Below are 57,363 nucleotides of genomic sequence, written 5' to 3'. Positions count from 1 at the left end.
GTCAACTACTTTAGCTCAATATTTTTAATTTTTTGCTGGATTGCAGTAAGTTACTAAGTTGAGTAGGTCTATAATTAACGCACTAAAAGTAGTTCCGTCTACTATAAAAGATGAATGATATAAGAAAGCTCTCATCTAGTATTGAAGTAACTCAGGAATAAAAGGGTATGTTAATTCAATTAGAACTAATATCGGAACTCGATATTACGCAGTTGCGACAATACGATGATGAATATGACAATGAAATTAGTGTGTTAGCTGACATTTGTGCTGAATTTTCTAAGAATAAACTTAATAAATTTAAGATTAAAGCTTTCTCACATGAACTTTGGCCTGTAGATATTGAAACTGATCTGGTTGTTTTTTTAGAGCAATTGCCTGCTTGTATAAGAGCAATAAACTTAGGATATGATTGCTCAATTGATTTATATGAACAGGGAATAAATAGAGAAATTTTATTTAAATTTAATCAGGGAAACTATAAATGCTATGGGAAAAGTCATGATGGAACTTGGATACCTAGCTATGCGGAAAATGTTAGCCAATCAGATTTGTTAAAAATGTTGCGAACTTTCTTGGAGCATTTCTTGTCAGCTTTAAAATATAAGCATTCCAATAAATATCTTGTACAGTGGTTAAGCGATAATACCTAACAAATCAATAACAACCGATATTCACCATCATTTTCAACGGGTGCTCTATGCACACATGGTAAAACCTTTTGAGTGGGATGATCTACCGCCAAACGCCACAAGTGTCCTGTACCCAAATTTATAGGTTGTGCATGGGCTTTAGGCTGGTAATGTAAATCAAAAAAATACTCTGCTAAAAAGCTTTCAAATTCCGCTTCTGGCCCATCGTGTAATGCTTTGAGTTTTTCTCTAATTTCTGGAATTAAAACTTTTTGCTCAACCTGATCATTAGACACAATATCGCTGGCCGCGCCGTGATAAGTACATAAAAAAGTATCGGTTTCTATAGGAGAGCGATCAACATGAAATGAATAGACATCTGTTGAAATAAAATCTAGCTCTTCATCACGTTCATAGTGTTTAAGTAAATTAAGTACAGGCGATGCACCCATATCAGTTAAAAGCTGTATGTCTTTTAAAATAATGTCTCGAGCCAAATCACCTTGTTCTGAAAGCTCAAGTGCTAGCAAGTCTTCAGTAGAAATTTCGGTAATATTTTCTTTTAATTCAAGTTTAGCCACAATTTCTTTAAAGTCGCCCATCAAATTTCTGTGCCAACAAATAGCATTCTGATCTCCCTGAAAATGTATATTTACAAGTTCAGCAAAAGTAGACACCACTTCAACTTGCCTGTGGTCAGAAAATGTATTTGTCATATGAAAGTTAAATCGCTCAAAACCCTGCCAATCATACACGTTTAGCGCTTCTAGGGCTGCAATCTTTAGCCGCAATTTTAGCTGTTAAAAATGAATATAATGCAAGAAAAGTACAATAATGATATGAACTTTGTGTTCAGCTTGCCTATTATAAAATGGCTTTAAGTAACCAAGATAAGATGAGAAGTCGACTATTTTTATAGTCGTGTAAGGCAATAAGGACAGTTTTTAAAAGTAATAGGGTCGGTCGCGAGGAAGTATGGAAGAAATTAAAACAATCGGTGTGGTTGGTGTTGGTGTCATTGGCGCAAGTTGGACAGCATTATTTTTATATAAAGGCTTTAAAGTAAAGGTGTATGACCCATACCCCATAGATGAAGAATTATTTAAAAAGAGAATACAAGCAAATTTAAATGATTTACGAGATTTAGATTTGCAAAAGCAGTCTAGCCATTCTTTACAAGATGTTCTTTCAAATCTAGAGCTTCACAACAGCTTAAAAGATGCTGTAGCCGATGTCGATTTTATTCAAGAAAATGCACCCGAGCGTTTAGATTTAAAGCAAAAGTTATATCAAGACATCACATCATATTGTCCTGAAAAGACGCTGATTGCCTCAAGTTCTTCCGGTCTAAAAGTTTCAGACTTTCAAAAAGAGGCAGCTCACCCCGAGCGTATACTTTTAGGTCATCCATTTAACCCACCTCATCTATTACCTTTGGTTGAAATTGTAGGCGGAAATTTAACAGATCCACAGCTTTTAAAGCGCGCTTCCGAGTTTTATCAAAGACTAGGCAAACACCCGATTATTTTAAATAAAGAAGTAAAAGGGCATGTCGCGAACCGCTTGCAAGCAGCCTTATGGCGAGAAGCTTTTTCCTTGGTGAAAGAAGGAGTATGTTCAGCCGAAGATGTTGATATCGCAATTACCAGTGGGCCAGGGTTGAGATGGGCATTATTTGGCCCTTATATAAATATGGAGCTTGCGAACCAGAAGGGTTTTAAAGAGGCAATTCATCACCTTGGGCCACCTATGACCGAATGGTGGAATGATATGCAGGCTTTCCAACACTCAGAAGAAACGACAGAATTGTTAGAAGCACAAACGAAACAGCTTTTAGCAGATTATAAAGATGTCGATTTATATCAAAAAAGAGATAAAGGGCTAGTCGATATTCTTAAACTAAGACAACAGCTAGAGTTGGATTAAACTCATTTTTTAGAAGTGCCAAACAGGGCTTTACTGCAATGTTTGGCTTTTTTATTGTGGCGTATTTCGGTAGTATTCCTATTCTTCTTTCTGCTCAAAACTTATAAAAAGCTTGCTGTATTCTTAAGCTTTTTATGGTCATAAATTTACTCAGGTATATGAAACGTTACTACAAGCAAACTGGATCGGTGGCTTCACATTGGACGACCGAACAAGACTGTTTTTTAATAGAAAATAATTCTCTTTCTATAGATGAGTTAAAAGAACACTTACCATTTTCTGAAGAAGAAATTAGAGTTCGTAGATCAGTTTTGGGGCTGGTAAGACGAGATCAGCAAATGCGACCGTATTAATTTTACCAAATGGTAAATTTTAATTGAAAATAAATATTTCAAAACATCTTAATAATTTAGAAAAATTGCGGATGAGTTATCAAAACCATACTTTTTTTATGTGATTGTTTAGTGCGGTTTACATAAGGCTTTAACTTCTTACGTTTGACTATAATAATGTTTCACTCCTTTACACTTGTTTCGCCATAATCAGAACCATAAAACATTTTAAGATCAAAACTTTATAACAATTGAGATTGAGGAGGGTAAAAAATGCCAAAGTATTTAGCCGTGGCTGAAAAGGTTTATAAGAATATTAAAAAAGACGACTTATTCACCAATGACCTTACACAAAATCTGAATTGTTTAATCAGTCAGATACGTAAGGCCATTAAAGGGACTGAGTTTAAACTTAAGTTTAATTACATTGATTTTGATGAACAGCTCACCAAGCCTCTTAGTGAATGTAAAGTCAAAGTCGATTTAAGTGTTATGCCTAAGTTTGAAAATGAAGGAGAGTATTTACTCTGGTTAGCAAGTTTTATCGAGCGGATTACAGAAGGTGGGAAACCCAAATTTCCGCCAATTTCACAGCTCATTCCGCACGGATTTAAAATGTCTAAAGAATCATTTCCTGTGACAGCCGCTCCTCAAAAAGAAGAGCATGCAGATATGATTATTAATTATTTTAAGTCGAAAGATTTTCTGAAAACCGAGAAAACTCCTTCATAAAAGAATATAGAAGTATTCGTCCACCATACTTCTATATACCTGCTGGTTTATACTCAGCGACCGCCATCTGGGGCGGTTTTTTTTATGGGTATTACACCATTACTGGTCAATGGGGATGCGTATTTCTAGAGTCTATGTTTGTGGTTACAAACGTTAATGTCTGATGATCTAACACTTGGTGTGTTGCATCAGCTAAATCAATAGAGACGGTATGCTCACCGGGAGCTAGTCCCTGAAGGACGATTGGCTCTTCAGACGCTTGTACCCAATGCCAAGAATTGTGATCAAGCGAAACATGCAGGTGACCGAGTTTTGGTTTAACCGCGAGCGCCGCCTCTCCATAAACAGACAATATTCGAATATTTTGCGCATGCCAGCGGATAATGACGACCCCTTTAATGACCTGATGATTTGTTGGAGAGTCAATGATCAAATGGGGCGCATTATCCTTTTGCTGCACTGGTGATAGGCCAACACTGGTCTCGTTCGCATAGGCTTGCGATCCCAAAAGCAATACCCCCAGTATTCCTGTGACCAGTAACTTTGTGTTCATAACGAAGCACTCTGAGATTAATGTAAGCACAGATTACATTGATCTCAAAGTACTGTCAAAGTTAAACTATCGTAAATTTAAAAGTGATGAAATTCATGGCAGACACACAACGGGGTTATCACCACGGCGCACTGAAAGCCGCACTTATTGATGCGACGTTGATTCTTTTAAAAGAGGGTGGGATTGAAGCCGTTTCTGTACGAGAGGCAGCTAAACGGGCGGGTGTTTCACCAGGTGCACCGTTTCGCCATTTTCCATCGAGAACTGCACTACTGAATGCGGTTGCAGAAGAGGCCATGGTTCGTCTCACCATGCAAATCGATCAGGCACTCACTCAAGCAGCGAGTCTCTCACCCTTAGAGCAATACCGTGCATTGGGACAGGCGTTCCTGATTTGGGCCTTTGAAAATCCGCATCACTTTCAAGTGATTTCCACGCGCGCCGTCATCGATTTTGAGGGAAGTGGACTTCGTGTAGCTAACGACAAGATTCGTCGCCAGATGCGACAACTGTTGAATGATGCTGTATCGAGTGGAGAGCTCGTCGGTATCTCGGCTGAAGATGCCTTGTTATCTACTCGTGCATTGGCTTATGGCCTTGCCCGTATGAACATTGATGGGCAGTTACAGAGTTGGGACGTTGAGTCAGGGAACTACCTTGGGCTTGCACAACGTCTGATCAATGAACAAATTGACCGCCTCAAACGTTGAGATTTCATTCTGATTTCGACGTGCTCAATGTCTTAAATAGGGTGGGCAATGCCTACTGGTTTATACTCAATGACCGCCTTCTGGGGCGGTTTTCTTATGAGTTTTACATCATTTACTTCTTTCTAAAAGTAAAACAGGTTTGTCGTAATTACTATTACACCACTCATATTTTTTGATTACAGCTTGAGGAACCTGAGCTATGTCTTTCACGGGAGTAAAACCCATCGAACCGTAAAAACTTTCTAGTTCGGCAAAAGGTAGACAGTAAAGCACAGAATATTTTGAGTTTTTAATTAAGAAATCGACCACTTTACGGGCGATGCCTAACCCTTCATTGTCAGGAAAAACATAAATTCCACCGAGTTCGCCGCTGTTCGAATCAATAGAAACAACTCTACCTTGCCCAACAGTTTTATCACCAATAGAGGCGAGTACAATAAGTTCATTTTCATGTGATGGAACAAAATCAACCTCAGCATAACGTTTGTTTATAGCTTTGAGATCGGCAGAAGTAGCAAATCTTAATGAAATTTCCATAATATTTTCTGTAGTACTATTAAGTTAGATCAGGGGGGAATTAAGCTTTCATTTATGAAAATATTTCTTTCCTTTGTAGGATAAGCGTGAGTTGTAGTCAGTGTCGATCATGAGCGTTACAGTTTCAGCTTTTGCACTTATTGCATAGTAGAGATCATATTGCTCTTCTGTTTTAACACTCACTATTTTGCCATTTGATAGAATAGCCTCAGCGGCTTCTAAGTCAGTTTTATATTTATATATATCAATGCTTTCTTGTGCTTCCCACCAGAGCATAATATCTTCAATATTTTCAAAAGGGCTATACCAAAGAACCTCTAGCGCACCCTCATCAATCGCTACGGGTATAATTAATGGCATCTTCATCACCAACTATTTATTTAATAATAAATTCTTCAAAAACGACTGTACGTGAGTATCTGTATAACTCCAAATCAACCCATCATAAGGCGTTGCTAAATGCCTTCTAGTCATGATGGGTCTTTATAGTTAAGGATTCATAGAATCAACGGCTTGAAGTATGCCTGTAAATAATATTGCCAGTTTTGACTCAGGCTGCGGCTCATTTCCATTTGCGGTAAATACTGCACAAACTTTATGACCTTTTTGAGTTTTACCAATCACAGAAAAGTTAATCACCCCGTATTCGGAACCGCCTTTAAAACCAATTTTTTGCCAATTTAAATTTTTAAAAAGTGGGTTTAAAGAGCTGTTCAGAGCTGGGGCATCTTGAACACTTTCAAGCAGAGGGCAAATCTCATTGGCTGATATATACCATTCAGCATCTTGCCAAGTAGCCGATTTTCCAATGCTACTCACACTCGGTAGTGGGAGTTTTTCTAGCTCAGAGAGCGCTTCTAGACGAGCCGACTTTGTACCTGTTTTAAACTTATTTTTTAGCTTTTCATTACTTGGGTCAATCAGTTGAAATAGCTCTCGTGTTGTCAGCATCGGGATATTTCTAGGTGACAACGCTTCTATACGAGGTTTCTTTTTTTGAAACTAAAAATAATTATTCAAATGCCTATCAAGTCGCCATTAAATATAGAACATGGCTGACCAATGAAATCTACAGTCAGCTTAGAGCGCTTAATAGGGAAGCCTCATTTCATGATGCCAAATTATTTTTATATATGATTGAAGGCACCATTATTCAGCTTTTAAGTTCCGATATTTCAAATGTAAGGGAATGGTTGTTTGATCGGTTTTTAAGAGGGTTTTTAACATCTTCGGTTAGATGAAATGCTTCGAAACTGATTTATCTTAGCCGCATAAACTCATGCGGCTTTTGTTAAGCATGAAAAATACTTTTAAGTAGAGCGATGATTTTTGCGATATCTGGGTTTTCTATACGGTAGTACAGCGTTTGGGATTCACGGCGATATGTCACTAACCCTTCTTCACGCATTTTTGCAAGATGCTGCGAAAGAGCAGATTGGCTCAGAGAGATTCTTTGCTGGATTTCACCGACTGTCATTTCTTCCTTTTCAATTAATAAACATAAAACTAAAAGACGATTTTTATTACTAATCGCCTTTAAAAGATCAGAGGCTTTCTGAGCGCCTTCCATTAAAAAAAGATCATCTGCATTTTGAGGACTAGCGGTCATATCACTCTCATAAGAGAAATTGCGAATCAAGATTTCATGATTATAGCGGATAAGAATAATTGAAAACATTATATTAGATGAAGCTAAATTAACTATTGCTAAATTAGATTTATCTAATATACTGAGTTTACCTCAAGCTTAATCACTACGTTCACATGTTTAATGCATGCATGAACGCAGTTTCTCTTTTTCTAAATTTGGGAACCTAGACAATGAACATACCTACTTGGATATTGCTTGCATTCGCTGGCTGGACACTTCTTATTTTGTTTAGCACGGTAGGGGTTTATCGTTGGTCACGAATTTTGACTGGTCGTGCGACCATAAGTGAATGGCAAGCAGGCCAGCCACAGGGAAGTGACTGGTATCAACGAGCAATGGCAGCACACCGTAACTGCATTGAAAATCTTCCTGTTTTTGCAGCCATTGTTATTGCCATCAACCACTTTGAGCTTCATAGCCCAGTGCTCGACAGTTTAGCGATAGGTGTGTTAGTCGCACGCATTCCCCAAAGTTTGATTCATATTTGTCTGGTGCAAAGTGATCGAGTTGCCACATGGCGCTTTATATTTTTCTTTGCCCAAATTATTGCCATGATTTGGATGGGAATTTATATCGTTCTTAAAATTGCCTAGCTTTATTGAAAGCATAATCGATAGGATCGGCGGGCGGTTTTCTAAGTCCAAACGCTGTCCTATTTCAACTAAAGGATATGACTAAATGACAGAGTTTACTTTATACACCTTAGATAATTTTCCTTCGGCTATTTGCAGTCATGAACCATTAAATGAGCAAATCGCAATCATCTTTTTTTCAGCCTCTTGGTGTCAGCCTTGTAAAAATATGAAATCGGTTTTTCAAAAAGTTGTAGATGATATGCATGGCAAACCAATTAATTTTGGACAAGTTGATATTGCACAATCGCCGAATTTAGCTCAGCAGTATGGTATTAAGTCAGTTCCCTCAATCGCTATATTTAAAGCATCTTATTTAGTAAAGGTCATTGCTGGAGAAGTTACATTTAGCCAGCTTGTTACTCAAATAGAGCAGGTGCTTAAAGATATAGCTTGAGGGGAGATGTTTTATTACATATACAAATGTTTTATAAGGGCATTTTTGTTCGTGTTTTAAATAAATTGAAATATAAGGTTAAACTGGAAATTATTATATATAACAGTAATTTGTAGATTTACTTTTTGAACTTATGTTGAACGATTTTTTATGTTAGGTGTTTGTTATTTGTTCTGTTTTAAGTATTTGATAAATTAAGTTATTTATAGTGTTTGGTGTGCTGAAAATGAGGCTTAATATAGGAAAATTAAAAATTATATTGATCATGTTGGTGCTTAAATCTATTTTGAAATAGCATAAAATAGACAGTTCTGTATATTTTGTTATAAAATATAGTTGATTATGATCCCAATTTATAAAAATGTAATGTTTAACAATATTTCCCAAGTTTTAGAGAGTATTGGTTTTCTCTCACAACATCGTTCGGTGTATCTCCAGTTTTCAGATGCATCACTGAATAGTCAAGTTTTTTTACAACGTATAGATGGGCAACATTCTCTTAATCAGGGTATGACAGCCGAGCTGATTTGTTTATCAACCAGTGCCCATATTGCACTCAAGACATTTATTGGAGTGCGGGTTGCTGTTGACCAAGTAACAGATCGAGGAAGTTTTTTCCGTACTACAGGTATTATTATTGGAGCATCGCAGGGGCAAAGTGATGGTGCTCTAACCTTATATAAACTCACCATAAGTGATCCAACTTATCTCTGGCATAAACGCAGAAACAGTCGTGTGTTTATGAACAAGAGTGTTAAAGAAATTAGTGAGATTCTATTTCAGGAATGGCAGGGGAAAAGTCCATTATTTGCATCTAGTCTGACTTTAGATTTGAGCGGGTTGAAACAGACCTATGATGTCCGTCCTTTTGTTATGCAGCTCAATGAAAGTGACTATGATTTCTTAACTCGTTTATGGCGTAGTGAAGGCATTAACTGGCTCATTGATGAAGCTGAGCTGACTGTACCAAGCAATACAGATCATATTCAGCCACAAAAACTACGTCTTATTGATGACAATAACCAATATCAAGCGTTAACAAGAAGAACAATTCGCTATCATCGAAGTCATGCAACTGAACAATTTGATAGCATGACCAGCCTTATGGCTAACCGTAGTTTACAGCCCACTTCTGTTTTTGTGCAGCGTTGGCAGTCAGATGTATTAGAGCAAACAGATGGGGTAGGCAGTGTACAAAGCAAACATGAGCATAGCTCTAACTATGACAACCAAAGTTTAAGTCTTGAAGATGCATGGCACTTTAGTCCGGCATGGATGCAAGATTTAAAAGGTGAAGATGGTGCAACTTCAGCAAGTAATCAACAATTAGAAAAGTTCAATCAGAACTTAAGCGCTTTTCATGATGCTCAGTCCAAGCAGTTTATTGCTCAAACTACAGTACGAGATACTCAAGTCGGCTATTGGTTTGAGCTGAATGAACACCCTGAAATTGATCTTCATACCGGTGCGGATAAAGAGTTTCTAATCATTGGTAAGCATTACTATAACCAAAACAACTTACCGAAAGACTTAAACCAACAAATTCAAGCTTTAGTTCAACAAAGCCATTGGCAAGCGAGTCAGACAGACGAGCGCCAAGGTAATGAACTGATTTTACAACGCCGTAATATTAAAGTCGTTCCAGAGTATCAACCTTTGGAAAATCTACCTAAAGCCTCTGTACAACGTGCGCGTGTAGTTGGACCAGAAGGCGAGCAAATTTATGTTGACCAGTGGGGACGCATTAAAGTTCGTTTCTTGTTTACCCGAGCTGATGACCACCGCCATGATGGTGGAGCAGGGAGTAACGACAATGACACAGACTCGGCTTGGGTTGATGTTTTAACCCCGTGGGCTGGAAAAGGTTATGGGGCACGCTTCTTGCCACGTGTCGGTGAAATCGTTGTGATTGATTTCTTTGACGGTAATGTTGACCGACCATTTGTGGCGGGACGTATTCACGAAGCTGAACGCTACCCGACCCAGTTTGATCAGAAAGGACACCTACCCGACACTAAAAAGTTGAGTGGTATTCGCTCAGAAGAAGTAGGTGGCAAAGGTTTTAATCAGTTACGTCTTGATGATACGACTGGGCAAATTAGTGCTCAGCTGCAAAGTAGCCATGCGGCTAGTCAGTTAAACTTAGGTAACTTAAGCCACCCAAAAGACAAATCGGAAAGTGATGGTCGTGGCGAAGGTTTTGAACTGAGAACTGACCAGTGGGGTGCTGTTAGAGCAGGTAAGGGTTTACTCATTACCACTCATAAACAAGATCAAGCTCAAGGCACACATTTAGACGCAGCCGATGCCAAACAACAAATAGAAGGTGGTCTTAATAATGCTAAGGCACTTAGCGAAGTGGCTAAAAACCAGCAAACTGACCCATTGGAAGTATTAGATAATCTAAAAACTTTCTTAGAACAGATTGAACAGCAAGATAAAGACAAAGCGGCTGCTTTCAAGCAAGCCTTGATGGTATTAACCGCACCTAACAGTATTGCGGTAGCGAGTAATGAAGATATACACCTAAGTGCAGATGGTCAGTTAAGCCAAAGTGCCGGCGATAGCATTAATATAAGCACTCAAAAGAACCTGATTGCACATGCTCAAAATAAGTTAAGTCTATTTGCTGCCCAACAGGGAACACGGCTGTATGCGGGCAAAGGAAAGGTTGAAATACAAGCCCAAGGTGATGGAGCAGATTTAATTGCCCGTAAAGGCATTCAGATTATTTCAACAGAAGACAAGATTGCTATTAGTGCTTCTAAAGAAATTGTTATTACAGCCGGTAGTTCTCAAATCAAGATTAATGGTTCGGGTATTTTCCCTGTCACGGGCGGTAAGTTTGAGGTGAAAGCTGGGCAGCATGTGTTTATGGGGGGAGCAAAGGCAAATTATGTTTTACCTCCATTACCCGCACTACAAACAAAAACTGATGACTTATTATTGGAATATTTACATAGTGATGGAACACCTGTTAAAGGTGCTGATTATGAGGTTTTATTATCTGATGGTTCCGTCCGTAAAGGAAAACTAGATGCTTCTGGTAAAGCTATTGTGAGTGGTGTACCTGCTGGACGAGCCAAAATTCAATATGGGGAAGACCAAAGTAAAGATGAGTTTCCAGCTTTAGAAGTAGATGATTGGTTTACTAAACTTGGAAGCACTATAAAGACTGGAAAAGAGGAATAAAGAATTATGCCAAATCCTCAAAATCAACAATTCTGGTCAAAGATCGCAGAACGACCTACAGAAATACAACGGCAGTTTTGGTATGGTGCTGAAAAATTAGCAAAGTATCTAAACGATAATCCAGCTATGTATAAAGGTTATATGGACTATGATACAAGTAAGCCTGACCCTAATTTATCATGGTGGGAAAAGATATTATTTTACAGTGGACAAGCTCACTACAATGAGGCGGTAAGCAGCTATAACACAAGTAAAGTAATTGCTGATCAAGGTAGCTGGTTATGGGGAATGCTCAAAGGTGACTTTAATAAAGACCCTTCAATGTCTCAGATTATTGTTGGTGGATTGATTAGTCTTATACCTATTGCAGATCAGGTTTGTGATGTTCGTGATGTCATTGCCAACCTTATTACCTTGTCGGATGAAAAAGATCGAACTCAAGATAATTATATGGCACTTGCTTTGACAAGTGTGGGTATCATTCCTGAAATTGGTTCAGCAATCAAAACTATTGCGAAATCGAGCCGAGCAAAAGATGTCAGCAAGGTAAAGTTATTTAAGGCCATGGAGTATTTTGAAGAAGCTTTAACAAAGCTCAAAGTCAAATGTCCATGGGGCAAAGCACCAGAAGCATGGTTAAGATCTCGACCATGGAAAGGGATAGCGACACAAGGTTTTAATGCTTTAAAAAATAACATTAATCGAATCCTATTAGTGATTAATCAGTGCTTGAAGAAGTTTAATGGTGCATTGAAAGCTGCCTTAGCAAAATTTCAGGCAACCTTAAACCATGTTTTAAACACCATCAAAAAGTATATTGATCAGTTGTGTGATGAAGTAGATAAGGCAATTGGTCATTTATTACCTCAACAGCCATTAGCCATGGCACATGCAGGTGGGGGAGGTAAGAATGTACCTACAGGACGTTATGAGGTAAATGTCAATTCTGGTAAGAAAACAGAAAAGAAGCATCAGCAAAAGAAAGAGGTGCCTGAAAAAGAGAAACCAAAAGATAAAGATATAAATAATCCTTGTACTTTAAGACCTTATAAACCTGATACATGTAAACCACAAGGTAAAACAGGTCATCATGTGGTACCAGATAGAGCATTCAGATTAGGACTAAGAACAGATACTAGTAATCGAATTCCTGGTTCAATTACAGAAGGACAAGGTTTAGTTGTATGTGTAACAGGAAAAGGGAGACAGCTTCAGCACGGACAAATTCATTCCTATTATGATAAAAAAGAAAGAGTTTTAGGAAAAGTATCAAACCCTAAAGGTGTGACAACATTGGAAAAGCTTGAATTAATAGGGGCATTTTCAGTTTCAAAAGTATTGAAATGTAATAAAGCTATACTTTTAGCAGAGTTAAGAGCTTATCATGCAGGGTATGGTATGGGACCTGATTTTAAGGTTACAGCTGATCCAACTGGAAAAATGTCTATAGACGCAAATATTTTTAAACCTGCTACCAATACAAAACAAGGTGGAAAAAAACTATGACACAAATATCATCTGTAACTTTTAATGCAGCATGCGCTATCTCAGATGATATGGTGTATGTAGCAAGCTCACTGGATAACTTTGATGACAATCAACAATTTAGTCGATTGTTTATGTACGATTATACTGAAGAGAATGGAGGTGGATGGTATTATCATGATGTTAATTTTATTGTAGTTGATGTATGTTTTTATAATGTTGAGAATAATAACAAGTTAATAGCATTAAGTGATGAAGGTGAAATTGAAGAGTTTGATGGTGAAGTTAGTAATTTTAAAAATATAGATGGAGCTGGTTTAAATCAAGAGTGGAGTAAAGATCGTGGTTATCTCTCCACAATAAAATTTCAAAATAATAAGTTATTTGCTTGTGGCTATGATGGCCAAGTTTACATTAATGAATTTAAATGGTTTGACTTATCAAATGGTTTAAAATCGAGTAATAATCAAATACTGGATTTTGAATCTCTTGAAAATGAGGATGATATTTCTGTTATAGATATATGTGAAATAAGTGGTAATTATTTCTGTGTAGGTCGTATCGGAGATAATGGATTAATTGCAAATTATGATGGTAAACGATGGAATATATTGAAAAAAGTTACACCTGCTACATTATATTCAATTATTCCGAAAAAAGATGGAAAATTAATCGCATGTGGAACATATGGAAATTTAATAGAAATTAATCAGGATACTACTCTTAATCGTAAAACAAACTTAAGTATAAAAGATGATTTTTATTCTTTAACTGAATTTAATGATATTCTTTATATAGGTTCGGCATGCGGTTTATATAAATTTTATGAAAATGAAATTACTAAAGTGAATATTCATGAGGAAATAGATAATAATCTTGTTTTTAAAGTAGATTCTACTGAAAATACATTATGGATTTTTACTAATAAACTTATAGGTAGATATGATGGAAATTTTTGGAAAATTTTTGATCATCCAGATAATAAAGAATATAAAAAAATATCTTTAACTGTGAGTGCAAATGAAAAATGTCCTAAAACTGGATATTGGTATACAGTTGCGAAACCTAATTCGAGAGCTTATTTTAAACAAGGCGATGCTTTTCCTCAGTTAGTAACTGATTGGGGGGAAGTTTATTGGTCTTGGGATGGTGAAAATTAATTGAATGCCCACAAGGGTATTTTATAAAGCACAAGATTTTTCTTTATCCTATTTTGTATTTTCCAAAGATATAAATGAAAACTTGGAAATAAGTGAAGTTATTGGAATATGAAAAAAATACCTATTACTTTTAGTTCAGGATGCGCTATTAGTAATAACAACTATTACCTTTCTGCTAGTATTGATGAATTAGATACATGGGATACTTTTAGTAGGGTATTTATTTATCGACATGAATCAGATATAAATTGGTCTAGCCATGATTTAGATGGCTGGAAAGTTATTTCAGTGGCTTACGCGAATTTATTAAATAATAGATCTCTAATCTCGCTTGATAAAGAGGGAAATGTAGAGATTTTTCAGCAGGCTGGTGAAGAGTACCAACAAATATGTCCTGTTACTAATGAGCAGTTTATATATGGACAATTTAACCGTTTACGTGTAATTCAAGATAATATTTATGCTTGTGGAGATGGTGCAAAAATTTATATTTATGATGAGGAAAATTGGAAGAGTATCGCCAATAACTTAGAAGAAAAACCTTTAGAATTTCCTAAAAATGATGATTTTTTTCTAAATGATAATCAAGATTTAACTTTTAAGAAGAATCTTTATGATATAAATAGTTTTGATAATAATAATATTTATGTGTGTGGAACACAAAATGATGAAGGTTTTATTGCATTTTTTAATGGTTTAAAATGGCTTGAAGTTGATCGTATAACGCCTTCTGCACTATATGCGATAATTCCTTGTCCTGATGGAAAAAACATTCTTGTTCTGGGACAATATGGCACACTTTTAAGAGGTAATATTGATAGTGGATTTAAGAATTTAAAAGATATAAGTATTAATTCTACATTTTATAATGCTGCTTTTTATAATAATAAAATTTATATAGCTTCTGAACAAGGCCTTTATCAGTATGAAGAGGGAAGGTATTCCCTAGTCTCAGAGTTAGAAGCAATTCAAGGAATAATATCAGTTGAAGTTAAAGAAAATATTCTTTGGGTTCTAACCTATAAAAGACTTATACGTTATGACGGAAATATTTGGGAGATAATTAGCCATCCTGATAATGATGAGTTAGACAGGCAGATATTAAAGTGTGACGCTGGAGATTTTTGTCCATACTCAGGGGAGTGGTATAGCCCTGCTAATAATATGCAGAAGAGATACTTTACCAAGGGTGAAATTATGCCTGAAATTAAAGATAATTCTTGGGGAGAGACTATTTGGTATTTAGATATGGAAAATGAATAATATTTTTATCTATTTAATTTATTAATATGGAGCCTATCTAGCTGATAGGCTTTTTTATACCATGTATACGATGAAATAAATAAATTCGAAAATACAGGCACAAAGTGATAGAGCTGATTAAATCGCTTGTAAAAGCTAAGTTCACTAGCAAAACTACAGCCAATAAAGGATTAAAACTATCATTGTTTCGCTATCCTGAAGATGCATCAACTACAGAAGCTAAAGAGTCGAAGCCTACAACAGCGAATAAAAAGCGTAAAACCAATTAAGGAATATTACATGAGTACTTCTGAAACTTATTTAAATGATGAAGAGATTTTTGAATTAGTACGGGATATTCCACTTGATACTTCAATTATTTATGGTGAGGAAGATCAGGAGTTTGGTATTTGTCCATACATTACCTTTTATATTTATCATCAAGATGATGAAGTAGAAGATGTAGCCAATAAAATCATAGATATTTACGAAGAGCTTGAAAATGAAATAATTGATAAGTCCTTTAAGTTGCGTTATCGAAAATCAAAAAGTGGTGCTAGTACATGGAAAAATGCAACGAAATGGAAACCATCACGTCAAACAATGATAGAAGAAATGCATGAGAGTTATAAAAAATATTTTGTATATTTTATAGCAGCTACGACAGGAGATTCAGATATCCAAAGTGCACGTTGGGCTTTACAAAGCAATATTCGTGATGATGGTTCAAGGTATTCTAGTCTAAAAATTTCATTTGGAGATAAGTGGTTTAGAGAAAATAAGAATAAATGGTATGCATTTGTTAAAAATTGTCTAATGAAGCTTAATCCGATACAAGCTTATAGTGGATATGAAATTGGATGTAGTGCTCAATTTCCTGTGGTTTCTCCAGAATTTGAAATTGCAGAGCGTATTTTTAGTGACTATTTCTATGGTTTAGATATCGATCATCCAGGGAATATGAGTCATACCCATGATGATAGTGATGAATATATTAATTCTTCAGCACTTGGAACTGGATTACGAACTCCAACATGGTGTTTTTTACTTTCCCCTTATTGGATAGAAAAGTTAGGGTTAAGCGAGGAGCAAATCCGCTTAAAGCTCAATGATCCACGAATTGAGATTACTAAATTACCAGATCCAGCAGACCCTGAAAAATTCAGTCTATGGATTCGACTTGGAGAATTATCACTTTATCCAGTCGAAGAGGGTATTCCAGATTTATTGGTGATGGCAAATGAGCTTATTAAGCCAATTCGTTGTAACGATTTAAAATTAACGACTTTAGATGCATGGGATGATGATCCTAACCCAAGATTTGATATAGAGAACTCTCCACAATGGATTGCTCGTTTTGATAAAGATAGCCATTGGCCTGAAGGAAAACGAGTCAATAAAATTCATGCAGTACAGTTAGAGCAAAATACCATTAAGGTATTAGGTGGTGAAATTTGCCCGAAAACAGGTGAGTGGTATAGTCCTGCAAATAATATGGAAAAGCGTTATTTTACAGAAGGTGAAATCATGCCAGAGATTAAAGATAATCCTTGGGGTGAAACCATTTGGTATTTGGTTGAATAAAAGGGCGTTAATAAGGATATTTTTATAAAGATCAATGAATAAGCTACTTCAATTTTGGAATAGCTTATTAGAGTTTTTAGATTCTTTTGATACTCCACGAATGATGCTCGATATTGGGAAATCTATTTTTGATCATCATAGTCAATGTAAAGGTCTGGATAAACCGAAGTGTACCCGTACTGTGACCTCACATGCGATTACTTTAGAGTTTGTTTTACCAAATGAAATGCTGGAGCGTTAAGAATGTCAATAACAGTCAATGATCAAGAAATAGATTGGCAAAGATGGCTAGAGTTAGAAATACATGGAAATGACGTATATAGAGATTCTTTACTTGATGAAGAAATGTATCATGACCGATTTGATACATTTGTGAATGGATTGTATTCAGTTACTGATGGTTTTAGTAATTATAAGAATGAAAAAAAGTTTGGTGGTTATATTGCAGCAGGTAGAAGAAGAATCATTGATGCTCTAGATTTAATGTCTTTACACTATTCAGCAGGTGGAGATATCAGCTTCATCAAGGAACTTTATCCTTACGTACTTCATTGGATGGAAGAATATGCTGAAACCAGTCATTTATATAATTTAAGCCCTGATGCCGATGGTCGCTATGTGTGGCATATTAGCTTAGGTACAGAAGACTATTGGTTTAGTCTGTTTTAGTTTATTGACAGGTTATGCAGACCAAATGGCACGTATTATGCCGATTATTGACTATGTTGAAGCCACACCAGAAGGGCAAGAGAAAGATGGTTTAATCGAGCGTCTGGTTGCTCCCTTTGTAGCAGACCGCGGCACACCACCAGATGAAGCCAGAAGACATTTACCTTATCGAAAGTTAATTAAGGTGTTTAATGCTGCACCTGAGCAACGCCCCGCTTTAATGCTGCAATATTTAGAAGGTTGGTATGAGGCGAGCCGTAGAGAGCCTTATCATGATCAACATCCACAAACGGATATAAATGACGGTTTCACATATTACGGCTATTGGTCATGGGAAGCTGCAGCGGTGACATGGCTGTTGGGGATAGATGATACCTTATATCGTGAGCATGAGTTCTATCCAAAAGACTTAGTAGATTTTGCGCGTACACTATCAAATGTGGTTCCAAATAAGGAAGAGCCAGAACGTATAAAAGTAAAAGGTGGCGAAGCTTGTGTTAAAACAGGTCATTGGATTACTCCAGCTAAACCAGATACACGACTGTATTTTACGCAAGGTGCCATATTGCCAATACTTTCAGAAATGGACTGGGGTGAAGTGTATTGGTACTGGGATGGTGAGAACTGATTAAATGCCCGAAAGGGCATTTATATAAAACATAATGAAAATATTTAATTTTGAACTAACTTGTTAGGTTTTTTAGTTTCTCTTGAGACACCATGGATGATGCTCGATATCGGAAAATTTGTGGATGAGCAGGGCTTAGGTATAGATACCTCAACTATCAATAAATCTGACAGAATCTAACTTTTTGTATCAAATAAAAGCAGTTATCTTACATCTACTTGAGCACAAACTCTTAAAGTGCTCGTCTTTAGTTAAAATTTTTTAGGTATTTAAAATGAATAAAATGCATGTAACTTTGGCTGTAGTAGTCGGTTTAATTGTTGGTGGTGTAGTGGGTGCTCTAGGTTATTCTAAAACTGCCGCACGTTATGATGCTATGACAACAGCATGTGTAATGGTCAATCAGGCAGTTGAACACGAAATTTTAAAGCCTGAACAAGTAAAAGAGTTAGGTGAGCTTACAGGTCAAACCCTTAAGAAAGATTATGCTTCTGTGGCATCAAAATTTAACTTTTCTGAAAAGCAGTTAGGTAATGCTTCTGAAGGTTCTAATTGTAGCCAGTTTATTGTTGGTGTGAATGCAGCGAAGTAATCACGTGTAAAGCTATAAAAGAATAAATTCGCTTCATTTATTCTTAATTTAAAATGCATCAATCACATTTAAGGGTGGTTGATGCAATCTATTTACCCTATTTTATATTGGTATGGTTTAGAAGAATCAAAAATATTAACAGCACTTAATCTTAAAACAGCTATCATTTAGGTTGATATTTCATAATCAAAAAATGATATAGAGACTTTAAAATGAAAAAGCTTGCAATGACTTTAGCTGTTTTGGTTCCACTCTCAAGCTATAGCTTAGCCAATGACTCGACGGGTTATGTTGGCACAGGTGGCATTCAGTATTTAAAAAACTCACAAGTTGCGATGCAAAGTGAAGATCTATTTATTAGTAAAAAAATCATTAAGGTCGATTATCTATATAAAAATTTAAGTAATAAGGATGTCACTGAAACCGTTTTATTTCCGCTACCACGTGTAGATAACTTTTTTGAAGCTGATTTTGCAGACACAGACGCACTTTTAAAAAGCTTTAAAATTGTAGTAGATGGTAAAAATATAAAACCTGAAATGCATGTCAGAACGTTTATTCAAAAAGATGAAAAATCACCTTTAATTGATGTAACCGATGAGTTTAAGCAATGTGGCTTTACTGAAAAAGACATGCTGAATCCATGGATTCGTAGTAACTATGATTATTTGAATTATCAAGATAAGCTAAACAAATGTAATAAACCACAAATGCAGAAAATTTTAGCTCAATTTGAAAAAGATGATGTGATCCCGTGGTCATCTCAAGTTATTTATAGCTGGAAGCAAACTTTCAAAGCCAATAGTTTGACTAAAATTCATCATGAATATAAACCTTTAGTCGGTGGTTCTGTAGGGCTCACACCAGACGAAGATAGTAAGCAATTTTGCATGGACAAACAATTTAAACAGGGTCTTAAAAAAGCTCAGGCAGAACATTCGCCGTTTAGTGCGTTAGGTTATATTTTGACGACAGGTGCTAACTGGGCAAAACCTATTGAAAACTTTAAGTTAACAATTGAACGTGATAAAGGCGAACTGGTTTCATTTTGTTGGGATGGCAAAGTCAACAAAATTAGTCCGACTCAATTTCAAATGACCAAAACTAAGTTTGTACCAAAACAAGACTTAGACGTTATTTTTGTTCATTTGCCATAAGTTCATACAAACTTTAATCTGTATAAAATTGCATCACTTTTGATTGTGTGTCATAACCTAACCATGGCGCACAATAACAAGAGGATGCCGTATGTTGCTCAAGGGAAAAGTAGCAGTAATTTTTGGAGGCAGCGGTGCAATTGGCACTGCGATTGCGCAGGTTTTCCTTCGTGAAGAAGCACATGTTTATTTATGCGCAAGAGATTTAAATAAACTGCAAAACATTGCGGCACAACTACAAAAATACGAAAGCGCGGTACATACCGTTAATGTTGATGTGCTAGATAGCCAAGCAACCAGTGAGGCAGTTGCTCAAATTGCCCAAGCGACGAATGGCTTAGATACCGTCATTAATGCGACGAGTTTTATTCATAATCAAGGCAAAGAAATTTTAGAATTAAACCTTGATGAGTTTGTAGGGGGAATAAATCCATTTCTAACGGCGCAGTTTAATATCTCTAAAGCTGCGGTGCCTTTTATGGGCGGTGAGCGCGATGGAACCATCATTTCAATTGTGGCACCTTCAGCACGAATGGCGATACCTGGACATTTAGGGCACATTGTGGGCTGTGCTGGTATTGAGGCATTTATTAAAGCGCTTGCCAGTGAGCTAGGCCCTAAGAATATACGGGTACTCGGTGTGCGTTCACATGCAATTATTGATGCTGTTCAAGCGGGCTCTTATACACGCGAATTGTTTGAGTCTAAAGCACAGGCCATGGGGCTCAGCATAGGGCAATGGCTTGAAGGTGCTGCTCAGAGCACCATGCTAAAACGACTACCGACACTTTCACAAGTTGCAGAAACCGTTGCTTTTCTTGCCTCGGAACATGCGAATTCAATGACCGCAACGGTTGTAAACATGACCGCTGGCGCAATAGTTGATTAGCGTAATTTATTTCTAATCCAATAATCTAAACTAAAGTAACGGCCACCTCCAAGTACAAGCAGGGCAAGTAGCATAATCATATAGGTCGCGGCAAATTCAATTCCGTTATTTAAAATAACAAACGAACCGCTCGATGTAAGCCAGTCATAGTTGCCATAGTTCTGTAGGATTTCACGAGCTTTATCTAACTTTTTAGCAGAAGCCAATACTTGCATGTTCGCGAAGGGAGCATGCGGGTCTGCAATTGCTTGCCATCCATTTGGCAGGTGTACCGTAAATATTGCAACTAACATGGTAATAATAAGAGGAATACTAATTAAACGAGTAAATAAACCCAGTGTTAAGAGTATGGCACCTGCCAGTTCAGTTGACGTTGCAAGCACAGCCATTAAATAGGGGAAAGGAAGTCCCAATCCTCCATCTGAACTGCCAAACCATTCTACAATGTCATTGAAGTGCATCAATTTATTTGTACCCGCCATCCAAAATATAGGGACGAGGTACAATCGAATAGCCAATGCGGCAATGCCGTCAATATGTTGTAAAGACTTACCGAGGGTTTGATAATATTGAGATAAGCCATAAATAAAGTTCTTCATGATAATTTCACATCCAATGCGATTGAATAATAATTAGTCGGATGGAAACTGTATTTCTTACATAAAAAATTTTTTTATTTACGGTGTAATAAAAAAGGATTTGGTCCGTCTAACTTTATGTACATGTGTACAAACCGAGAAATTAGCATTAAAGGAATACGAAAATGAACAAACTCAACTCAATGACTTCAGTGGCAGCATTATTAGCACTTTCAGTTGCAGGTGCTACGCAAATGGCTGTAGCAGCAACCAATACGACAACTGAAGTACATGCAACCAAAGCAGCCGATGGTAAATGTGGTGAAGCGAAATGCGGAGCCAATAAAATGAAAAAACATGAAAAATCTGCTGAAGCAAAATGTGGAGCAAATAAAAAAGCAGCAGATGGTAAATGCGGTGCAACTAAAAAAGCAGCGGACGGCAAGTGCGGTGCAGATAAAAAAGTTGCTGATGGCAAGTGTGGCGCCAAGTAAACAATCTAATCATGGATGATGTCGGCCTACTCGTAAGTGTCGGCATCATTTCCAAAAGGAGAAATCACCATGATGGAGTTGACTGGTGTGGGGCTTGGTTTAAGACGTGACTTTATAGATTCGTTTCTAGCTGCAAAAACATATCCAGACTTTATTGAGGTTGCCCCAGAAAATTGGTTAGGTTTTTGTGGTCGACATGCAAAATTACTCGCACAGTGTGCTGAAAAAGCACCGTTAATTTGTCACGGCTTGTCATTATCTATTGGAGGACCACATCCACTTAATCTCGAATTTATAGGTAAAGTAAAAAGCTTTTTAGAACAATACGAAGTGCCAATTTATTCTGAACATTTAAGTTATACAAATGATGGCGGCTATTTATATGATTTGTTGCCCATACCGATGACAGAAGCCGCTGTTAAATATGTGGCTGAACGTATTTTACGTGTGCAAGATATTTTAGGAAAAAGATTAGTCATAGAGAATGTGTCTACTTATTTAATGCCGAATGCCGAAATGAGTGAAGCTGAATTTATCGGTCAAGTGATTCAACATGCAGACTGTGATTTGCTCCTTGATGTAAATAATGTCTATGTCAACAGTATCAATCATGGTAGCGATGCATTTGGATTTATTCAGAAAATGCCAAAAGAACGAATCCGTTATTTACATATTGCTGGGCATGAAAAAGTTCAGAAAAATTTATTAATTGATACGCATGGGGCAGAAGTCTGTGACCGTGTTTGGGAGTTACTGAGATATAGCTATCAAGTATGTGGAGTAAAACCGACTTTATTAGAACGCGACTTTAATATTCCATCATGGGAAGAATTAGAAGAGGAATTGGCCAAAATTAAACTCATTCAACAACAGGAGAGTGGCTATGAAGGGAAATCAAATATCCTTCCAAACCATGCAGCAACAGTTTTGTGACTGGATTCGTGATCCTGATTTGGAACTACCTCAAGCACTTCCTCCTCAAAGAATGCAAATTTATCGGGATTTACTTTTTAATAATGTCAGCTCATTTATTAACTTGGTTTATCCGGTAGCTCGTGCGATGTTGCCAGAATTAAAGTGGCAACAATTGCTCTTAGAGTTTTTTCAAAAAGCTAAAAGCCGCTCACCTTTATACAATGATATCTCTTTAGAGTTTAGAGAGTATTTAACAGAGCAACAGCATCCGATATTACAAGAGTATCCTTGGTTGGCTGAGTTATTACAGTTTGAATGGCTAGAATTATATTTAGACACAGTTGAAATTGAAGATGTTGTTTTACATGAAAATTATGCTTGGCAGTTAACCACGAAGGCATGGGTATTGGTTTATCAATATCCCGTTTATACGTGGACAACTTTAATAACTCCAGAACAGGTCGAGCCTATGCCTGGAGCAATTATGGTTTGGCGAGATGAACAAGACAAAGTATGTATTGAACAGCTTTCCCCTTTATTTGCTATGCTGATTGAACAGTTAACTCAAAATATAGCGTTAACTGACCATGATATTTTCACACTCATTCAATCTGTACTCACTGATTTGTCTGAGCCTAAAATTTATCTGCAAATTCAAGAACTCAAAAACCTCTTAACCCGACTACAATTAATCCAAATTCCCCATGATTTTAAAGAGGTACAAGGATGACTTCAGCCGCGGCATCACGTCATGACGACCTAGGGGATCAACTGCATAACCCAGCCTTTTTACAAGACTTAAGACAGCAAATGATTAAATTTGCTTTTTTACAGTTATCCTCACTTCCGCAAGCTGAGGATGTAGTGCAAGAAGCTTTAACCAGTGCTTTTCAAAATTTAGATTCATTTAAAGGACGGGCTGCGTTCAAAACATGGGTATTCGCAATTTTAAAAAATAAAATTATTGATGTGGTTCGGCAAAAGTCACGCTTGGTCGCCATGTCTGAATTATTTAAAGATGAGGAAAGCGAACTCAGTATCGACGAGTTGTTTGATGCTTCAGGACACTGGCATAAATATGAAGCACCTCAAGCATGGCAAAGCCCAGAAGAAATGATGGAACAGTCAGATTTCTGGATAATTTTTGAAGCTTGTTTAGATCATTTGCCTGCCAAATATGCTCAGGTTTTTATGATGAGAGAAGTGGTAGAACTGAGTTCTAACGAAATTTGTAGCAAGCTGGAGCTATCTATTTCAAACTTTAATGTGTTGATGTATCGAAGTCGTACCCGATTACGCGAATGCTTAGAAAATAAATGGTTATTGAAGGAGGATTGTTCATGTTGACATGTCGACAAGCCACTCAACTATTGTCTGAAAAACAAGATAGACCGCTTTTCTTACGTGAGCAAAGTAGTTTACAACTGCATTTGTTGGCATGCCGATCATGCCGCCGTTATGCAAAACAGATCAAAACAATTAGTCAGCTTTCTAAAGCATTTAAAAATTTGGATGACTAACGTTAGTTAAATATTTATTTTTTGCTGGCCTTAACACGCTAAAAGCTTACATACTATAAAAGTAAAGGAATTTTTAAGACAGGATGAAACGTGAATTTAAAGAATCTTGAAGCATTTTATTGGGTTGTGACTTTAAATAGCTTCAATAAGGCCGCGACTAAATTACAAACGACACAGCCTGCGGTATCTCAAAAAATCACATCTCTTGAAAATGAATTAGGTTTTAAAGTTTTAGATCGAAGCATGCGGCAGTTTAAACTGACCCATAAAGGTATGACCTTATTTAAGTATGCCGAAAAGTTTATGCGCCTAGAAACCGATCTGGTCGCAGAACTGACCGAAAACCAACACCTGACGGGAACCATCCGTTTAGGCGTTTCCGAAACCATTGTATATACGTGGCTCGTTGAATATATTGAAAAAGTTCAACAAGAGTTCCCAAAAATTTCAGTCGAAATTGTGGTTGACCTGACACCTAACTTACAAGAAGGCGTTCGTACAGGTGACTTGGACATGGCGTTTTTACTTGGACCAACGTTGGCTTTTGAGTGTATTGAACAGTCGCTATGTAACTTTGAGCTGAGCTTCTTGGCAGCACCTTCATTTAAAGGTGGAATTGGGCAAATGTCTTTTAAAGCCTTAATGTCGCATACCATTTTAACCTATCCAAAAATTACCTATCCCTATAAAGAATTAAAGGCCAAAATGAAAGAAAAGGGCATTGATGAGCCGCTTTCAATTACCAGTTATTCATTAGCGACTTTATTACGTCTTGCCGAGCAGGGCTTGGGTATTGCAGTCGTACCGACTTTAACGGCGTTAAAGGAAATTACCGATGGTCGGCTGGAAATATTAAATACGCCTATTCGCTTAAAGACCTTTCATTTCACCTCTATTTATATTCATGGCAATGATGTTGCCTTGAAAGAAAAACTGACAGAAGTTGCTGTAAAAGTGTCGGCAAGTGCCATGAAAAGACTCAATGAGCAAATCAAAAAATAAGCAGGATTGATGATCTTTTCATCTCATTTTTCTTATCTAAATTACTGCTGCTTGTATGCAAAGTCATAAAAGCAGCTTATATAGTTTGATAAGTAAAATTTATCCTGACTTTTAATAAAATTAAAAAATAATAAAAATCAAAAACTTAAAAATTTTAATTTATGTAAAAAGTCTTATTGTTCGTAGGGATTAGCTATGTTTTTATTTGAGATACAAGATTTGATCACCGATTAAGTTGATTGGGGAATAGGGAATCTTTGTCATTTTAAAGGATTAAAGAATATCGTTTGGGACGAAAAATGGTGTTCTTGGTTCAACTTGAAATAGCGTTGTTAAGCTCAAATGGATGAGGAACGCATTAATATGTCTTTACTGAAATCTTCTTTTTTATCAGATCGCCAATGGGCCATTGTTGCCTCAATCTTTATGATGGCGACCTCTGCAATGGGGCCAGGATTTTTAACCCAAACTGCTGTATTTACAGTGAAGTTAGGTGCTGCATTTGGCTTTGCAATTTTAGTTTCCATTCTGATTGATTATGTTGTTCAACAAAACATTTGGCGAGTGGTGACACTTACTCAAATGCGTGCATCGGATATTGCCAATAAAGCATTACCGGGTAGTGGTTATTTACTGGCGTTTCTGGTGATTTTGGGCGGTTTTTTCTTTAGTGTGGGTAACATTGCAGGTGCAGCCTTAGGTTTAAATGCACTTTTTGGCCTAGACACAAAGTGGGGCGGTATTTTAAGTGGTGCCTTAGCGATTTTGATTTTTGCATCAAGAAAAGCAACGCTTGCCATGGATAAAAGCATGATCGTGTTGGGATTGCTTAAAATTCTCCTGATTATTATTGTTGCCGTTATTGTAATGCCTCCAGTTGGTCAAGCTGTACATCAAACCTTTGCTCCAGATCATATCGACTTTGCCATTATTACGACCATTGTTGGTGGTACGGTTGGTGGCTACATCTGCTATGCAGGTGCACACCGGTTACTCGATAAAGGCGCGGTTGGCCCTGAAAATATTGATGAAGTTGCAAAAGCTGCGACCAAGGGCATTGTTGTCGTTGGTATCATGCGTTATGTGCTGTTTTTAGCGTTTTTAGGTGTGGTGGTGAGCGGTGCAACAATTGATTTAGCCAGCCATGACGCCAATCCAGCAGCTCAAGCATTCCAATATGCAGCGGGTACATTTGGTTTTAAATTATTTGGTTTAATTTTCTGGGCAGCGGGTATTAGTAGTACTATCGGTGCAGCATATACTTCAGTGTCATTCTTTACTGCGTTTAAAAAGAACTTAACACCAAAACAAACCAACTATACGACCATTACCTTTATCGCATTGGCTTTATTGCTCTATGTGTTATTGGGTGCAACTCCAGCGGGTCTACTCATTTTTGTAGGTGGTTTTAACGGTTTGGTGTTGCCAATTGGTCTTACAATTTTTGTGTATGTTGCTGCATGCCGTAAAGATTTAATGGGTAATTATAACTATCCAAAATGGTTGCTTATTTTGGGTGGGTTAACATGTCTGTTGACATGGTGGATGGGCTATATGTCATTTACGACAGTATTTAACTATTTGACCAAGCTTTAAGCCAGACTTTGTTAAGTGATAAAGGAATAATGCCATGTTTGTAGATTTAAATAGTGATTTGGGTGAAAGCTTTGGCTCATGGAAAATGGGTAATGATGATCAGATTTTACCAGTCGTGACCAGTGCAAATATTGCTTGTGGCTTCCATGCTGGCGATCCACTCGGCATTTTAAAAACGGTTCGTAAAGCAGTGGAGCTTGGTGTGACCGTTGGTGCTCATGTGTCTTATCCAGACCTTGTTGGTTTTGGCCGCCGTAATATGGATTTGTCGCGTGACGAGCTGATTGCCGATGTGCTTTATCAAATTTCTGCACTCGATGGCTTGGCGAAAGTGGCGGGCTCAAAAGTGCAATACGTTAAACCACATGGCGCGCTTTATAACACCATTGCACATGACCAAGCTCAAGCAGCCGCAGTGATTGATGCCATTAAAATGTATAACCCTGAACTGGTTTTAGTGGCTTTGGCTGGGTCAAACTTAGTCGAGCAGGCACGAGCTGCTGGTTTAAAAGTGGTATCTGAGGCATTTGCAGACCGAGCTTATAACAGCGATGGTTCATTGGTTTCCCGCCGTCTAGAAGGTGCGGTTTTACACGACTCGGCATTTGTTGCGAGTCGTGTGGTGTCAATGCTTAAAAATGGTGGTGTCGAGTCAATTGATGGCGTATTTACCCCAATTCAAGCCGACACTATTTGCTTACATGGCGATACTGACGGTGCATTAGAAATGTCAGCAGCCATTAAAGCCGAGCTTGTAAAAAACAATATTGAAATCCGCCCGTTTGTAAACAAAGCATAAGGATGAGCACCATGTATAAGGATATTAAAGTCGACCCAGCTCAGCTTGAAGCCGCTTTAGATGCGCGTTTAAAAATCCGTGCAGGTTTTGATAAACCGACCGCAGGCATGGCCGCGGGCATGACGCAGGTCAACATGATTTCGGTGCCAAAAGAGTGGGCATATGACTTTTTACTCTATGCACACCGTAATCCGCAAAGCTGTCCAGTGCTTGATGTGCTCGAAGAAGGTATCTATGCAACTAAGCTTGCAGCAGACTCAGACATCCGAACCGACTTCCCGCGTTATCGCATTTGGAAAGATGGCGAACTGGTCGATGAAGTGACCGATGCGAGCGAGATTTACAACGCCCATCCTGATTTGGTGACTTTCTTAATTGGCTGTAGTTTTTCGTTTGAAACGGCTTTGCAAGAAGCAGGTATTGAAGTTCGCCATATTCATGACGATACCAATGTACCGATGTATCTGAGCAATATTCAGTGCCAGTCAGCAGGGCGTATTTCTGGAAATATGGTGGTTTCCATGCGACCAATTCCATCGCATCAAATTAGTGAAGCGGTAAAAATTACCGCACGTATGCCAAGTGTACATGGTGCACCTGTACATATTGGTCACCCTGAAAGCTTAGGAATTTCGGATGTAAATAAGCCAGACTTTGGTGATGCTTCTCGTATTGAAGCAGGTGAAATTCCAGTGTTTTGGGCGTGTGGAGTAACACCGCAAGCCGCAGTGATGAACTCAAAAATTCCTTTTGCGATTAGTCATGCACCGGGTCACATGTTTATTACCGACATTCCTGACCGCGCTTGGATTGGCTAATTGGACTAAAGAAGAATTAAAAGGATAAGCAAATGCGTTTTTTATCGGTAAACGTCGACTGTTTTCTGATTGAGCTTGCGAGCCTAGAGGAAACTTTGGCGTTGTACAATAAATTGCAAAATACGCAATTGAATGGAATTAAAGACTTAGTCCCTGCTGCAAAAACAATTTTGGTTTTTTTTAACGAGATCGAAACCAACTTTAAAACGCTGGTTGCTTCAATTCAGGGCCTCAAAGTTGATTCTGGATTTGAGCGTAGCAGCCAAGAAGTGATTGTGCCGATTCGTTACGACGGTGAAGACCTTGCGCAAGTTGCCGAGCTACAAGGGCTGTCTGTTGCCGATGTGATTAGAAAACATCACCAAAGCGTGTGGAATGTGGCTTTTATTGGTTTTGCACCGGGCTTTGCTTATATGAGTAGTCCCGATAAGCCTTTTACCGATATTCCGCGTTTAACGGTTCCGCGTAAAAAAATACCGTCAGGCTCGTTGGGCTTGGCTGGGAAATACTCTGGTATTTATCCAAAAGACAGTCCGGGTGGCTGGCAGCTGATTGGAACCACATCGGAAAAAATGTGGGATTTAGAGCGTAAAAATCCTGCTTTGCTGTTACCGGGCATGACCGTTCATTTTGAAGATGTCACGCATAGCCCAACCACTGTGACTGTACCGAAGCAAATCACGCGTACAGTTGAGCCGAAAAAATCTCTGCCACTGTTTACGATCACTGCGCCAAGTTTACAGATGCTCATTCAAGATGAAGGGCGCTTAAACCAGACCAATATTGGTGTTGGGGTTGCAGGTGCAATGGATTTGTCTGCCATGCATAGTGCTAACCGTATTGTGGGTAACCCAACCGCTACACCCGTCATTGAAGTTTTAAATGGCGGCCTAAAAGCCAAAATGCAACATGCAGGTGTTATTGCAGTTGCAGGTGCTATTTCAAACATTCGTGTGAAATTTGCTGTTGGTCAAACCGCAGACTTTGCAAGCTATCAACCGATTGATTTGGATGAAGGTGATGAATTTCAAATTCAGCCACCAACAGCAGGTTTAAGAAACTATCTGGCCGTTCGCGGTGGTATAGACGTTGAACCAGTACTCAATAGTGCCTCATTTGACAGCTTGGCGGTGTTAGGGCCAGAACCTTTAAAGCTTGGAGATACCATTTATCAAGGACAGGTTCAAGCAGCCAACATTAGCCTAAATGAAGTGGCCAAAAGCGATTTGCCAAAAGCTCGTGAAGTGGTTGAGCTAGATATTGTGATGGGGCCGCGTACAGACTGGTTTGAACGAGACAGTATTGAACTGCTCTGTCAGCAAGAATGGCTGGTAACCAATGAAAGCAACCGCGTCGGGCTAAGACTTTCAGGTGCACAGCCTCTAACTCGCAAAATTACTTACGAGTTGGAAAGTGAAGGTACATGCATTGGTGCTTTACAGATTCCACCGAGCGGGCAACCCGTTTTGTTTATGAATGATCATCCTTTAACGGGCGGATATCCGGTCATTGGCTCTGTTGCTAAACACCATTGGGACTTGGTGGCACAGATTCCAGCAGGTTGTCGCATCAAATTTAAAAAAATTGCCGAATTTACAGATTTTGAGAATGAAAGATGAATACAGAAAAATTATTGATTGCTAACCGTGGTGAAATTGCCGTTCGTATTATTCATGCTTGCCGTGACATGGGCATCTCATCGATCGCGTTATATGCAGATGACGATATTGGCAGCATGCATGTCGAACTTGCAGATGAAGCATGGAGCTTAGCTGGTGCGACTGCCAGTGAAACCTATTTAAATATTCCTGCTATTATCGAAGTTGCAAAGAAATCGAAAGCGACTATGGTGCATCCTGGTTACGGCTTTTTATCTGAGCGTGCTGAGTTTGCTCAAGCTGTGATTGATGCGGGTTTAAAATGGGTCGGGCCATCACCAAGTGCCATTGAAAAACTAGGCGATAAAATCGAAGCACGTAAAATTGCTGCTTCGGTCGGTGCGCCGTTAGTTCAGGGTACACAAGACCCACTTAATAATGCAGAGGAAGCTTTAGAGTTTGCCAAGCAATATGGTTTACCGATTGCCATTAAAGCGGCGTTTGGTGGCGGTGGCCGCGGCTTAAAAGTTGCGTGGAAACTCGAAGAAGTTCAAGAGCTTTATGAGTCGGCAGTACGAGAGGCAAAAGCTGCCTTTGGCCGTGGTGAATGTTTTGTCGAGCAATATCTCGATAAACCGCGCCATGTAGAAGCGCAAGTGATTGCCGACCAACATGGCAACATTGTCGTGCTTGGTACACGTGATTGCTCGTTGCAACGCCGTAACCAAAAGTTAGTCGAAGAAGCGCCAGCGCCATTTGTTAGCGATGAGATTTACCAGCAAATTTTAACCTCGGCAAAAAACATTTGTCAGGCTGCAAACTATGTAGGTGCAGGAACAGTTGAATATTTACTGAGTCGTGACGGTAAGCTTTCATTTTTAGAAGTAAATACACGTTTGCAAGTTGAGCACCCAGTTACCGAAGAAACATCAAAAGTCGATTTGGTGGTTGAGCAAATTCGTGTTGCGCAAGGTGAAGTGCTTTCTATTAAAGAAACACCAAAAGCCCAAGGCCACGCCATTGAGTTTCGTATTAATGCCGAAGACCCAGCACGTGGGTTTATTCCAGCCTTTGGCGTGTTGAGTTTGTTTGAAGCGCCGTTTGGTAACGGTGTACGCGTGGACACTGGTGTTCGTACTGGATCATTAGTGTCTAGTCACTTTGACTCACTCATGGCAAAGCTGATTGTCACTGGTCCAACCCGTGAAGTTGCAATTGCTCGCGCTAAACGTGCCTTGAAGCAATTTAAAATTGAAGGTGTGGCATCAGTTTTAGACTTTCACCGTGCAGTACTCAATGAACCTGACTTTACCGAAGAATTTAATGTACATACGCGTTGGATCGAAAATGATTTTAAACAAGAGTTAAAGCCGACTAAACGTGGTATTCCAAACCATCAACAACCGATGTTGCTCAGCTACATTGAAATTGATGGTAAGTTACACCGTTTAGGTTTACCAGCAGGAATGTTTGCACAAGGACCAGCAACCGCCGTTCAAGCCCAAACGGCCGAGCCAGAAGTAAGTGCTGAGCATTTACTTGCCCCAATTAATGGTGTGATTAGCACTTGGAAAGTTGAAAATGGTGAGCAGGTGACGGAAGGCCAAGTGGTTGCCATTATGGAAGCCATGAAAATGGAAGTGCAGGTAGTGGCGCACCGTAGTGGCGTTATTCAGTTTAGTGCAGAGAAGGGCGCGACCTGCCATGCAGAAACTGTGATTGCGACTATTAATTAATATTTAAATAGGTCATTTGGCTTGATAATGCTTGTAATTTGATCAGGTCAAATCGAATGCTTATTAATTAACTCAATCAGGCATTTTTCAGGTTTTCATTAACCATTTACACCTTGAAAGCGTGTACGGGTTATGAGATATTTGTCACAGATTGGTGGTATAAATATTGATCACTGTATTTGAAGCTCGCTTATGCGAGCTTTAATTTTTAGCCCAGTTTAAGCATTTCTCACTTAATGAGCTGGCAGCATAAAAATAATTTGAGAATTTGGCACTCACTCAAAGGCGAATTGAAGAAAGCGAATGAAAATTCTACCTTCATCTGAATATGATCAAATTCTAAAATACAGTGTCTATTGGCTCGTTATCTCGATTGTGATTGGAGTCGTAGCGGGGTTGGCATCGACTTTAATTTTTGTCGCTTTTGATATTTCAAACAAAGTCCGAAGTTTGCATCATTGGTTGATCTACTTTTTGCCTTTTGTGGGTTTTGGTATTGGTTACCTCATTAAAAAATATGGTTCGCCGATTGAACGGGGAACACATTTACTCCTAGATGAAATTCACCAGCCCAAGTCGTTTATTCCAAAACGAATGAGTCCTATCATTTTTATCACCTCAATTTTAACGCAGTTGTTTGGTGGTTCGGCAGGGCGTGAGGCACCAGCCGTACAGCTTTCAGGTGCCTTAATTGACCACTTGAGCCATATTTTAAAAATCTCGGAAGATAACCGCAAAATCTGTTTAATCGCCAGTATTGGTGCAGGCTTTGCAGGGGTGTTTGGCTTGCCTTTGGCAGGGGCAATTTATGGTTTAGAAATTACCGCTTTAGGTAATTTAAGATACTCAGCTATTTTCCCGTGTTTTGTGTCGGCGCTTATTGCATCGACCATCCCTGAACTATTCGATATTGTTCACCCGCACATCTACTATGTCATTAGTGAGTTTCCAGCCATTCATTTTGGCACGCTCATGAGCTTAATTGCGGCAGGGTTAGTCTTTGGTTTAGCTGCGCGTTTCTTTATTGCTGCCATTCACTTGGCAAGTGATCTCTTTTATAAATACATCCGCTATTTGCCATTAAGAACCATGGTCGGCGGTATTGTCATTATGCTACTGACGTTGTTCACTGCGCATCAGCAGTACAACGGTTTAGGTACAGATAAAATCATTGCATCTTTTTATGTACCGATTGAATTTTACGACTTTTTTAACAAGACTGTTTTTACTGCCATTACTTTAGGGTCGGGTTTTAAAGGTGGCGAAATTACGCCGTTGTTCTATGTGGGTGCAACATTAGGGAATGCTTTAGGAGCGGTTTTAAACCTACCACTTTCATTGCTTGCAGGCTTAGGGTTAGTCAGTTTGTTTTCTGGGGCGAGTAAGGCACCGTTAACGTCTATTATTTTAGCGATTGAACTATTTGGAATGAATGTTGCCACTTACGCCATTATTACTTGTTTATTGGCAGCGCTATTTTCAGGGGATTGTGGGTTGTATCGCCGTAAAAAGTTGATGGATTAGTAAAAACTCTTAGACATATTGGAGTCTAATTAATAAAACTTCATATATTATAATGGCTTATATTAATAATATTTTTAAATCTAAACTTATCTTCATGTCTTGTATCTATATATTTTATAAAAATATATAGACAGGTCTGTATTTTTTATCTAGTATTTGATCAGTTTTGAAACAATTATCTATTTTTATAAATATTGTTTATAAAACCTTAAAAAACAAGCAATAGAATTTAACAAATGTTAAAAAGAGCTAAAAATGAATTTAAACAAAATTGGAAACACTGAGCTTAAACAGTTGACTTCTTTATCTAAGAATGGGAATCAAATTTTTTCAAAATTTGAATTGAGTAATCCTACAGGTAGCCATAAAGATAGGACATTTCTTCATATTATTGAGACATTAGAAAAGGAAAAACTCATAAAACCAGGGATGACTTTAGTCGATTGTTCTACGGGTAATGGTGGGGCTGCATTAGCATGGATTGGACGAGAAAAGGGCTATAAAGTTGTTATATGTATGCCTGAGGGAATGACGCAAGAGCGGATTGATCAAATCAATAATTTCGGTGCAGAAATTATATTTACAGAAAAAGAAAAGTTTTTAAATGGGAGTGTTGAAGCTGCACGAAAATACGTTGAATTGAATAGAAATACATATTTCCTTGATCAAGCTTCAAGTCTATTAAATAAAAATGCATGGCACAAATGTGGTGATGAAATAACTCATCAATTAAAGGAGTTGAAAATTACTCCAGATTATTTTGTTTGTTCAATTGGAACAGGAGGAACTTTTTCAGGTATCGCAGAAAGATTAAAAGAGAATTTTCCTAATATAAAAACTATTGGCATAGAAGTTGATAAGTCTGCTCCAATATATGCGATGAAAAATGGTTTAAAATTTACGCATTCTCCACATAACTTAATGGGATTAGGAGCTGGTATATTATCAGCAAATACTAGTCTCGATGTTATTGATGCTATTACAACTGTTAATGGTCATGAAGCTTGGAATAGAATGAAAAGCTTTATAGAAAGTGATCAAATTGGTATAGGTCCAACTTGTGGAGCAAATTTATTAGTTTGTGAATCTTTGATGAATAATATAAATAATAAAACAATAGTTACTTTATTTTTTGATAATGCGTGGAAATATAAAAGTAGATGGGACGGTGTATACCCTGAATATCAAGATAAAAAATAATTAAGGAGATAAAAATGTTGTTAGAAGAAATTTATAGAAACGCACGTGTAGTAAACTCAGGAAAAACACTTACAACAGTTAATGAATTTACTGATCAGTTACCAGCGTTAAGACCCAAGGTCTTAATCGAAGTTGCTTATGCAATTTTAGAACATCTAGATTGTGATTTTGATAAAATTGTTACAGAAGAGGATAAGGGAGCACCATTAGCAACCACTATCTCTTTATTAACTGGTAAACCTCTTGCAATGGCACGATGGTATCCTTATAGCCTTACAGAACTTAATAATAATGTGGTGGATATTAAATCTGAATATTTTGAAGGAAAAATGTATTTAAATGGTATAGATAAGGGTGATAGAGTAGTTATTATTGATGATACTTTAAGTACAGGAGGAGCTGTAATTGCCCTTGCTGAAGCATTAAAAACAGCAGGAAGTACTATTGAAAAAGTCATATGTGCAATTGAAAAAGTTCAAAATAAGGGTAAAGAAAAAGTAAAAGAAATTACAGGATTAGACGTGACCTCAATTATGAAAATTGAAGTATTTCCTGAAGAGGTAAAAGTTGTAAAATGAACTCAATAATATTAGATAATTTCAATAAGATTATTAATGATATTCACCAGTTAAACTCTTCTACACAATTGGTTGCAGTTTCTAAATTTCAACCGGTAGAAAAAATTTTACCTCTTTTAGAACATGGGCACCGCATATTTGGTGAAAGTAGAGTAGAGGAGGCCTATGAAAAATGGTCCTTGCTGAAAGATAAATATACTGATCTAGAATTACATTTTATTGGTGGTATTCAGTCAAAAAAAATTAAGAAAATAGTTAATTTTTTTGATGTGATAGAATCAGTAGACAGCGTTAATACGCTAAATAAAATTATAAAATATGCAACAGAAGTGCAAAAGATAGTAAGGATTTTTATTCAAATTAATATAGGAAATGAATTGCAGAAAAGTGGTGTTGATTTAAGCGATCTAAATGATTTATTTCAAAAAGCTATTACTAGTAGAAGTATTAAACTAGAAGGATTTATGTGTATTCCGCCTAATACTAAAGAAGTAGAGCCTTATTTTTTAAAAATGAAGGAATTAAAGTCTTTATATGAAATAGAAAATTTAAGTATGGGAATGAGTAATGACTATAAAAAGGCTATACCGATAGGGGCCAACTATATTCGTATAGGTAGCTCTCTATTCGGAGTTAGAGATTACTCTTAAATAAACTGCATTAAGGATGAATAATGGTTTCAATTGAATTACTTATAACTTTTGTTATAACTACATTAATTTTTGCCTATATGCCTGGACCGGCTATGCTTTATACAGCAGCTCAGACTATTTCTAAAGGGAAAAGAGCTGGGTTAATGGCATCATTAGGAATTTTTATTGGTGGATGTTTTCATATAATTGCAGCTTCAATTGGATTAACTGCAATTTTAAAAACAACACCTATGCTCTATGATGTAATTAAAATATTAGGTGCTGGATATTTAATTTGGCTCGGAATTAAGCTAATAAGATCAAAGCTGCAAGGTAATTTAGAAATTGATTTGCATGCTCCTGAAGTTTCATTTAGACAAAGTATCTTAGTAGAGGTTTTTAACCCAAAAACTGCAATATTTTATATTTCTTTTTTACCTCAATTTATAAATACTACTTCTGGATTTTCTGTGTGGCTACAATTCATAATATTAGGTTTTTTTGTGAATTTAGCTTTTGTTTCTGCAGATATAGTATGTGTTTTTTTAGCAAACTATATCTTAAAAAGATTTAAGAAATCTGAAAATACACAAAAGGTCATGTCTCTAATGGGCGGATCAATTTTTATAGGATTAGGTTTATTCTTAGCATTTAATACACATTAAGAGTTAACTTGATAGTTATACTTAGATTTAATTGAAATTCATGATTAAAAAAGCCATTACTAAACCGTAATGGCTTTTTTATTCCCCAACCGCTCTACTTTAATACAATTGTCATTTCCTACGCTTGACGATAACAAAAGCGAATACTATCCTTTGCGGGCTAGCCTACATTGCTAGCGGGTTTTAGCAGACCCTATTTAACAAAGACGATATTCGAAACCTAGTTTTGTGTATCGTGAACTCGTTCGCCCCCTTTTTCTCTACGGTAGGGCGGAAGGGGGACACCTTTGGGTGTGCTGGTTTCTTTGTTGCCAGTCTGCTAACCCTCTTTCGTCCTGCCACCATCATTTAGCAGTGATCGGTAGGATTTCTTTTGTTAACAAAGGAGTCCGCTATGCGTACTAATTCTTCTCATTTATTGGCCTTTGCCAAAATCTCTTTATTTATACCGTTTAAATACTTTCTAAATCGGTTTAATCGACTCTAGGTTTTCTACACCTTAAGAATCGTTACGACTCAAAAATCAAAGCAACAATAAACCTGAGATAGGCGAGCACACCTTTATTGTGCCGCTTTTGCATGCCTGTTTTTAGCACTCATTTTAAGAGTGACGGCATTTCTATCTCTTTTATATACAACAAAAAATTATTTTAAACGGTACAACTATGTCACCTTTAGTACTTTCTACACGTGCTTTAAAAGTTGTGAATAAAGCAATTGATTTATTTCACCATCACGGATTCCATTTAGTAGGTGTCGATAGAATTATCAAAGAGTCAGAAATTACAAAAATGACTTTTTATCATCACTTCCAGTCCAAAGCGCGTTTTATCGAAATATGCCTACTCGTGCAAAAAGAACGGCTACAAGACAAAGTCATTGCAATGGTGGAATATGACCAAGACTCAAGCGTGAGAGACAAACTCAACAAATTGTATTATTTACATACTGACTTAGAAGGGCAGTATTACCTGTTATTTAAAGCCATTTTTGAAACTAAAAATACCTACTCCAACGCCTACCAAATTGCCATTCGATATAGAACTTGGCTGACCAATGAAATCTATAATCAGCTTAGATTCATAAAATCAGATGTTTCATTTCACGATGCCAAATTACTTTTACATATAATTGAAGGAACCATTATTCAAAGGCTCAGCGATAACCATATAGATGAGCGGGATAAGCAATTCACATATTTTATAGCGATGTTTTCGTAGAAATATTTAAAAAAATAAAAGCCCGTAATAGGGCTTTTATTTAATAGGGAGGGTTAAAACTTAAGTTTTTTAAGACCACGACTCACGCCATTTTGTAGAGCAGCTTTAATAATCGGGCCAATAAAAGGAACGCGACCTTTAAAGCTAATGGTGTAATTCAAACGAGTTCGGTTATTTCCCAAGTCAGTAAATTGCATCACACCGCGATGCGCCTTAATTGGACTAATGCCGCTTGTAATCGCGTACTCGATCAGTTCATTTTCTTTATAGACTAAATTTGTTTCAACAAATGAAGGTGTAAACGGAATAGACATCTTGCGGGCAGAGCCAACACCATTACGCGCATCCTTTCCATTACTAATACGAGTGACTTTAGCAGGGGCAAAAAGTTTGCTTAGGTTTTCATGTTCACTCAAGGCTGCAAAGACCTTGTCTATAGGTGCATCAAATTCTTGTACGATGTTGATTTTTTGAGTTTTTAACATCTTGTTCCCTCTAAAGTAAATTTGACATGGGTAATTGTCAGAATTTGGATATTAGCACGCTTTTCACTAGGGTGGAATTCTAGTTCGTCAGACTGATTTCATCTCTATATTGCACATTTTAGGGCAGAGCGAGGGCTTCATTTATTTGTATTTGAGTAATATGTCTTACGTGAAAAATAACAATCGTTGCAAACGGTAAAGAAAGCCTCCTCATAATCAAATGACATGAAAGGAAATAGAGGAATAACAATATGCGCGCTCTTACTTACCACGGTGCAGAAGATGTTCGAGTAGAAACAGTTGCAGACCCAATTATTCAAGAACCGGATGACATTATTTTACGCGTGACTGCCACAGCGATATGTGGCTCTGATTTACATTTATATCGAGGCAAAATCCCAAAGACTGAACATGGCGATATTTTTGGGCATGAGTTTATGGGTGTAGTTGAAGAAGTCGGCCCAGCCGTTACCCATGTGAAAAAAGGCGACCGTGTCATTGTGCCTTTTGTGATTGCTTGTGGTGAATGTTTCTTTTGCCAACTTAACCTGACCGCTGCCTGTGAAACCACCAATACAGGGCGCGGCGCAATTATTAATAAAAAACAGATTCCACCAGGTGCGGCTTTGTTTGGTTATAGCCATCTTTACGGCGGTGTACCGGGCGGGCAAGCGGAATATGTGCGTGTGCCAAAAGCCAATAAAGGCCCTTTTAAAGTGCCAACTTCACTGTCAGATGAAAAAGTACTTTTCTTGACTGATATTTTACCGACTGCTTGGCAAGCCGTGACCAATGCCCAAGTGAAACGTGGCTCAACCGTTGCAATTTATGGTGCAGGGCCAGTCGGACTGTTAAGTGCTGCTTGCGCTAAGATGCTCGGCGCAGAAAAGATATTTATGGTCGATCACAATGACTATCGATTGAACTATGCAGCGGCAACATACGGTGCTATTCCAGTTAATTTTGATGAAGTCGATGCGGCCGAATTTATTATTCAGCATACCGACAATTATCGCGGTGTCGATGCTGTGATTGATGCGATTGGCTTCGAGGCAAAAGGCAGTGTGATTGAGACAGTGCTCACCAATTTAAAGCTTGAAGGTTCAAGTGGTGCAGCGCTTCGTCAATGTATTGCCGCAGTTCGTCGTGGTGGTGTAGTCAGCGTACCGGGTGTATATGCAGGCCCAATTCATGGCTTTTTATTTGGCGATGCTTTTGATAAAGGGCTGACTTTTAAAATGGGCCAAACCCATGTGCATCAATATTTGCCGCAACTCTTAGAACTGATTGAGCGTGGTGATTTGTCGCCTGAAACTATCATTACCCATCGAATGAAATTAGAAGATGCCGCAGAGGGTTATCGCATTTTTAATGAAAGAGAACAGGACTGTCGCAAGGTAATTCTACTTCCTTAATACGCTCTCTTATAATTCATTCTTAAGCCTCTTCGTGAAAGGGGCTTTTTTATTTTGAAATGCACAATTTTAAGTGCAGGTTTTTATTTTTGAACTTAAATCGCACCTAAACAGCCCAAGATTAGTATTACTTTTAATCAAAACCGTAATACTAAGTTGGCATGTCCTTTGCATAGTCATAAACAATCAAAAGTGATCTAGGGTTCCGATACTTCATGTATGTCTGGACCGAGAGTTCACGGTTCCTAGCGAACTACACGGAGGGATAAAAGCCCGGGAGGAAGTCTAAAACTATCCGACAGGAGTAGCTATGAACACTGCAAGTTATCATAACAATCAGGCGATTTGGACCGAACTTTTACCCGGAGGACATCACTGGTCGGGTCGTATTCAAAAAGGAACTATTCTTAGATTTACATCGCTTAGCGCTCAGGCAAATGTTTCTTTGTTTTGTGTAAATGCTGCCGATGTGCTTGAACGTTTTAACATGCCCGACAGTTTAAAAGGGCAACACACCGCCTATTTAAAAGCTTCCAACGTATTGTACTCAGACCTTGGCCGTGTCATGGCTTCCATTGTTCGTGATGATCATGGTTGGAATGATGCACTTTGTGGCCCAAGTCGACCTGAGCAAATTGAAAAGCAATTTGGGATACGTACATTTCAAGATGCCCGCAATGATATGTACCAAAACGGCTTAGACAGCTTACTCATTGAAATGTGTAAATACGGGCTTGCCAGCCAAGACCTGAGTGCCACGGTTAATCTATTTTCTAAAGTTGCACCAGATGAAAACGGCGTTTTGTCATATGTCAGTTCTGACAACACCAATCAAAGCATTGAACTGCGTTTTGAAATGGACTGCTTAGTATTTTTATCTGCTGCGCCGCATGGTTTAGACACCAGCCCAATCTATCAACCTGCCGATATTCAACTCAGTTTATTTAGAGCCAATTCACTAACAGACAGCGATATTTGTCGTGATGCATGTTCGCAAAATCAGCGTGCCTTTCAAAACACAGCCCGCTACTACGCGCTTAGCAATATTTAAATCAGGAGAAGCATCATGACAGTTTTACAATCATTTGAAAAAGCAGTTTTAAATGAAGTTTGTCCTGCGGGTGAAGCGTGGATGTGCGAGGTTAAAAAGGGCCAATATTTTCGAATTATTGACCTTGAGGGAAACCAAGCGGTCGATACTTTGTTTATGAGTGCCGAAAACCCAACTGAGCGTTATAGCGCAATGGATACTTTGGCCATCAACCAACAAATCTATTTAGAAAAGGGCACCAAGCTCTACAGTAACTTTGGTCGTCCAATTGCCGTTATTCATGATGATAACTGTGGTCGCCATGACACCATTGGCGGTGCTTGTTCATGTGAAAGTAATACGGTTCGCTATGCACATGAAACGTACCCAATGCATAGTTGCCGTAACAATTTTATGTATGCCTTGGCAAAACACCCGATTGCAAAAAAGCATGGCTTAAATGTCCGTCACATCGGTCCAAATATTAACTTTTTTATGAATGTGCCTGTTACGCCAGATGGTCAGCTTAAATTTGATGACGGAATTTCAGCTCCGGGAAAATATGTCGAAGTTCGTGCAGAAATGGATTTGATTGTTTTAATTTCCAATTGTCCACAACTAAACAACCCATGTAATGCCTATAACCCAACCAAAATTCAACTGGTTGTCCGTGAAGCGGAAGGGGTGTAAGCATGTTTAAAAAAGTTCTGATTGCTAACCGCGGTGCAATTGCCTGTCGCGTCATTCGCACCCTTAAAAAACTCGGGATTGCTTCGGTTGCGGTTTATTCCGAAGCCGACCGTGATTCTTTACATGTAACTTTGGCCGATGAAGCTTTCCTAATTGGTCCTGCACCTGCACACCAAAGTTATTTAAATATTGAAAAGATTCTTGAAGTAGCAAAACAGTCGGGAGCAGAAGCCATTCATCCCGGTTATGGTTTTTTGTCTGAAAATGCCGAGTTTTGTGATTTGTGCGAAAGCCAAGGAATTGCCTTTATTGGGCCAACTTCAAGCCAAATGCTGGATTTTGGTTTAAAACATACTGCACGTGAACTTGCTATTAAAAGTAATGTACCTCTACTTCCGGGCAGCTCACTACTTGCCGATGAAGCCGAGGCCTTAACCGAGGCGGCCCGTATTGGCTATCCAGTCATGCTGAAAAGTACCGCGGGCGGTGGGGGTATTGGCATGCGTTTGGTCTGGAATGAAACTGAATTAAAAGATGCCTACCAAACCGTATCTTATTTAGCGCAGGTCAATTTTAAAGATGCAGGTTTATATTTAGAAAAATTTGTACAACATGCACGCCATATCGAAGTACAAATTTTTGGTGATGGGCAAGGGCAAGTTTTAGCCTTGGGTGAGCGTGATTGTTCGGTACAACGCCGTAATCAAAAGGTGATTGAAGAAACACCCGCACCACATCTAAATGAACATCAACGCGACTACCTACAAAAAGTTGCGATTCAACTGATGCAGTCGGTGAACTATCGCTCGGCAGGCACAGTTGAGTTTGTCATGGACACCGAAACCCAAGAATTTTATTTCTTAGAGGTTAACACGCGTTTGCAAGTCGAGCACGGCGTGACCGAGCAAGTATTTGGTGTCGACTTAGTCGAGTGGATGGTTACACTGGCAAGTGGTGACTGGTCAGCACCGACTGAAAAGTTAGAGCCAACAGGACACTCTATTCAAGTTCGTCTTTATGCCGAAGACCCGATTAAACAGTTCCAACCAAGTGCGGGCTTACTTACCCATGTTAAATTTGACCCGCAAGCCCGAGTCGAAACATGGGTAGAAACAGGTTCAACGGTATCGTCTTTTTATGACCCAATGATTGCCAAAATCATTGTGACTGCTGCAACACGGGACCAAGCCATACAGGCAATGAGTGCTAGTCTTGCCAACACGCAAGTCGCAGGCATTGAAACCAATTTGGAATATTTACAGAATATTATTGCTTGCGATGTGTTTGCTTTAGGTACTCAAACCACTCGATTTTTAAATACCTTTGAATGGAAAACTCAAAAAATTGAGGTGTTGCAGGCTGGCATTCAAACTGCCATTCAAGACGTAACAGGTCGGTTAGGTTATTGGGATGTCGGGGTGCCGCCATCGGGTGCGATCGATCCACTCAGTTTAACTGTGGCAAACCAGCTTTTGACCAATGAGCCAAATACCGCAGGTCTTGAATGCACCTTGCAAGGGCCGACCTTAAAGTTTCACTGCGACAGCCAAATTGTCATTACGGGCGGTGATATGCCTTCAAAACTTGATGGCGAACTTGTGCCGATGTGGCAAACCATTAATGTAAAAAAAGGCCAAGTTTTAAAATGTGGGCTTATCCGTTCAGGTTGCCGTAGCTATATAGGTGTGAAAGGTGGATTTGATGTTCCTGACTATTTAGGGTCACAGGCGACTTTCACTTTAGGGCAGTTTGGTGGGCATGCAGGCCGTAATTTATTAATTGGCGATATGCTGCCGATTACTGAATATTCCGCTCAATCGACCACTGCTTTAGCTCAAGCACAAATTCCTAGCTTTACCCAAAACTGGGAAATTGCCGTCATGTATGGCCCACATGGCGCACCAGATTTTTTCACCAAACAAGATATTGATACGTTCTTTACCAATCAGTTCGAAATTCACTATAACTCAAGCCGTACAGGCATTCGTTTAATAGGGCCAAAACCTGAGTGGGCACGTGAAGACGGCGGTGAGGCAGGCTTACATCCTTCCAATATTCACGACAACGCTTATGCGATTGGGGCAATTGATTTTACGGGCGATATGCCAATTATTTTGGGTCCGGATGGTCCGAGCTTAGGCGGCTTTGTTTGCCCTGCGGTAGTCATTCATTCCGAGCTTTGGAAAATCGGGCAGCTAAAAGCAGGCGATAAGGTCAAATTTGTACCCGTGAGTTATGCGCAAGCAAAAGTACTCGATCAAAAATATCATCAAAGCTTAACCGCGGCTAATACGACTCAGATCAATTTTAATCCAGCTATTCAAGCAGAGCCCGACACTTTACAAGATGCTGTTTTAGCCACTTTAGATGGTGAAGCTGACTTACCAAGCGTGGTCTATCGACCAGCAGGAAATAGCTATTTGTTGGTGGAATATGGCGAGTTAGTACTTGATCTAAATTTACGCTTTCGTATTCATGCACTCATGCAATGGGTCAAAGATCAAAACATTCAGGGCATTATCGACTTAACACCGGGCATCCGTTCACTACAAATTCATTTTGATTCAATCCAGCTCGATCAACTTGAACTTTTACAGAAACTTCAACAAGCAGAAGCCGAATTACCCGATATTCAAAATATGCAGGTGCCTTCACGCACTGTCTATTTGCCTTTGGCTTGGGAAGATTCACAAACTCAACTTGCTACCGAACGCTACACACAAATTGTTCGTCCAGATGCCCCGTGGTGCCCAGATAACGTCGAGTTTATTCGCCGTATTAATGGCTTAGCTTCTAAGCAAGCAGTTAAATATGTGGTCTATAGTGCAAACTATTTGGTGATGGGTTTAGGCGACGTGTATTTAGGTGCACCCGTTGCTACGCCGCTCGACCCACGTCAACGTTTAGTCACTACAAAATATAACCCAGCACGAACTTGGACACCTGAAAACGCCGTGGGTATCGGCGGAGCGTATATGTGTGTGTACGGCATGGAAGGGCCGGGTGGCTACCAGTTTGTTGGCCGTACCACTCAAATGTGGAGCCGTTACCGTAAAAATGCCGACTTCGAAGATGGCAAACCGTGGTTATTACGCTTTTTTGACCAAGTGAAGTTTTATGAAGTTTCTGAGGCTGAACTTCTTCAAATGCGTGAAGACTTTAAGGCAGGTCGTCTACAGCTTCGTATTGAAGAGGGCGTACTCAACTTAAAAGAATACAACGCGTTTTTAAAAACACACCAAGACAGCATTCAAGCCTTTAAAGATACACAGCAAGCTAACTTTGAGGCTGAACGCCGCCGTTGGCACGAAGCGGGCTTGCAGGAATATATTTCTGAAAGCCTAGATGCTGTTGATGAAGGTGAAACCGTAGTTATTCCTGAAGGAGGCTGTGCAGTCGAATCACACATGCCGGGCTCAATCTGGAAAATCGAATGCGCATCGGGAGATATTGTTGAAGAAGGTGCAACCCTTGCAGTCATTGAGGCAATGAAAATCGAAATTCCAATTATTGCACCCGAACGCATGAAAGTTGAAACCATTACTATTGAAAAAGGTCAAACTGTAAAAACGGGACAAGTGCTATTTACCTTGGCACCAGTTGCTTAAACCAAAAGAGAGCATCAATACCGATGCTCTCTTTTTTATTATGCTTCGGTCAAATGCTTTAATACTTTATGACCATGTTCAACCGCTTTTAACTTAATTTCAGACTCTGAATGACCTGATAATGGAGAAACTTCATAAAGCAAGAATGTGCTACTTAACTGCATTTGCGTATATTGAATTGAATATTGAACCGCTTTTAAAAAGCTATCAATTAAGTTTTCTCGGTCGTTCACCATATCGGCTTCTTTTTGCCCGACTGTCATACTAATAATGACTTTTTTATCTTTTAATTTGTCGCCCTGAGAGCCATAAGCAAACTGATACGTAAAGACTTCATCAAACCATAACTTCAAAATTGCCGGCATATTAAACCAGAACATTGGATATTGTAGGATGATCGTGTCGTGGCGTAGCAACGCTTCTTGTTCAGCACTCACATCAATTTTATAGTCCGGATAAAGCTGGAAAATATCTCGCACTTCAAGGTCCGGATAGGTTTTTATAAGTTCATTCACTATCGTTTTATTTGCAATTGATTGAGCGTAGTAGGGATGGGCCAAAATAAGTAAAGCCATAATAATGCCTTGTAGCTATAAAAATCATAGTCACTATAATTTTTATAGTATGGGTGTACAATAACTATCAAAGTTGATAGGTGGTGTTAAAAATGGCAAATACTGAAAATAAATGTGAAATCAGCATGAATGGAAAAACGTATCCATGCCATATCAGTATGGCTATGGATTTGGTGGGTGGAAAATGGAAAGGCGTCATTTTGTATTATCTAAAAGATGGGCCAAAACGTTTTAATGAAATCAATCAGTTAATGCCAACCATCACTGAAATGACTTTAAGCCTTCAACTCAAGCAATTAGAGCAAAGTGGCTTAATATCTCGAACCGTTTATGGTGAAAAAGCACCAATTAAAGTGGTTTATGAAATGACCGAATTAGGCCAGTCTTTTAAACCTGTTTTAGAGTCTTTATCGGTATGGGCACATACGATGATTAATCAGTCATAAGATTAAAAACATTAAAGTATTGAATAAATTAGACTATTTTAGTGATATTTAATATTATTCTTCATGAATAAAAAAGGAAATTATTATGAAGAGAATATTATTACTGTCATTTATATTTTTTAATTTACTTACTCCGACTTACGCTCAAGAAGTAAAATATAAAAATATTGTAGTTAATTTAAAAGATCACTGGGATATTAGTAAAGGTCAAAATGGAGAGCTTTTTGCCATAAAACAGGAGAGTAAACAGGCAATTATAATTTCAATATATTATCCCAAAGGTATAGAAGAAGGTATGCAGTATCTGGTTGCTTCTCTACAAATTCCTAAACAAGGATTAGTAAAAATGAAAGGGGTAACATTGGTTAATGAGGATATTAATATTCCATTGAGTAGTGGTATGAATTATCAAGCGAATGTTTTTACAACCAACTTTGATAAACGTTTTCTTATCAGTGCTTCATCAGGTACTAATGCTGGAGTTGTCTTAGTGACATATGAGGGAGAAGGTAACGATACAAATAAAGCAATTAATGATTTTAAAACTCTAATAAATAATATAAAGATAGAGGCCCCTAAAGATGGATTCCTTTTTAATCAGAATGATTTATTGAAACATAACTAAGAATTAAAACAGATAGCCCCATCCCTGTGCATGGGGCTTTTTTCTGCCCAAAAATCACTCATAAATATCCATCAAACCCATCAAAACTCCGCTTAAAAATTGGCACATTTTCTGCATCTCATATCAGTAATACAAAAACTGAATTTGGTAATACCAAGCTAGAGGTGCGATATGAACGATGTAAAACCTATGGTTCAACCAAAGCCAACTTTAAAAGCCTTTTTAGTCGAATTGCTTAGCGTACGTGCAGGCGTATATATCAAGCAAAACAATCAGCCGCCTAAAACAAAAGGATAAGACTGTGGCAAAACAAAAGTTGGCTCGAATCAGTATTACCGTACCTGAAACGACCCTCAATGCACTCGATCAAAAAATTGTCGAGCAGAACTATGAAAGTCGCTCGCAAGCCATTGTCGACATGATTAATAAGCACCTGATTGCAGAGCAAGCACAGGCCAATGAAGTCATGGTGGGCACATTAACGCTGCTTTATGACGCTAGCCAAATGACCTTGCGTAATCAATTGGTCGATTTACAGCAACAGTTTTTAGCACAAGTGATTAGTTCACTTCATATCCAGCTCGACCAACAAAAGATATTGCAAGTCATGTTGATGCAGGGCGCGAGTTCTGAGCTCAGACAAATTAGCCAGCAATTTATTGTGCTGAAAGGGGTGATTAAAGGGCATTTAGAACTGATGGATGCCGTGATGCCGCCGATACAGCAAAATGACTAAATGAGGAGTAGCGTGTTGAAAAATTTATGGACTATTCAAGACTGGAAAACAGCATATCAAAATGGGCAAATCCATCTTGAAGATTTGATTGGCTATGTTGCAGAAATTACAAATGATGATCATGCATGGATTGAAATTGCATCGAATAACCAGATTCAGGCACAAATTGATGTTTTAAAAGATCAGAATATTGCTGACTTACCTCTATACGGAGTGCCATTTGCAGTCAAAGACAATATAGATGTTGCTGGTTTTCACACTACTGCCGCCTGTAAAGAAGTTGAATATTTAGCTACACAAGATGCTGCCGTAGTTGCCAAGCTGAAAAAAGCAGGGGCGATTGTGGTTGGTAAAACTAACCTCGATCAGTTTGCGACTGGACTGGTTGGCATTCGCTCGCCCTATGGTGCAGTAAAAAATAGTTTTAACCCTGAATATATTAGCGGTGGTTCAAGCTCTGGTTCTTCAGTAGTGGTTGCCAACGGTATTGTGCCTTTTAGCTTGGGGACAGACACGGCGGGGTCAGGGCGTGTACCTGCTGGTCATAACAATATTGTGGGCCTAAAACCAACAAAGGGCTGGTTTTCTACCACAGGTTTAATTCCTGCCTGTCGAACCATTGATGTCATTTCTATTTTCGCGCTGCATGTTGATGATGCGTGGACCGTTGCCAATTTAATGCAAGGTTACGATGAAACAGATGAATATTCACGAGTACATCCAGCCAATGTACCGACTCAATTTTCTAAACGAAAAATAGCTATTCCAGCTCAGCTTGAGTTTTATGGCGATATTGAATCTGAAAAAGCTTTTTTTGTTGCAATTGAGCGTGTAAAAAAACTGAGCTATGAAGTTGAGAGTATTGATTTCAGCGCGTTTAATGAGCTTGCTGCCGCACTGTATAACGATGCTTGGGTGGCAGAAAGAACAGTCGCCGTTGAACGCATGACAACACGTGAAAAGGCTCATCCAGTCATTGCTCAAATTATTGCGCAGGCAGATAAATTCAAGGCAACAGATGCACTTCAAGCCGAATATAACCGCGCCGTACTAGCTCGAAAAATTAATGTGGCTTTACAACCTTTTGATGTATTGATGGTTCCGACAGCACCAACTATTTACACCATTGCCGAAGTTGAAGCCGACCCTTTAACTAAAAATGCGCAAATGGGGGCATATACCAACTTTGTTAATTTTGCCGATCTTTCTGCTTTGGCCTTACCAAATGTACTTCGTGAAGACGGCCTTCCAAGCGGCGTAACCTTTATTGCAACAGCTTGGCACGATCAGGCACTCGCCAATTTTGCGCAGCTTTGGCAAACCGAAACATCGCTGAGTTTAGGTAAATCAACTCAACATTATCAAAAAAGTATAAACATCCAGTCGAATCATTCAGTGCAGCTCGCTGTTGTGGGAGCGCACTTAACAGGCATGCCACTTAATTTTCAGCTGACTAGCCGTAATGCCACTTTGCTTAAGAAAACCCAGACAGCAGACACTTATAAACTCTTTGCCCTAAAAAATACCACGCCACCAAAGCCGGGGCTGCAATGCGATGCAGCAGGTACTTCAATTGAAGTTGAAGTGTGGGATGTTCCATTAGCAAATTTTGGAGCCATTGTGGCTGAAGTGCCTGCACCACTTGGTATTGGGAACCTGAAATTAAAAGATGGAACATGGGTCAAAGGCTTTATTTGCGAAGCGTATGCCATTCAAGATGCAACCGATATTAGCCATTTTGGAGGCTGGCGAGCCTATATACAGTCACTCAATCAAACCGCTCAAAGTGTTGTTAGTAAAAATGTTGGGGAAGTTTCTATATGATTAAAAAAGCGTTGTTATCCGTATCTATTTTATCGGCAGTTGTATTGGGTGGGTGTGACAATACCGCTAAAGTGCCCGAGGCCAAACAAGATGCTCAGGCATCCACAAATACAAAACCAATTACCATTGGCTATAGTGATTGGCCGGGCTGGGTGGCTTGGCAAGTGGCTATTGAAAAAGGTTGGTTAAAAGAAGCAGGGTTAAATGTAGAGTTTAAATGGTTTGATTATTCGGCTTCGCTTTCAGCCTTTTCCGCAAATCAGCTCGACGCTGTGTTGGTCACCAATGGCGATAACTTGGTAACCGCTTCGGGTGGTACGCAAGGCATGATGATCATGGCAACAGATTATTCTGCGGGCAATGATGTCATTATTGCAAAAGAGGGCATTAACACCATTCAAGACTTAAAAGGAAAATCGATCGGCGTCGAAAAAGGTTTGGTTGATCATCTTTTACTAGCGACAGCTTTAACCGACCATAACATTAAAGCTGATGACGTGAAGTTGGTAAATTCAGCGACGAACCAATTACCTCAAGTATTTAATAGCCCAGATATTTCTGCGATTGCTGTTTGGCAACCTGTTGCAGGTCAGGCATTAAAAGCAGTGGCAGGCTCTAAAATTATTTATACCTCTAAAGACAAGCCGGGTTTAATTTACGACACATTAACAGTCAACATGGGCCATTTAACAGCTCATCAAGAGGAATGGAAAAAAGTCATTCAGGTGTGGGATAAAACAGTTAAATATATTAATGACCCTGCAACTCATGCCGATGCGGTTAAAATTATGGCAAATCGTTCAGGGGTTGACCCAAAACAATATGAGTTGATGGTTAGCGGTACGCATTTATTAGATATCAATGCCAATAAAAAAGTATTTACTAAATCTCAAGGCTTTGACTCGATTTATGGCTCGACCTATCACGTCAATAAATTTAATGTCGAAAATGGGATTTATAAAACCGAACAAAATGTAGATGGGCTGATTTATCCGACACTCATAGAACAACTTAAATGAGCCAAATAAATAAAAAGCCCAAGTGCAACTTGGGCTTTTTAATGTCTTTCTTATTTTTCTGTACTGACCTGAGTCATACGTGGAATTTTTGGTAAGTCTTGTAAAGCTGGGTCAAGCTCATCTTCTTCGGCGTGAACTAAATAATCTACCCGTGTCCGAAGTTGTTTAAACTCAGGTGTACTCATTAAGTCGAGTGAGCGTGGACGCGGTAAATTAACTTCAATTATTTCTTTAATTTCACCTGGGTTGGCTTTGAGTGCCACAATTCGGTCTGCCAGTAAAATGGCTTCATCCATGTCATGGGTCACAAAAATAATGGTGATATCAATGTTTTGCCATAAATCCATCAAGTGCTTTTGCATTTTTTGACGGGTGTGTGGATCGAGTGCACCAAAAGGTTCGTCCATGAGCAAAATTTTTGGTTGATTAACCAGTGCTCTAGCAATCGCAACGCGCTGTTTCATACCGCCAGAAAGTTGGTGTGGATACTGATTTTCATATTTTTCTAAACTAATAATATTGATCCATTCACGTGCTTGCGCCTCTGCTGTCATTTGACTAGCGCCGCGCATTTGAGGGCCAAACATCACATTTTCTTTTACAGTTTTCCACGGAAAAAGGGTATAGCCCTGAAATACCATGCCGCGTTCAGGGCATGGTCCTGTAATGCATTCGCCGTCTACTAAAACTTCTCCGCTATGGTATGGGTCTAAACCTGCAATAACACGGCTTAATGTCGATTTGCCGCAGCCAGAGGGGCCAATCACACAAATAAATTCTCTTTTATGAATTTTTAAATCGAGCTTATTTAAAACAGTGCGTTCGCTTTGACCATGCTTAAACACTTGGCTCAGTTGTTTAGCTTCTAAAATCACAGGACGTTCATAAATTTTTTGAAAGTATTCATGCGCGTTAAATGTTGAATCGTTCATTATTTTGCTCCTACTTTCCAAGTGAACATCCGCTCACCTAACTTCATTAATAGCCAATCGCAGACCAGACCAATCACCCCAATAATCAAAATAGCTGCATAGACATTGTCAAAGTTTTGATAGCGTGCCTGTTGGGTAATAAACCACGTAATACCCGAGGTCGTACCAATCAACTCTGAAACAATTAAGTAGGTCCAAGCCCAGCCCAGTAACACACGTAAGTCACGGTAAATATCAGGTAAGGCAGCAGGAATCACCACATGAAATAAACTTTTGAGCTTATTGGTGCCAAGCGTATAGCCAGCTTCAATTAAGCTTCGGTCTACCATTCGGGTGGTATTGGCAATAATGAGAATTTGCTGAAATAGCGTACCAATCACGATAATGGCAATTTTAGGTGCATCATTAATCCCTAAAATTGCTACTGCAAGTGCGCCAAAGGCGGGAGCTGGTAAGTAACGGAAAAACTCGACAAACGGCTCTGTTAGTAGGGATATCCGCTTAGAAAAACCACATAAAATACCGAGTGGAATACCAATCAATGAAGAGATAAAAAAGGCTGAAAAAACCAGTTTAATACTGTGCCATAAACTTTGATGAAACCACGGCGAATCAGGTTGTTCTGGTGGTGTGGTAAATGCGGTGACCAAAGCCTTAGCGACTTCATGGGGAGCGGGTAAATAAATCGGATTGACCAAAAGACCTTGTGGTGGTGCAGAATTTCGATTGACTGCATTTTGTGCTTCGAGATAGAACACATTTTTATCAATGCGACTTCCCACTTGTAAGTAAGAAACACTTCCCGAACTCGTGATTTGTACTTGAGGATGCCAAACAAAAGGTAAGTAACTGATTGCGCACCAAAGACATATTGGAATCACGAAAGAACAAATACTGAGAATCAGCTTGTTCTTTCGCGTAAATTCCTTTGCAACATAACCCATATCGAGAGCTCCCCATTTTGATCAGTATTACGATTTTCATAAAACGTAATATTGTTAAGCAAAATAGGTGCCATCTTTAAGTGCTCTAGATGAGTTAAGAAGATGAGGGAACTAAAGTTTCATGTAAATAAGCCCAATAACATTTTTCGCCGTCTACTTTAATGCAGGCCGTCGAAGTGCGTAATGTTTCGGTTTCATCAGTTTGTTGATGTTCCTGATATTGCACCCAACAATAATTTTCAAATTCGTATAAAGCTGTACTCTTAATAATGTCGATTTTTAAAGAGGGTTTGTTTCCAATATTTTGACTAAATAAGCTTTTAACTTCGGCGAAACCAATGCTGTGACCCTGAACCGTAACCATCTTAAAATTCTGATCAAAACTATCTAAAAGTGGGTTAAGACTTTGCTCTGCATTTTTGCCTGTAAATACATTTTCTATTAAAACATGTAGGTCAATAACACTTTGAATGGCTTGATCCATTTGATTAGACATGGGTTTTCTCCTTTAAAGCGGGAATGAGTGACAGTAAGCAGAGTAAAGCTGCAATTAAAAAAGTATGTTGATAGCGAAGCAGGTCGCTTGAGCCAGACATCAAGTTATATATCGAAATGAGAACAACAGTACCGACACTAAATGAAACTTGTCGATTAATATTCCAGAGCACACTTCCTTGTAATAAATCTTGGCCTGAAAAATCAATAAGTGAACTAATTTGGGCGATATTGGCACTTAGACCGCCACCCATACCCATCAATAAATAAGCAACAACTAAAAAGCTGATTGGACTAGTGTTTGAAATACAAAACAAAAGAAATATGCCAAGGCTATGTAGGGTTATTCCAATAATAAGAAGATACTTTTTTCCTAACCGTTGATAGAGCAGGCCGCCACTAATCATGGCTGCGAGCGCCCCAGTTGCATAGAGCAACATGAATAAACCAGTTTGTTTTGCATTAAAGCCGAAGTTAAGTTGTAAATTAAAAATATTAAGTAAATTTACGCCTGTAAAAATACCCGGAACGGCGTAATAGACAATAAATGCATTGCATAAATTTTTATTTTTTAATAACTGAAGATTAAGAACAGGATGGGAAATTTTTTTTGCATGTCGAATGTAAAAAATAAGCATTCCGACTGAAATTAGAAAACTCGTTAGAGCGAATGAGGCGTTATGGTAATCACTATAAAATGAAAAGGAGAGTAATAAAGATAATAGACTTATATTAAAAATAACCAAGCCTTTTATGTCTGGTTTTTCACTCGATACATTCTCTGTTTTTTTAACCCATAACCATGCCAGAGCTGAGGCAAGTAAAGAAAAAGGAAGGTTAGATAAGAATACCCATCGCCAGCTAAATGAATCAATAATTACGCCACCAATGGCAGGTGAAAAAGCTGGTGCAATCAAAGCAATTGCCATAATCATGGTAGAAATGCGTTGGCGTTCTTGGTTCGGGAAGAATGCATATACGAGTGCTTGCCCGACTGGAATTAATAAACCTCCAGCTACACCTTGAATAAATCGCCAAAAAATTAAACTATAAATCGATTCGCTAAAGCCAATAAAGCAAATGCTTATCGAGAATAACAACATTGAATAACATAATAACTTTTGGTTCCCCAGTTTGGTGGCTAACCATAAACTCATGGGCATAATTAAAATGAGGCCGAGAATATAAGCATTTGTTACCCAAGCGACCATGGATTGGCTAACTGAAAATGACGATGCAATATTAGGCAATGCAATTGCAGACATAAAAATGTTGATGCAATCAATAAAGAACCCAAGTAAAAACACTGTCGCTATTTTATATCGATAAGACATACCTACCTCCGTGCAGGCAGGGTAAGATCCAGCTCTTTTATTGTCGATACAAGCGAAGTAAAATCATTGTTTGATAATTTTAAACAATTGGCTTAATTGTGCAAAAAAACCTCAAGCAAATTACCAGTTTTTTACAAGTCGTTGATTCCGGTTCTTTTACCAAGGCTGCTGAAATTTTAGGCTTAAGCCGATCAATGGTGAGTATTGATATAAAACAATTAGAAAAGCAGCTCAATACAAGCTTGTTAATTCGCAACACCCGTAATATTGCATTAACTGAAATCGGTCAGCATTTTTATGAGGATTTTAAACAAATCCAACTTCAGATTGATGAGGCATTTGAACGAAGCCAACACTTAGGTACAAGTATTACAGGCACTTTACGGTTTTCATCTACCAATGAATTTGGTCAGCGTTTTATTTTGCCTTTACTTCCTGAGTTTTGTCAGCTTTATCCACATTTACGCTTACAGTATTCGTTTAATTCATCTCTCGATGATTTAGTCACTGAAAAATTAGATCTGGTTGTTCGCTTAGGAAATTTAAAAAACTCATCTCTAAAAACTCGAAAAATTGGGGAATATCCAATTTATCTTGTGGCTACTCCGCAGTTTATAAAAGATCATCCTATAGAAAATATATCTGATTTAGCGAATGTTCCTTGGATAGGCCACACTTTATTAAATTGGCAAGATTCACAATATATTTTGCAAAACAGTTTAGGGGAGCAATATTCATTACCTTTTATTCGAAGTCAGTATGAATCAAACTCGGTAACAGCTATTCATCAAATGGCTCTTTCATCGTTAGGTGTGGCAATTTGTCCTGCATGGTTAGTTGATGAAGATATTCAAAACAATCGCCTAATTCGGTTATTTCCAGATTTTTCGTTACCGTTACAAAGTATTCAATTACTTTATCCTCACGCCTCTAGTTTGCCTGCCAAAACACGTGCCTTGATAGAATTTTTGGTGGCTCGTTTTACCTTTTGATAAAATAAAAGTTATGTAAATGATGCGATTTAAAGCCATATAAATAGACAATTCTGTCTATTTTTTATAAGATAACGCTGATTATGACCCAGTTTTATAATAATGATGTCCCATAAAATATTTCAAATTTTAGATAGTTTAGGTTTGGTTGCACAGAATCGCGTACTTCATGTGCAATTTTCCAACCCATCATTAAATCAGCAAGTCTTCTTGCAACGCATTGAGGGCGAACATACTCTTAATCAGGGTAGCGTTGCTGAATTACTGTGCCTGTCTACAAATGCGCATATTGCATTAAAACAATTTATTGGCTGTCAGGTTGCCATTGATCTGGTCACTGACATGGGCCAATTTTTTAGAACGACAGGTATTATTACCGAAGCGAGCCAAGGTCAAAGTGACGGCTCACTCACCATTTATAATTTAACTTTAAAAGACCCAACTGCACTCTGGCATAAACGCCGCAATAGCCGCGTGTTTATGAATAAAAGCGTGTGCGATATTAGCGAAATTTTGTTTAAAGAATGGCAAGGCAAAAGTCCGTTATTTGCTTCAAGCTTAACCCTTGATACATCTGGCTTAACCAAAGACTACGATGTGCGTCCATTTGTGATGCAGTCAAACGAAAGCGATTATGACTTTTTAACTCGCCTGTGGCGTAGCGAAGGCATTAACTGGTTAGTGGATGAGTCACAGCTTTTGGTCGCTGATCCGAATGCTTCTATTCAGCCACAAGTGTTACGTTTAATTGACGATAACCAAAATTATCAGGCGCTTGAGCGACGTAGTTTGCGTTACCAGCGCAGCAGTGCCACAGAACAGTTCGATACTATTACTCAAGTTAAAGCTGAGCGCCGCTTACAACCGACTTCGGTACATGTGCAACGCTGGCAAGCCGATGCCCTACAACAAGAAGAAGGTAGTGGTAGCGTACAAGGTAAGCAGCAGCACAGCGAACACTATGATAATGCGAGCCTAAATCTTGAAGATGCATGGCATGTTAGCCCCGCTTGGATGCAGGACTTAAAAGGCGAAGACCAAGCCACAGCTTCTGGTAATAGCCAGATTGAACAGTTAAACCAACACATTAATGCTTACCATCACCTGAGTTCTAAGCAGTTTACGGTTTCGGGTAACGTCCGTGATGCACAGGTGGGTTACTGGTTTGAGCTGAATGACCACCCTGAACTCGACCAACATGACAGCGCTGACAAAGAATTTTTAATCTTAAGCAAGCACTACTACAACCAGAATAATTTACCGAAAGAATTACAACAGCAACTTGAGCGACTATTACCAAAAGACAAGCTCAAGGCAGCTCAACTCGACACGCAAAATCCTGAGCAGCGCCACTATGCTGAGCTGAATGTCGTTCGACGTAATATTAAAGCGGTGCCTGAATATAACCCACTAGAACACCGTCCAGATGCTCACCCGCAGCGCGCTAGAGTGGTGGGGTTAGAGGGTGAAAGCATTCATGTTGACCAGTGGGGACGTATTAAAGTCCGTTTCCTATTTACCCGAACTGACGACCATACTCATGACGGTGGAGCGGGAAGTAACGACAATGACACCGACTCCGCTTGGGTCGATGTGCTGACCCCATGGGCAGGTGCCGGTTATGGCGCGCGCTTCTTACCTCGCGTAGGCGAGATCGTAGTGATCGATTTCTTTGACGGTAACATTGATCGCCCATTTGTGGTGGGGCGTATTCATGAAGCTGAGCGCCACCCAACCCAGTTCGACCAGAAAGGTCAGCTACCTGACACCAAAAAGCTCAGTGGCATTCGTTCAGAAGAAGTTGATGGCAAAGGCTTTAACCAACTCCGTTTTGATGACACCACAGGGCAAATCAGTGCCCAGCTACAAAGTAGTCATGCGGCCAGCCAATTAAACCTCGGTAACTTAAGCCATCCAAAAGACAAGGCGGAAAGTGATGGCCGTGGTGAAGGTTTTGAACTTAGAACAGATCAATGGGGAGCGGTAAGAGCGGGTAGTGGCTTACTCGTTAGCACTCATAAACAAGACCAAGCTCAAGGCGTACACCTAGATGCAAATGAGGCCAAACAACAAATAGAAGGCGGTCTTAGCAATGCCAAGGCACTCAGTGAAGTGGCTAAAAATCAACAAACTGACCCGTTAGATATGCTTGAGAATATTCAGACTTTCTTAGAGGTTCTCAAACAAGAAGATCCTAAAAAGGCTGCTGAGTTTCAATCAGCAGTGATGCTGCTGGCATCTCCAAAAAGTATTGCTGTAAGTAGTAATGAAGATATACACCTTAGTACAAATGGACAGCTCACTCAAAGTGCTGGAGATAGCATTAATATGACTACGCAAAAGAATATAGTAAGTCATGCGAGTCAAAAAATAAGTCTATTTGCCGCCCAAGAAGGTGCTCGGCTTTTCGCTAGCCAAGGCAAAGTCGAAATTCAGGCCCAAGGTGATGCTTTGGATGTGATTGCTCGAAAAGGTGTACAGATTACTTCAACCGAAGACACAGTTTATATTACTAGCCCAACTGAGATTAATCTGACAGCAAATGGATCTCAAGTAAAACTGAATAGCTCGGGTATTTTCCCTGTCACAGGTGGTAAGCTTGAGGTGAAGGCTGGGCAGCACTTGTTTATGGGAGGCT

57 protein-coding genes, 5 pseudogenes and 1 riboswitch (1 of these 63 cut by a window edge) are annotated in these 57,363 nt (G+C 38.7%); of the genes and pseudogenes, 49 read left to right on the top strand and 13 right to left on the bottom strand.

Annotated elements, in window-relative coordinates; all coding sequences use genetic code 11:
• Positions 1-167 precede the first annotated feature (167 nt).
• A complete protein-coding gene (locus tag ACG59Z_RS10510; RefSeq protein WP_400199219.1) occupies positions 168-653 on the top strand; it encodes a hypothetical protein in 486 nt (161 codons plus the stop codon).
• Here ACG59Z_RS10510 and ACG59Z_RS10505 read toward each other — a convergent pair.
• A complete protein-coding gene (locus tag ACG59Z_RS10505; protein ID WP_400199270.1) occupies positions 650-1,348 on the bottom strand; it encodes a DUF1826 domain-containing protein in 699 nt (232 codons plus the stop codon). The two genes, ACG59Z_RS10510 and ACG59Z_RS10505, sit on opposite strands and share 4 nt — an antisense overlap.
• 259 nt (positions 1,349-1,607) lie before the next feature.
• Here ACG59Z_RS10505 and ACG59Z_RS10500 point away from each other — a divergent pair, with 259 nt between their 5' ends.
• From ACG59Z_RS10500 to ACG59Z_RS10490, 3 genes are all read left to right on the top strand, one after another.
• Complete coding sequence (locus tag ACG59Z_RS10500) at positions 1,608-2,558, top strand: 3-hydroxyacyl-CoA dehydrogenase NAD-binding domain-containing protein (protein WP_400199217.1); 951 nt, start codon at positions 1,608-1,610, stop codon at positions 2,556-2,558.
• Between the two features lie 158 nt (positions 2,559-2,716).
• Entirely contained in the window at positions 2,717-2,911 is a 195-nt protein-coding gene (locus tag ACG59Z_RS10495) for a hypothetical protein (RefSeq protein ID WP_284118476.1), read from the top strand.
• A 252-nt stretch (positions 2,912-3,163) separates the two neighbouring features.
• Positions 3,164-3,622: a hypothetical protein gene (locus ACG59Z_RS10490; protein ID WP_174736347.1), complete on the top strand. Its 459-nt coding sequence runs from the start codon at positions 3,164-3,166 to the stop codon at positions 3,620-3,622.
• A gap of 106 nt (positions 3,623-3,728) precedes the next feature.
• Here the strand turns inward: ACG59Z_RS10490 and ACG59Z_RS10485 are convergent, their stop codons facing one another.
• Complete coding sequence (locus tag ACG59Z_RS10485; RefSeq protein WP_400199215.1) at positions 3,729-4,175, bottom strand: DUF6130 family protein; 447 nt, start codon at positions 4,173-4,175, stop codon at positions 3,729-3,731.
• 86 nt (positions 4,176-4,261) lie between these two features.
• Between ACG59Z_RS10485 and ACG59Z_RS10480 the strand changes: the two are divergent.
• Together ACG59Z_RS10480 and ACG59Z_RS10475 are read left to right on the top strand one after the other, a co-directional pair.
• A pseudogene (locus ACG59Z_RS10480) lies at positions 4,262-4,399 on the top strand (TetR family transcriptional regulator); the annotation flags it as partial.
• Between the two features lie 72 nt (positions 4,400-4,471).
• Complete coding sequence (locus ACG59Z_RS10475; protein ID WP_400199268.1) at positions 4,472-4,885, top strand: TetR-like C-terminal domain-containing protein; 414 nt, start codon at positions 4,472-4,474, stop codon at positions 4,883-4,885.
• 108 nt (positions 4,886-4,993) lie between these two features.
• Here the strand turns inward: ACG59Z_RS10475 and ACG59Z_RS10470 are convergent, their stop codons facing one another.
• The 3 genes and pseudogenes from ACG59Z_RS10470 to ACG59Z_RS10460 form a co-directional block, all read right to left on the bottom strand.
• The gene (locus ACG59Z_RS10470) at positions 4,994-5,422 is read right to left on the bottom strand and encodes a GNAT family N-acetyltransferase (RefSeq protein ID WP_400199213.1); all 429 of its coding nucleotides are present in this window, start codon (positions 5,420-5,422) and stop codon (positions 4,994-4,996) included.
• Positions 5,423-5,470: 48 nt separating this feature from the next.
• A complete protein-coding gene (locus ACG59Z_RS10465) occupies positions 5,471-5,782 on the bottom strand; it encodes a hypothetical protein (protein WP_400199211.1) in 312 nt (103 codons plus the stop codon).
• Positions 5,783-5,911: 129 nt separating this feature from the next.
• Positions 5,912-6,415 (bottom strand): annotated as a pseudogene (locus ACG59Z_RS10460) (serine hydrolase); the annotation flags it as partial.
• Between ACG59Z_RS10460 and ACG59Z_RS10455 the strand changes: the two are divergent.
• A pseudogene (locus tag ACG59Z_RS10455) lies at positions 6,412-6,663 on the top strand (TetR family transcriptional regulator); the annotation flags it as partial. The pseudogenes ACG59Z_RS10460 and ACG59Z_RS10455 sit on opposite strands and share 4 nt — an antisense overlap.
• A 50-nt stretch (positions 6,664-6,713) precedes the next feature.
• Here the strand turns inward: ACG59Z_RS10455 and ACG59Z_RS10450 are convergent.
• Positions 6,714-7,031 carry an ArsR/SmtB family transcription factor gene (locus tag ACG59Z_RS10450; RefSeq protein ID WP_400199209.1) on the bottom strand — a complete coding sequence of 106 codons (318 nt, stop codon included), beginning with the start codon at positions 7,029-7,031 and terminating at the stop codon, positions 6,714-6,716.
• 212 nt (positions 7,032-7,243) lie between these two features.
• Between ACG59Z_RS10450 and ACG59Z_RS10445 the strand changes: the two genes are divergently transcribed.
• The 13 genes and pseudogenes from ACG59Z_RS10445 (at position 7,244) to ACG59Z_RS10385 (ending at position 20,700) form a co-directional block, all read left to right on the top strand.
• Positions 7,244-7,666 carry an MAPEG family protein gene (locus ACG59Z_RS10445; protein WP_400199207.1) on the top strand — a complete coding sequence of 141 codons (423 nt, stop codon included), beginning with the start codon at positions 7,244-7,246 and terminating at the stop codon, positions 7,664-7,666.
• Positions 7,667-7,751: 85 nt separating this feature from the next.
• Entirely contained in the window at positions 7,752-8,102 is a 351-nt protein-coding gene (locus tag ACG59Z_RS10440) for a thioredoxin family protein (protein ID WP_400199206.1), read from the top strand.
• A 366-nt stretch (positions 8,103-8,468) separates the two neighbouring features.
• A complete protein-coding gene (locus ACG59Z_RS10435; RefSeq protein WP_400199204.1) occupies positions 8,469-11,294 on the top strand; it encodes a DUF2345 domain-containing protein in 2,826 nt (941 codons plus the stop codon).
• Between the two features lie 6 nt (positions 11,295-11,300).
• The gene (locus tag ACG59Z_RS10430) at positions 11,301-12,800 is read left to right on the top strand and encodes a hypothetical protein (RefSeq protein ID WP_400199202.1); all 1,500 of its coding nucleotides are present in this window, start codon (positions 11,301-11,303) and stop codon (positions 12,798-12,800) included.
• Complete coding sequence (locus ACG59Z_RS10425; protein WP_400199200.1) at positions 12,797-13,939, top strand: hypothetical protein; 1,143 nt, start codon at positions 12,797-12,799, stop codon at positions 13,937-13,939. Before ACG59Z_RS10430 ends, ACG59Z_RS10425 begins: the two co-directional genes overlap by 4 nt.
• Before the next feature lie 108 nt (positions 13,940-14,047).
• Entirely contained in the window at positions 14,048-15,202 is a 1,155-nt protein-coding gene (locus ACG59Z_RS10420) for a hypothetical protein (protein WP_400199199.1), read from the top strand.
• A 104-nt stretch (positions 15,203-15,306) separates the two neighbouring features.
• Positions 15,307-15,471 carry a hypothetical protein gene (locus tag ACG59Z_RS10415; protein WP_400199198.1) on the top strand — a complete coding sequence of 55 codons (165 nt, stop codon included), beginning with the start codon at positions 15,307-15,309 and terminating at the stop codon, positions 15,469-15,471.
• A 10-nt stretch (positions 15,472-15,481) separates the two neighbouring features.
• Positions 15,482-16,765 (top strand): type VI immunity family protein, encoded by a 1,284-nt coding sequence (locus ACG59Z_RS10410; protein WP_400199196.1) that lies wholly within the window; start codon positions 15,482-15,484, stop codon positions 16,763-16,765.
• A 121-nt stretch (positions 16,766-16,886) separates the two neighbouring features.
• Positions 16,887-17,006: pseudogene (locus ACG59Z_RS10405) on the top strand (hypothetical protein); the annotation flags it as partial.
• A 2-nt stretch (positions 17,007-17,008) separates the two neighbouring features.
• A pseudogene (locus ACG59Z_RS10400) lies at positions 17,009-18,062 on the top strand (PoNe immunity protein domain-containing protein).
• 274 nt (positions 18,063-18,336) lie between these two features.
• Positions 18,337-18,654 (top strand): hypothetical protein, encoded by a 318-nt coding sequence (locus ACG59Z_RS10395; protein ID WP_400199194.1) that lies wholly within the window; start codon positions 18,337-18,339, stop codon positions 18,652-18,654.
• A 212-nt stretch (positions 18,655-18,866) separates the two neighbouring features.
• Positions 18,867-19,811, top strand: coding sequence for a DUF4424 family protein (locus tag ACG59Z_RS10390; protein WP_400199192.1), 945 nt, complete (start codon positions 18,867-18,869; stop codon positions 19,809-19,811).
• A 91-nt stretch (positions 19,812-19,902) separates the two neighbouring features.
• Positions 19,903-20,700 carry an SDR family NAD(P)-dependent oxidoreductase gene (locus ACG59Z_RS10385; RefSeq protein ID WP_400199190.1) on the top strand — a complete coding sequence of 266 codons (798 nt, stop codon included), beginning with the start codon at positions 19,903-19,905 and terminating at the stop codon, positions 20,698-20,700.
• Here ACG59Z_RS10385 and ACG59Z_RS10380 read toward each other — a convergent pair.
• Positions 20,697-21,299, bottom strand: coding sequence for a DoxX family protein (locus ACG59Z_RS10380; RefSeq protein WP_400199189.1), 603 nt, complete (start codon positions 21,297-21,299; stop codon positions 20,697-20,699). The two genes, ACG59Z_RS10385 and ACG59Z_RS10380, sit on opposite strands and share 4 nt — an antisense overlap.
• A gap of 164 nt (positions 21,300-21,463) precedes the next feature.
• Between ACG59Z_RS10380 and ACG59Z_RS10375 the strand changes: the two genes are divergently transcribed.
• From ACG59Z_RS10375 to ACG59Z_RS10295, 17 genes are all read left to right on the top strand, one after another.
• Positions 21,464-21,772 carry a hypothetical protein gene (locus ACG59Z_RS10375; RefSeq protein WP_004709615.1) on the top strand — a complete coding sequence of 103 codons (309 nt, stop codon included), beginning with the start codon at positions 21,464-21,466 and terminating at the stop codon, positions 21,770-21,772.
• Positions 21,773-21,841: 69 nt separating this feature from the next.
• Positions 21,842-22,705: a DUF692 domain-containing protein gene (locus ACG59Z_RS10370; RefSeq protein ID WP_400199187.1), complete on the top strand. Its 864-nt coding sequence runs from the start codon at positions 21,842-21,844 to the stop codon at positions 22,703-22,705.
• Positions 22,656-23,417 carry a DUF2063 domain-containing protein gene (locus ACG59Z_RS10365; RefSeq protein ID WP_400199185.1) on the top strand — a complete coding sequence of 254 codons (762 nt, stop codon included), beginning with the start codon at positions 22,656-22,658 and terminating at the stop codon, positions 23,415-23,417. The genes ACG59Z_RS10370 and ACG59Z_RS10365 overlap by 50 nt, the downstream gene beginning before the upstream one ends.
• Complete coding sequence (locus ACG59Z_RS10360) at positions 23,414-24,034, top strand: RNA polymerase factor sigma-70 (RefSeq protein ID WP_400199183.1); 621 nt, start codon at positions 23,414-23,416, stop codon at positions 24,032-24,034. The genes ACG59Z_RS10365 and ACG59Z_RS10360 overlap by 4 nt, the downstream gene beginning before the upstream one ends.
• Positions 24,028-24,207 (top strand): zf-HC2 domain-containing protein, encoded by a 180-nt coding sequence (locus ACG59Z_RS10355; RefSeq protein WP_311071727.1) that lies wholly within the window; start codon positions 24,028-24,030, stop codon positions 24,205-24,207. Before ACG59Z_RS10360 ends, ACG59Z_RS10355 begins: the two co-directional genes overlap by 7 nt.
• Before the next feature lie 90 nt (positions 24,208-24,297).
• Positions 24,298-25,209, top strand: a complete 912-nt coding sequence (gene mumR, locus ACG59Z_RS10350) for a LysR family transcriptional regulator MumR (protein WP_396482323.1) — start codon at positions 24,298-24,300, stop codon at positions 25,207-25,209.
• A 342-nt stretch (positions 25,210-25,551) separates the two neighbouring features.
• On the top strand, positions 25,552-26,805 hold the full coding sequence (locus ACG59Z_RS10345) for an NRAMP family divalent metal transporter (RefSeq protein WP_077168285.1): 1,254 nt from the start codon (positions 25,552-25,554) through the stop codon (positions 26,803-26,805).
• Positions 26,806-26,839: 34 nt separating this feature from the next.
• Positions 26,840-27,604, top strand: coding sequence for a LamB/YcsF family protein (locus ACG59Z_RS10340; RefSeq protein ID WP_004793259.1), 765 nt, complete (start codon positions 26,840-26,842; stop codon positions 27,602-27,604).
• 2 nt (positions 27,605-27,606) lie between these two features.
• Entirely contained in the window at positions 27,607-28,422 is an 816-nt protein-coding gene (locus ACG59Z_RS10335; protein WP_400199177.1) for a putative hydro-lyase, read from the top strand.
• Between the two features lie 32 nt (positions 28,423-28,454).
• Complete coding sequence (locus ACG59Z_RS10330; protein WP_400199175.1) at positions 28,455-30,041, top strand: 5-oxoprolinase/urea amidolyase family protein; 1,587 nt, start codon at positions 28,455-28,457, stop codon at positions 30,039-30,041.
• A complete protein-coding gene (locus tag ACG59Z_RS10325; protein WP_400199173.1) occupies positions 30,038-31,756 on the top strand; it encodes an acetyl/propionyl/methylcrotonyl-CoA carboxylase subunit alpha in 1,719 nt (572 codons plus the stop codon). The genes ACG59Z_RS10330 and ACG59Z_RS10325 overlap by 4 nt, the downstream gene beginning before the upstream one ends.
• A gap of 303 nt (positions 31,757-32,059) precedes the next feature.
• On the top strand, positions 32,060-33,280 hold the full coding sequence (locus ACG59Z_RS10320) for a chloride channel protein (RefSeq protein WP_400199171.1): 1,221 nt from the start codon (positions 32,060-32,062) through the stop codon (positions 33,278-33,280).
• Positions 33,281-33,535: 255 nt separating this feature from the next.
• A complete protein-coding gene (locus tag ACG59Z_RS10315) occupies positions 33,536-34,480 on the top strand; it encodes a cysteine synthase family protein (protein ID WP_400199169.1) in 945 nt (314 codons plus the stop codon).
• A 14-nt stretch (positions 34,481-34,494) separates the two neighbouring features.
• Positions 34,495-35,058, top strand: a complete 564-nt coding sequence (locus tag ACG59Z_RS10310) for a phosphoribosyltransferase family protein (protein ID WP_046813614.1) — start codon at positions 34,495-34,497, stop codon at positions 35,056-35,058.
• Positions 35,055-35,708, top strand: a complete 654-nt coding sequence (locus ACG59Z_RS10305) for a YggS family pyridoxal phosphate-dependent enzyme (protein ID WP_400199166.1) — start codon at positions 35,055-35,057, stop codon at positions 35,706-35,708. The genes ACG59Z_RS10310 and ACG59Z_RS10305 overlap by 4 nt, the downstream gene beginning before the upstream one ends.
• A 23-nt stretch (positions 35,709-35,731) precedes the next feature.
• Positions 35,732-36,355 carry a LysE family translocator gene (locus ACG59Z_RS10300; RefSeq protein WP_400199164.1) on the top strand — a complete coding sequence of 208 codons (624 nt, stop codon included), beginning with the start codon at positions 35,732-35,734 and terminating at the stop codon, positions 36,353-36,355.
• A gap of 665 nt (positions 36,356-37,020) precedes the next feature.
• Positions 37,021-37,575 carry a TetR/AcrR family transcriptional regulator gene (locus ACG59Z_RS10295; protein WP_400199162.1) on the top strand — a complete coding sequence of 185 codons (555 nt, stop codon included), beginning with the start codon at positions 37,021-37,023 and terminating at the stop codon, positions 37,573-37,575.
• A 53-nt stretch (positions 37,576-37,628) separates the two neighbouring features.
• Here the strand turns inward: ACG59Z_RS10295 and ACG59Z_RS10290 are convergent, their stop codons facing one another.
• The gene (locus tag ACG59Z_RS10290) at positions 37,629-38,060 is read right to left on the bottom strand and encodes an SRPBCC family protein (RefSeq protein WP_022574813.1); all 432 of its coding nucleotides are present in this window, start codon (positions 38,058-38,060) and stop codon (positions 37,629-37,631) included.
• 251 nt (positions 38,061-38,311) lie between these two features.
• On the opposite strand from ACG59Z_RS10290, the gene ACG59Z_RS10285 reads away from it, so the two are divergent.
• The 4 genes from ACG59Z_RS10285 to uca all read left to right on the top strand — a co-directional run bounded on the left by ACG59Z_RS10285 (position 38,312) and on the right by uca (position 44,803).
• Positions 38,312-39,475: a zinc-dependent alcohol dehydrogenase gene (locus tag ACG59Z_RS10285; protein WP_400199159.1), complete on the top strand. Its 1,164-nt coding sequence runs from the start codon at positions 38,312-38,314 to the stop codon at positions 39,473-39,475.
• A 186-nt stretch (positions 39,476-39,661) separates the two neighbouring features.
• A riboswitch (guanidine-I (ykkC/yxkD leader) is annotated at positions 39,662-39,757 on the top strand.
• Positions 39,758-39,785: 28 nt separating this feature from the next.
• Positions 39,786-40,526 (top strand): urea amidolyase associated protein UAAP1, encoded by a 741-nt coding sequence (locus tag ACG59Z_RS10280; RefSeq protein WP_400199157.1) that lies wholly within the window; start codon positions 39,786-39,788, stop codon positions 40,524-40,526.
• A 15-nt stretch (positions 40,527-40,541) separates the two neighbouring features.
• Positions 40,542-41,195, top strand: coding sequence for an urea amidolyase associated protein UAAP2 (locus ACG59Z_RS10275; protein ID WP_039255520.1), 654 nt, complete (start codon positions 40,542-40,544; stop codon positions 41,193-41,195).
• 2 nt (positions 41,196-41,197) lie between these two features.
• The gene (gene uca / locus ACG59Z_RS10270; RefSeq protein WP_400199155.1) at positions 41,198-44,803 is read left to right on the top strand and encodes an urea carboxylase; all 3,606 of its coding nucleotides are present in this window, start codon (positions 41,198-41,200) and stop codon (positions 44,801-44,803) included.
• A gap of 38 nt (positions 44,804-44,841) precedes the next feature.
• Here the strand turns inward: uca and ACG59Z_RS10265 are convergent, their stop codons facing one another.
• Positions 44,842-45,378 (bottom strand): NAD(P)H-dependent oxidoreductase, encoded by a 537-nt coding sequence (locus ACG59Z_RS10265; protein ID WP_114252244.1) that lies wholly within the window; start codon positions 45,376-45,378, stop codon positions 44,842-44,844.
• A gap of 92 nt (positions 45,379-45,470) precedes the next feature.
• On the opposite strand from ACG59Z_RS10265, the gene ACG59Z_RS10260 reads away from it, so the two are divergent.
• The 6 genes from ACG59Z_RS10260 (at position 45,471) to ACG59Z_RS10235 (ending at position 50,028) form a co-directional block, all read left to right on the top strand.
• Positions 45,471-45,824 (top strand): helix-turn-helix domain-containing protein, encoded by a 354-nt coding sequence (locus tag ACG59Z_RS10260; protein ID WP_042077166.1) that lies wholly within the window; start codon positions 45,471-45,473, stop codon positions 45,822-45,824.
• Between the two features lie 85 nt (positions 45,825-45,909).
• Positions 45,910-46,449 carry a hypothetical protein gene (locus ACG59Z_RS10255; protein ID WP_400199153.1) on the top strand — a complete coding sequence of 180 codons (540 nt, stop codon included), beginning with the start codon at positions 45,910-45,912 and terminating at the stop codon, positions 46,447-46,449.
• Positions 46,450-46,620: 171 nt separating this feature from the next.
• Entirely contained in the window at positions 46,621-46,746 is a 126-nt protein-coding gene (locus ACG59Z_RS10250) for a hypothetical protein (RefSeq protein ID WP_279718422.1), read from the top strand.
• A gap of 4 nt (positions 46,747-46,750) precedes the next feature.
• Complete coding sequence (locus ACG59Z_RS10245; protein WP_001118705.1) at positions 46,751-47,185, top strand: CopG family ribbon-helix-helix protein; 435 nt, start codon at positions 46,751-46,753, stop codon at positions 47,183-47,185.
• Between the two features lie 12 nt (positions 47,186-47,197).
• Positions 47,198-49,009, top strand: coding sequence for an allophanate hydrolase (atzF, locus tag ACG59Z_RS10240; RefSeq protein WP_400199150.1), 1,812 nt, complete (start codon positions 47,198-47,200; stop codon positions 49,007-49,009).
• Positions 49,006-50,028, top strand: coding sequence for an ABC transporter substrate-binding protein (locus ACG59Z_RS10235; protein ID WP_400199149.1), 1,023 nt, complete (start codon positions 49,006-49,008; stop codon positions 50,026-50,028). Before atzF ends, ACG59Z_RS10235 begins: the two co-directional genes overlap by 4 nt.
• A gap of 50 nt (positions 50,029-50,078) precedes the next feature.
• Here the strand turns inward: ACG59Z_RS10235 and ACG59Z_RS10230 are convergent, their stop codons facing one another.
• From ACG59Z_RS10230 to ACG59Z_RS10215, 4 genes are all read right to left on the bottom strand, one after another.
• A complete protein-coding gene (locus tag ACG59Z_RS10230; protein WP_400199148.1) occupies positions 50,079-50,960 on the bottom strand; it encodes an ABC transporter ATP-binding protein in 882 nt (293 codons plus the stop codon).
• Positions 50,960-51,904 (bottom strand): ABC transporter permease, encoded by a 945-nt coding sequence (locus tag ACG59Z_RS10225; protein WP_199987110.1) that lies wholly within the window; start codon positions 51,902-51,904, stop codon positions 50,960-50,962. The genes ACG59Z_RS10230 and ACG59Z_RS10225 overlap by 1 nt, the downstream gene beginning before the upstream one ends.
• Positions 51,905-51,998: 94 nt before the next feature.
• On the bottom strand, positions 51,999-52,400 hold the full coding sequence (locus ACG59Z_RS10220) for a hypothetical protein (protein ID WP_400199146.1): 402 nt from the start codon (positions 52,398-52,400) through the stop codon (positions 51,999-52,001).
• Positions 52,393-53,733 carry an MFS transporter gene (locus ACG59Z_RS10215; RefSeq protein WP_400199145.1) on the bottom strand — a complete coding sequence of 447 codons (1,341 nt, stop codon included), beginning with the start codon at positions 53,731-53,733 and terminating at the stop codon, positions 52,393-52,395. Before ACG59Z_RS10215 ends, ACG59Z_RS10220 begins: the two co-directional genes overlap by 8 nt.
• A gap of 98 nt (positions 53,734-53,831) precedes the next feature.
• On the opposite strand from ACG59Z_RS10215, the gene ACG59Z_RS10210 reads away from it, so the two are divergent.
• Entirely contained in the window at positions 53,832-54,725 is an 894-nt protein-coding gene (locus tag ACG59Z_RS10210; RefSeq protein WP_400199144.1) for a LysR family transcriptional regulator, read from the top strand.
• 102 nt (positions 54,726-54,827) lie between these two features.
• Positions 54,828-57,363: the 5' portion of a type VI secretion system Vgr family protein gene (locus ACG59Z_RS10205; protein WP_400199142.1), read on the top strand. The gene runs 95 nt beyond the window's last position; 2,536 of the gene's 2,631 nt are visible here — the first part of the coding sequence; its start codon is at positions 54,828-54,830; its stop codon lies beyond the right edge, outside the window.

This window comes from Acinetobacter sp. ABJ_C1_1, from assembly GCF_044684115.1.
GTDB classification, from domain to species: Bacteria; Pseudomonadota; Gammaproteobacteria; order Pseudomonadales; family Moraxellaceae; genus Acinetobacter; species Acinetobacter nosocomialis_A.
Note: the sequence above shows the minus strand (reverse complement) of the source record. Positions and strands in the feature narration are given on the sequence as shown.

What these genes read in the sequence shown, in the direction of transcription:
- ACG59Z_RS10510 (WP_400199219.1), top strand. Translation starts at nt 168, where the DNA reads ATGTTAATTCAATTAGAACTAATATCGGAACTCGATATTACGCAGTTG.
- ACG59Z_RS10505 (WP_400199270.1), bottom strand. Translation starts at nt 1,348, where the DNA reads ATGACAAATACATTTTCTGACCACAGGCAAGTTGAAGTGGTGTCTACT.
- ACG59Z_RS10500 (WP_400199217.1), top strand. Translation starts at nt 1,608, where the DNA reads ATGGAAGAAATTAAAACAATCGGTGTGGTTGGTGTTGGTGTCATTGGC.
- ACG59Z_RS10495 (WP_284118476.1), top strand. Translation starts at nt 2,717, where the DNA reads ATGAAACGTTACTACAAGCAAACTGGATCGGTGGCTTCACATTGGACG.
- ACG59Z_RS10490 (WP_174736347.1), top strand. Translation starts at nt 3,164, where the DNA reads ATGCCAAAGTATTTAGCCGTGGCTGAAAAGGTTTATAAGAATATTAAA.
- ACG59Z_RS10485 (WP_400199215.1), bottom strand. Translation starts at nt 4,175, where the DNA reads ATGAACACAAAGTTACTGGTCACAGGAATACTGGGGGTATTGCTTTTG.
- ACG59Z_RS10475 (WP_400199268.1), top strand. Translation starts at nt 4,472, where the DNA reads ATGGTTCGTCTCACCATGCAAATCGATCAGGCACTCACTCAAGCAGCG.
- ACG59Z_RS10470 (WP_400199213.1), bottom strand. Translation starts at nt 5,422, where the DNA reads ATGGAAATTTCATTAAGATTTGCTACTTCTGCCGATCTCAAAGCTATA.
- ACG59Z_RS10465 (WP_400199211.1), bottom strand. Translation starts at nt 5,782, where the DNA reads ATGCCATTAATTATACCCGTAGCGATTGATGAGGGTGCGCTAGAGGTT.
- ACG59Z_RS10450 (WP_400199209.1), bottom strand. Translation starts at nt 7,031, where the DNA reads ATGACCGCTAGTCCTCAAAATGCAGATGATCTTTTTTTAATGGAAGGC.
- ACG59Z_RS10445 (WP_400199207.1), top strand. Translation starts at nt 7,244, where the DNA reads ATGAACATACCTACTTGGATATTGCTTGCATTCGCTGGCTGGACACTT.
- ACG59Z_RS10440 (WP_400199206.1), top strand. Translation starts at nt 7,752, where the DNA reads ATGACAGAGTTTACTTTATACACCTTAGATAATTTTCCTTCGGCTATT.
- ACG59Z_RS10435 (WP_400199204.1), top strand. Translation starts at nt 8,469, where the DNA reads ATGTTTAACAATATTTCCCAAGTTTTAGAGAGTATTGGTTTTCTCTCA.
- ACG59Z_RS10430 (WP_400199202.1), top strand. Translation starts at nt 11,301, where the DNA reads ATGCCAAATCCTCAAAATCAACAATTCTGGTCAAAGATCGCAGAACGA.
- ACG59Z_RS10425 (WP_400199200.1), top strand. Translation starts at nt 12,797, where the DNA reads ATGACACAAATATCATCTGTAACTTTTAATGCAGCATGCGCTATCTCA.
- ACG59Z_RS10420 (WP_400199199.1), top strand. Translation starts at nt 14,048, where the DNA reads ATGAAAAAAATACCTATTACTTTTAGTTCAGGATGCGCTATTAGTAAT.
- ACG59Z_RS10410 (WP_400199196.1), top strand. Translation starts at nt 15,482, where the DNA reads ATGAGTACTTCTGAAACTTATTTAAATGATGAAGAGATTTTTGAATTA.
- ACG59Z_RS10395 (WP_400199194.1), top strand. Translation starts at nt 18,337, where the DNA reads ATGAATAAAATGCATGTAACTTTGGCTGTAGTAGTCGGTTTAATTGTT.
- ACG59Z_RS10390 (WP_400199192.1), top strand. Translation starts at nt 18,867, where the DNA reads ATGAAAAAGCTTGCAATGACTTTAGCTGTTTTGGTTCCACTCTCAAGC.
- ACG59Z_RS10385 (WP_400199190.1), top strand. Translation starts at nt 19,903, where the DNA reads ATGTTGCTCAAGGGAAAAGTAGCAGTAATTTTTGGAGGCAGCGGTGCA.
- ACG59Z_RS10380 (WP_400199189.1), bottom strand. Translation starts at nt 21,299, where the DNA reads ATGAAGAACTTTATTTATGGCTTATCTCAATATTATCAAACCCTCGGT.
- ACG59Z_RS10375 (WP_004709615.1), top strand. Translation starts at nt 21,464, where the DNA reads ATGAACAAACTCAACTCAATGACTTCAGTGGCAGCATTATTAGCACTT.
- ACG59Z_RS10370 (WP_400199187.1), top strand. Translation starts at nt 21,842, where the DNA reads ATGATGGAGTTGACTGGTGTGGGGCTTGGTTTAAGACGTGACTTTATA.
- ACG59Z_RS10365 (WP_400199185.1), top strand. Translation starts at nt 22,656, where the DNA reads ATGAAGGGAAATCAAATATCCTTCCAAACCATGCAGCAACAGTTTTGT.
- ACG59Z_RS10360 (WP_400199183.1), top strand. Translation starts at nt 23,414, where the DNA reads ATGACTTCAGCCGCGGCATCACGTCATGACGACCTAGGGGATCAACTG.
- ACG59Z_RS10355 (WP_311071727.1), top strand. Translation starts at nt 24,028, where the DNA reads ATGTTGACATGTCGACAAGCCACTCAACTATTGTCTGAAAAACAAGAT.
- ACG59Z_RS10345 (WP_077168285.1), top strand. Translation starts at nt 25,552, where the DNA reads ATGGATGAGGAACGCATTAATATGTCTTTACTGAAATCTTCTTTTTTA.
- ACG59Z_RS10340 (WP_004793259.1), top strand. Translation starts at nt 26,840, where the DNA reads ATGTTTGTAGATTTAAATAGTGATTTGGGTGAAAGCTTTGGCTCATGG.
- ACG59Z_RS10335 (WP_400199177.1), top strand. Translation starts at nt 27,607, where the DNA reads ATGAGCACCATGTATAAGGATATTAAAGTCGACCCAGCTCAGCTTGAA.
- ACG59Z_RS10330 (WP_400199175.1), top strand. Translation starts at nt 28,455, where the DNA reads ATGCGTTTTTTATCGGTAAACGTCGACTGTTTTCTGATTGAGCTTGCG.
- ACG59Z_RS10325 (WP_400199173.1), top strand. Translation starts at nt 30,038, where the DNA reads ATGAATACAGAAAAATTATTGATTGCTAACCGTGGTGAAATTGCCGTT.
- ACG59Z_RS10320 (WP_400199171.1), top strand. Translation starts at nt 32,060, where the DNA reads ATGAAAATTCTACCTTCATCTGAATATGATCAAATTCTAAAATACAGT.
- ACG59Z_RS10315 (WP_400199169.1), top strand. Translation starts at nt 33,536, where the DNA reads ATGAATTTAAACAAAATTGGAAACACTGAGCTTAAACAGTTGACTTCT.
- ACG59Z_RS10310 (WP_046813614.1), top strand. Translation starts at nt 34,495, where the DNA reads ATGTTGTTAGAAGAAATTTATAGAAACGCACGTGTAGTAAACTCAGGA.
- ACG59Z_RS10305 (WP_400199166.1), top strand. Translation starts at nt 35,055, where the DNA reads ATGAACTCAATAATATTAGATAATTTCAATAAGATTATTAATGATATT.
- ACG59Z_RS10300 (WP_400199164.1), top strand. Translation starts at nt 35,732, where the DNA reads ATGGTTTCAATTGAATTACTTATAACTTTTGTTATAACTACATTAATT.
- ACG59Z_RS10295 (WP_400199162.1), top strand. Translation starts at nt 37,021, where the DNA reads ATGTCACCTTTAGTACTTTCTACACGTGCTTTAAAAGTTGTGAATAAA.
- ACG59Z_RS10290 (WP_022574813.1), bottom strand. Translation starts at nt 38,060, where the DNA reads ATGTTAAAAACTCAAAAAATCAACATCGTACAAGAATTTGATGCACCT.
- ACG59Z_RS10285 (WP_400199159.1), top strand. Translation starts at nt 38,312, where the DNA reads ATGCGCGCTCTTACTTACCACGGTGCAGAAGATGTTCGAGTAGAAACA.
- ACG59Z_RS10280 (WP_400199157.1), top strand. Translation starts at nt 39,786, where the DNA reads ATGAACACTGCAAGTTATCATAACAATCAGGCGATTTGGACCGAACTT.
- ACG59Z_RS10275 (WP_039255520.1), top strand. Translation starts at nt 40,542, where the DNA reads ATGACAGTTTTACAATCATTTGAAAAAGCAGTTTTAAATGAAGTTTGT.
- uca (WP_400199155.1), top strand. Translation starts at nt 41,198, where the DNA reads ATGTTTAAAAAAGTTCTGATTGCTAACCGCGGTGCAATTGCCTGTCGC.
- ACG59Z_RS10265 (WP_114252244.1), bottom strand. Translation starts at nt 45,378, where the DNA reads ATGGCTTTACTTATTTTGGCCCATCCCTACTACGCTCAATCAATTGCA.
- ACG59Z_RS10260 (WP_042077166.1), top strand. Translation starts at nt 45,471, where the DNA reads ATGGCAAATACTGAAAATAAATGTGAAATCAGCATGAATGGAAAAACG.
- ACG59Z_RS10255 (WP_400199153.1), top strand. Translation starts at nt 45,910, where the DNA reads ATGAAGAGAATATTATTACTGTCATTTATATTTTTTAATTTACTTACT.
- ACG59Z_RS10250 (WP_279718422.1), top strand. Translation starts at nt 46,621, where the DNA reads ATGAACGATGTAAAACCTATGGTTCAACCAAAGCCAACTTTAAAAGCC.
- ACG59Z_RS10235 (WP_400199149.1), top strand. Translation starts at nt 49,006, where the DNA reads ATGATTAAAAAAGCGTTGTTATCCGTATCTATTTTATCGGCAGTTGTA.
- ACG59Z_RS10230 (WP_400199148.1), bottom strand. Translation starts at nt 50,960, where the DNA reads ATGAACGATTCAACATTTAACGCGCATGAATACTTTCAAAAAATTTAT.
- ACG59Z_RS10225 (WP_199987110.1), bottom strand. Translation starts at nt 51,904, where the DNA reads ATGGGTTATGTTGCAAAGGAATTTACGCGAAAGAACAAGCTGATTCTC.
- ACG59Z_RS10220 (WP_400199146.1), bottom strand. Translation starts at nt 52,400, where the DNA reads ATGTCTAATCAAATGGATCAAGCCATTCAAAGTGTTATTGACCTACAT.
- ACG59Z_RS10215 (WP_400199145.1), bottom strand. Translation starts at nt 53,733, where the DNA reads ATGTCTTATCGATATAAAATAGCGACAGTGTTTTTACTTGGGTTCTTT.